Source organism: Allosaccharopolyspora coralli (assembly GCF_009664835.1).
GTDB lineage: Bacteria > Actinomycetota > Actinomycetes > Mycobacteriales > Pseudonocardiaceae > Allosaccharopolyspora > Allosaccharopolyspora coralli.
Genome location: NZ_CP045929.1, coordinates 115,344 through 173,014 on the forward strand (window position 1 = coordinate 115,344; position 57,671 = coordinate 173,014).

51 protein-coding genes and 1 pseudogene (1 of these 52 only partly in view) are annotated in these 57,671 nt (G+C 69.6%); 27 read left to right on the forward strand and 25 right to left on the reverse strand.

The genetic code is table 11. The features are described 5' to 3' along the window. Positions 1 to 11: 11 nt before the first annotated feature. Positions 12 to 950, forward strand: a complete 939-nt coding sequence (locus tag GIY23_RS00510) for a DUF5926 family protein (RefSeq protein WP_154074864.1) — start codon at positions 12 to 14, stop codon at positions 948 to 950. A 165-nt stretch (positions 951 to 1,115) separates the two neighbouring features. After that, positions 1,116 to 1,691, forward strand: a complete 576-nt coding sequence (locus tag GIY23_RS00515) for a SigE family RNA polymerase sigma factor (RefSeq protein WP_407646810.1) — start codon at positions 1,116 to 1,118, stop codon at positions 1,689 to 1,691. A gap of 899 nt (positions 1,692 to 2,590) precedes the next feature. Here GIY23_RS00515 and GIY23_RS00520 read toward each other — a convergent pair. Then, positions 2,591 to 3,151 (reverse strand): ferritin, encoded by a 561-nt coding sequence (locus GIY23_RS00520; RefSeq protein ID WP_154074865.1) that lies wholly within the window; start codon positions 3,149 to 3,151, stop codon positions 2,591 to 2,593. Between the two features lie 232 nt (positions 3,152 to 3,383). Continuing rightward, positions 3,384 to 4,241 carry a DUF5753 domain-containing protein gene (locus tag GIY23_RS00525; RefSeq protein WP_154074866.1) on the reverse strand — a complete coding sequence of 286 codons (858 nt, stop codon included), beginning with the start codon at positions 4,239 to 4,241 and terminating at the stop codon, positions 3,384 to 3,386. Positions 4,242 to 4,449: 208 nt separating this feature from the next. Here GIY23_RS00525 and GIY23_RS00530 point away from each other — a divergent pair, with 208 nt between their 5' ends. After that, positions 4,450 to 4,806, forward strand: a complete 357-nt coding sequence (locus GIY23_RS00530) for a hypothetical protein (RefSeq protein WP_154074867.1) — start codon at positions 4,450 to 4,452, stop codon at positions 4,804 to 4,806. Between the two features lie 178 nt (positions 4,807 to 4,984). Here the strand turns inward: GIY23_RS00530 and GIY23_RS00535 are convergent, their stop codons facing one another. The 5 genes from GIY23_RS00535 to GIY23_RS00555 all read right to left on the reverse strand — a co-directional run bounded on the left by GIY23_RS00535 (position 4,985) and on the right by GIY23_RS00555 (position 9,932). Next, positions 4,985 to 6,166, reverse strand: a complete 1,182-nt coding sequence (locus GIY23_RS00535; protein WP_154078503.1) for an arginine deiminase — start codon at positions 6,164 to 6,166, stop codon at positions 4,985 to 4,987. A 140-nt stretch (positions 6,167 to 6,306) separates the two neighbouring features. Then, positions 6,307 to 7,116, reverse strand: a complete 810-nt coding sequence (locus GIY23_RS00540) for a CPBP family intramembrane glutamic endopeptidase (protein WP_187351974.1) — start codon at positions 7,114 to 7,116, stop codon at positions 6,307 to 6,309. A 45-nt stretch (positions 7,117 to 7,161) separates the two neighbouring features. Continuing rightward, positions 7,162 to 7,554 (reverse strand): hypothetical protein, encoded by a 393-nt coding sequence (locus GIY23_RS00545; protein ID WP_228717469.1) that lies wholly within the window; start codon positions 7,552 to 7,554, stop codon positions 7,162 to 7,164. Between the two features lie 257 nt (positions 7,555 to 7,811). Then, positions 7,812 to 8,588 carry a DUF2470 domain-containing protein gene (locus GIY23_RS00550; RefSeq protein ID WP_154074868.1) on the reverse strand — a complete coding sequence of 259 codons (777 nt, stop codon included), beginning with the start codon at positions 8,586 to 8,588 and terminating at the stop codon, positions 7,812 to 7,814. Between the two features lie 144 nt (positions 8,589 to 8,732). Further along, a complete protein-coding gene (locus GIY23_RS00555) occupies positions 8,733 to 9,932 on the reverse strand; it encodes a homogentisate 1,2-dioxygenase (protein ID WP_154074869.1) in 1,200 nt (399 codons plus the stop codon). A gap of 82 nt (positions 9,933 to 10,014) precedes the next feature. Here GIY23_RS00555 and GIY23_RS00560 point away from each other — a divergent pair, with 82 nt between their 5' ends. The 8 genes from GIY23_RS00560 (at position 10,015) to GIY23_RS00595 (ending at position 21,090) form a co-directional block, all read left to right on the forward strand. Then, positions 10,015 to 10,878 (forward strand): hypothetical protein, encoded by an 864-nt coding sequence (locus tag GIY23_RS00560; RefSeq protein WP_187351975.1) that lies wholly within the window; start codon positions 10,015 to 10,017, stop codon positions 10,876 to 10,878. After that, entirely contained in the window at positions 10,875 to 12,080 is a 1,206-nt protein-coding gene (gene fahA / locus GIY23_RS00565; RefSeq protein ID WP_154074870.1) for a fumarylacetoacetase, read from the forward strand. The genes GIY23_RS00560 and fahA overlap by 4 nt, the downstream gene beginning before the upstream one ends. Positions 12,081 to 12,095: 15 nt before the next feature. Beyond that, positions 12,096 to 12,806 (forward strand): helix-turn-helix domain-containing protein, encoded by a 711-nt coding sequence (locus GIY23_RS00570; protein ID WP_154074871.1) that lies wholly within the window; start codon positions 12,096 to 12,098, stop codon positions 12,804 to 12,806. A 258-nt stretch (positions 12,807 to 13,064) separates the two neighbouring features. After that, positions 13,065 to 13,709 carry a hypothetical protein gene (locus GIY23_RS00575; protein WP_154074872.1) on the forward strand — a complete coding sequence of 215 codons (645 nt, stop codon included), beginning with the start codon at positions 13,065 to 13,067 and terminating at the stop codon, positions 13,707 to 13,709. 349 nt (positions 13,710 to 14,058) lie between these two features. Continuing rightward, the gene (locus tag GIY23_RS00580) at positions 14,059 to 15,582 is read left to right on the forward strand and encodes a cytochrome ubiquinol oxidase subunit I (protein WP_154074873.1); all 1,524 of its coding nucleotides are present in this window, start codon (positions 14,059 to 14,061) and stop codon (positions 15,580 to 15,582) included. A gap of 45 nt (positions 15,583 to 15,627) precedes the next feature. Then, positions 15,628 to 16,638, forward strand: coding sequence for a cytochrome d ubiquinol oxidase subunit II (gene cydB, locus GIY23_RS00585; protein ID WP_154074874.1), 1,011 nt, complete (start codon positions 15,628 to 15,630; stop codon positions 16,636 to 16,638). Then, positions 16,635 to 19,931 (forward strand): thiol reductant ABC exporter subunit CydD, encoded by a 3,297-nt coding sequence (cydD, locus tag GIY23_RS00590; protein WP_154074875.1) that lies wholly within the window; start codon positions 16,635 to 16,637, stop codon positions 19,929 to 19,931. The genes cydB and cydD overlap by 4 nt, the downstream gene beginning before the upstream one ends. 13 nt (positions 19,932 to 19,944) lie before the next feature. Continuing rightward, complete coding sequence (locus GIY23_RS00595; RefSeq protein WP_154078507.1) at positions 19,945 to 21,090, forward strand: GAF domain-containing sensor histidine kinase; 1,146 nt, start codon at positions 19,945 to 19,947, stop codon at positions 21,088 to 21,090. On the opposite strand, the gene GIY23_RS00600 is transcribed toward GIY23_RS00595, so the two are convergent. The 3 genes from GIY23_RS00600 to GIY23_RS00610 all read right to left on the reverse strand — a co-directional run bounded on the left by GIY23_RS00600 (position 21,091) and on the right by GIY23_RS00610 (position 23,159). Continuing rightward, entirely contained in the window at positions 21,091 to 21,726 is a 636-nt protein-coding gene (locus tag GIY23_RS00600) for a response regulator (protein ID WP_187351976.1), read from the reverse strand. A 258-nt stretch (positions 21,727 to 21,984) separates the two neighbouring features. After that, positions 21,985 to 22,500, reverse strand: a complete 516-nt coding sequence (locus tag GIY23_RS00605; RefSeq protein ID WP_154074876.1) for a DoxX family protein — start codon at positions 22,498 to 22,500, stop codon at positions 21,985 to 21,987. A 104-nt stretch (positions 22,501 to 22,604) separates the two neighbouring features. After that, complete coding sequence (locus GIY23_RS00610; protein WP_154078509.1) at positions 22,605 to 23,159, reverse strand: macro domain-containing protein; 555 nt, start codon at positions 23,157 to 23,159, stop codon at positions 22,605 to 22,607. A gap of 150 nt (positions 23,160 to 23,309) precedes the next feature. On the opposite strand from GIY23_RS00610, the gene pheA reads away from it, so the two are divergent. Continuing rightward, positions 23,310 to 24,251: a prephenate dehydratase gene (gene pheA, locus GIY23_RS00615; RefSeq protein WP_154074877.1), complete on the forward strand. Its 942-nt coding sequence runs from the start codon at positions 23,310 to 23,312 to the stop codon at positions 24,249 to 24,251. After that, entirely contained in the window at positions 24,248 to 24,892 is a 645-nt protein-coding gene (locus GIY23_RS00620; RefSeq protein ID WP_154074878.1) for a histidine phosphatase family protein, read from the forward strand. The genes pheA and GIY23_RS00620 overlap by 4 nt, the downstream gene beginning before the upstream one ends. A 194-nt stretch (positions 24,893 to 25,086) precedes the next feature. Here GIY23_RS00620 and GIY23_RS00625 read toward each other — a convergent pair whose 3' ends face one another. Both GIY23_RS00625 and GIY23_RS00630 read right to left on the reverse strand, forming a co-directional pair. Beyond that, entirely contained in the window at positions 25,087 to 25,437 is a 351-nt protein-coding gene (locus GIY23_RS00625; RefSeq protein WP_154074879.1) for a metallopeptidase family protein, read from the reverse strand. 16 nt (positions 25,438 to 25,453) lie between these two features. Then, on the reverse strand, positions 25,454 to 26,461 hold the full coding sequence (locus tag GIY23_RS00630) for a septum formation family protein (protein WP_154074880.1): 1,008 nt from the start codon (positions 26,459 to 26,461) through the stop codon (positions 25,454 to 25,456). 231 nt (positions 26,462 to 26,692) lie between these two features. Between GIY23_RS00630 and GIY23_RS00635 the strand changes: the two genes are divergently transcribed. Genes GIY23_RS00635 through serS form a run of 3 tightly spaced genes read left to right on the forward strand, consistent with a single transcriptional unit; the run spans position 26,693 to position 29,869 of the window. Then, a complete protein-coding gene (locus GIY23_RS00635; RefSeq protein ID WP_228717470.1) occupies positions 26,693 to 27,355 on the forward strand; it encodes a hypothetical protein in 663 nt (220 codons plus the stop codon). A 33-nt stretch (positions 27,356 to 27,388) separates the two neighbouring features. Further along, complete coding sequence (locus GIY23_RS00640) at positions 27,389 to 28,555, forward strand: glutathionylspermidine synthase family protein (protein WP_154074881.1); 1,167 nt, start codon at positions 27,389 to 27,391, stop codon at positions 28,553 to 28,555. Positions 28,556 to 28,609: 54 nt separating this feature from the next. Then, positions 28,610 to 29,869, forward strand: a complete 1,260-nt coding sequence (serS, locus tag GIY23_RS00645) for a serine--tRNA ligase (protein WP_154074882.1) — start codon at positions 28,610 to 28,612, stop codon at positions 29,867 to 29,869. Between the two features lie 88 nt (positions 29,870 to 29,957). Here the strand turns inward: serS and GIY23_RS00650 are convergent, their stop codons facing one another. Next, positions 29,958 to 30,581 (reverse strand): endonuclease, encoded by a 624-nt coding sequence (locus GIY23_RS00650; RefSeq protein WP_154074883.1) that lies wholly within the window; start codon positions 30,579 to 30,581, stop codon positions 29,958 to 29,960. A gap of 170 nt (positions 30,582 to 30,751) precedes the next feature. Further along, positions 30,752 to 31,627: an LLM class flavin-dependent oxidoreductase gene (locus tag GIY23_RS00655; RefSeq protein ID WP_154074884.1), complete on the reverse strand. Its 876-nt coding sequence runs from the start codon at positions 31,625 to 31,627 to the stop codon at positions 30,752 to 30,754. 100 nt (positions 31,628 to 31,727) lie between these two features. Here GIY23_RS00655 and GIY23_RS00660 point away from each other — a divergent pair, with 100 nt between their 5' ends. Further along, positions 31,728 to 32,573 carry an HAD family hydrolase gene (locus GIY23_RS00660; RefSeq protein WP_154074885.1) on the forward strand — a complete coding sequence of 282 codons (846 nt, stop codon included), beginning with the start codon at positions 31,728 to 31,730 and terminating at the stop codon, positions 32,571 to 32,573. On the opposite strand, the gene GIY23_RS00665 is transcribed toward GIY23_RS00660, so the two are convergent. Together GIY23_RS00665 and GIY23_RS00670 are read right to left on the reverse strand one after the other, a co-directional pair. Further along, a complete protein-coding gene (locus tag GIY23_RS00665) occupies positions 32,551 to 33,594 on the reverse strand; it encodes an N-acetylmuramoyl-L-alanine amidase (protein WP_154074886.1) in 1,044 nt (347 codons plus the stop codon). The genes GIY23_RS00660 and GIY23_RS00665 overlap by 23 nt on opposite strands. A gap of 85 nt (positions 33,595 to 33,679) precedes the next feature. Continuing rightward, complete coding sequence (locus GIY23_RS00670) at positions 33,680 to 34,921, reverse strand: glycosyltransferase 87 family protein (RefSeq protein ID WP_154074887.1); 1,242 nt, start codon at positions 34,919 to 34,921, stop codon at positions 33,680 to 33,682. A gap of 382 nt (positions 34,922 to 35,303) precedes the next feature. Here GIY23_RS00670 and glf point away from each other — a divergent pair, with 382 nt between their 5' ends. From glf to GIY23_RS00690, 4 genes are all read left to right on the forward strand, one after another. Beyond that, entirely contained in the window at positions 35,304 to 36,491 is a 1,188-nt protein-coding gene (gene glf, locus GIY23_RS00675) for a UDP-galactopyranose mutase (protein WP_154074888.1), read from the forward strand. A 124-nt stretch (positions 36,492 to 36,615) separates the two neighbouring features. Beyond that, positions 36,616 to 38,508 (forward strand): glycosyltransferase, encoded by a 1,893-nt coding sequence (locus tag GIY23_RS00680; RefSeq protein ID WP_187352111.1) that lies wholly within the window; start codon positions 36,616 to 36,618, stop codon positions 38,506 to 38,508. Positions 38,509 to 38,559: 51 nt separating this feature from the next. After that, positions 38,560 to 39,153 (forward strand): phosphatase PAP2 family protein, encoded by a 594-nt coding sequence (locus GIY23_RS00685; protein ID WP_407646812.1) that lies wholly within the window; start codon positions 38,560 to 38,562, stop codon positions 39,151 to 39,153. A gap of 142 nt (positions 39,154 to 39,295) precedes the next feature. After that, positions 39,296 to 40,207 (forward strand): decaprenyl-phosphate phosphoribosyltransferase, encoded by a 912-nt coding sequence (locus GIY23_RS00690; protein WP_154078513.1) that lies wholly within the window; start codon positions 39,296 to 39,298, stop codon positions 40,205 to 40,207. A 52-nt stretch (positions 40,208 to 40,259) separates the two neighbouring features. Here GIY23_RS00690 and GIY23_RS00695 read toward each other — a convergent pair whose 3' ends face one another. Continuing rightward, positions 40,260 to 43,328, reverse strand: a complete 3,069-nt coding sequence (locus GIY23_RS00695) for an arabinosyltransferase domain-containing protein (RefSeq protein WP_154074889.1) — start codon at positions 43,326 to 43,328, stop codon at positions 40,260 to 40,262. A gap of 93 nt (positions 43,329 to 43,421) precedes the next feature. Beyond that, complete coding sequence (locus GIY23_RS00700) at positions 43,422 to 46,541, reverse strand: arabinosyltransferase domain-containing protein (RefSeq protein WP_154074890.1); 3,120 nt, start codon at positions 46,539 to 46,541, stop codon at positions 43,422 to 43,424. 226 nt (positions 46,542 to 46,767) lie between these two features. Here GIY23_RS00700 and GIY23_RS00705 point away from each other — a divergent pair, with 226 nt between their 5' ends. From GIY23_RS00705 to GIY23_RS00725, 5 genes and pseudogenes are all read left to right on the forward strand, one after another. Beyond that, positions 46,768 to 47,031 carry a hypothetical protein gene (locus GIY23_RS00705; protein ID WP_154074891.1) on the forward strand — a complete coding sequence of 88 codons (264 nt, stop codon included), beginning with the start codon at positions 46,768 to 46,770 and terminating at the stop codon, positions 47,029 to 47,031. 3 nt (positions 47,032 to 47,034) lie between these two features. Continuing rightward, a complete protein-coding gene (locus GIY23_RS00710) occupies positions 47,035 to 47,367 on the forward strand; it encodes a type II toxin-antitoxin system PemK/MazF family toxin (protein WP_154074892.1) in 333 nt (110 codons plus the stop codon). A gap of 29 nt (positions 47,368 to 47,396) precedes the next feature. Continuing rightward, a pseudogene (locus tag GIY23_RS00715) lies at positions 47,397 to 47,591 on the forward strand (MerR family DNA-binding transcriptional regulator); the annotation flags it as partial. A 192-nt stretch (positions 47,592 to 47,783) separates the two neighbouring features. Beyond that, positions 47,784 to 48,290 (forward strand): DUF6194 family protein, encoded by a 507-nt coding sequence (locus GIY23_RS00720; protein ID WP_154074893.1) that lies wholly within the window; start codon positions 47,784 to 47,786, stop codon positions 48,288 to 48,290. A gap of 254 nt (positions 48,291 to 48,544) precedes the next feature. Next, a complete protein-coding gene (locus GIY23_RS00725; protein WP_228717471.1) occupies positions 48,545 to 48,802 on the forward strand; it encodes a type II toxin-antitoxin system Phd/YefM family antitoxin in 258 nt (85 codons plus the stop codon). 111 nt (positions 48,803 to 48,913) lie between these two features. Here the strand turns inward: GIY23_RS00725 and GIY23_RS00730 are convergent, their stop codons facing one another. From GIY23_RS00730 to GIY23_RS00740, 3 genes are all read right to left on the reverse strand, one after another. Further along, the gene (locus GIY23_RS00730; RefSeq protein ID WP_154074894.1) at positions 48,914 to 49,675 is read right to left on the reverse strand and encodes a decaprenylphospho-beta-D-erythro-pentofuranosid-2-ulose 2-reductase; all 762 of its coding nucleotides are present in this window, start codon (positions 49,673 to 49,675) and stop codon (positions 48,914 to 48,916) included. A gap of 64 nt (positions 49,676 to 49,739) precedes the next feature. Next, positions 49,740 to 51,110, reverse strand: coding sequence for an FAD-binding oxidoreductase (locus GIY23_RS00735; protein ID WP_154074895.1), 1,371 nt, complete (start codon positions 51,108 to 51,110; stop codon positions 49,740 to 49,742). After that, positions 51,107 to 52,468: an FAD-binding protein gene (locus tag GIY23_RS00740; protein ID WP_154074896.1), complete on the reverse strand. Its 1,362-nt coding sequence runs from the start codon at positions 52,466 to 52,468 to the stop codon at positions 51,107 to 51,109. The genes GIY23_RS00735 and GIY23_RS00740 overlap by 4 nt, the downstream gene beginning before the upstream one ends. A 198-nt stretch (positions 52,469 to 52,666) precedes the next feature. On the opposite strand from GIY23_RS00740, the gene GIY23_RS00745 reads away from it, so the two are divergent. After that, complete coding sequence (locus GIY23_RS00745) at positions 52,667 to 53,107, forward strand: GtrA family protein (protein WP_154074897.1); 441 nt, start codon at positions 52,667 to 52,669, stop codon at positions 53,105 to 53,107. 99 nt (positions 53,108 to 53,206) lie between these two features. Here the strand turns inward: GIY23_RS00745 and GIY23_RS00750 are convergent, their stop codons facing one another. The 4 genes from GIY23_RS00750 to GIY23_RS00765 form a co-directional block, all read right to left on the reverse strand. Then, on the reverse strand, positions 53,207 to 53,473 hold the full coding sequence (locus GIY23_RS00750) for a hypothetical protein (protein WP_154074898.1): 267 nt from the start codon (positions 53,471 to 53,473) through the stop codon (positions 53,207 to 53,209). 106 nt (positions 53,474 to 53,579) lie between these two features. Further along, positions 53,580 to 56,912 carry an arabinosyltransferase domain-containing protein gene (locus GIY23_RS00755; RefSeq protein ID WP_154074899.1) on the reverse strand — a complete coding sequence of 1,111 codons (3,333 nt, stop codon included), beginning with the start codon at positions 56,910 to 56,912 and terminating at the stop codon, positions 53,580 to 53,582. A 355-nt stretch (positions 56,913 to 57,267) separates the two neighbouring features. Further along, positions 57,268 to 57,669 carry a MerR gene (locus tag GIY23_RS00760; RefSeq protein ID WP_154074900.1) on the reverse strand — a complete coding sequence of 134 codons (402 nt, stop codon included), beginning with the start codon at positions 57,667 to 57,669 and terminating at the stop codon, positions 57,268 to 57,270. Next, positions 57,666 to 57,671: the 3' end of a hypothetical protein gene (locus GIY23_RS00765; RefSeq protein ID WP_228717472.1), read on the reverse strand. It continues 228 nt past the right edge of the window; 6 of the gene's 234 nt are visible here — the last part of the coding sequence; its start codon lies off the right edge, out of view — the gene reads right to left on this strand; it ends in the stop codon at positions 57,666 to 57,668. Before GIY23_RS00765 ends, GIY23_RS00760 begins: the two co-directional genes overlap by 4 nt.

Here is a 57,671-nt window from a genome sequence, read left to right on the forward strand (position 1 = left end):
GGAGACTCCGAGTGGCGAAGCGAACTGCGTCCGAGCCGACCGACGGCGCCGTCGGTCGCCGTCAACCCTGCCCGTGCGGTTCCGGAAAGCGGTACAAGGCGTGCCACGGCAAGTCGGGCGGCGCGGCGGACGTCATGGTCACTCGACCGTTCGAGGGCCTCGCGGCCGAGTGCGAACTCGTCGCCCTGCGCGAGTTCGTGCCGTCGGCGACCGCGACACTGCCGGTGCGCTCCGGCCACCCGGTCACCCTCGCGACGGTGCTGCCGATGGCCGCAGCCGCGCTCCGGCGCAGTGATGACGAGGCGTTCGTCGGACTCCAGGTGCAGACCAAGTCCGGTGACGTGAGCCGCGACCTCGCCCGCGCCGTCGAGTGGGTGCAGAACGCCGAGCCTGGCGAAGGGCTGCCTGCCGTCGGTCCGGAAACGGCCGAGGCGGGGGTCCCGACGCGGCTGCAGGATCTCGTCGAGGCGGACACCCCGCTCGACGTCCAGCTGCACGAGGACTTCTCGTGGTGGATGCCCGGCGACACCGAAGCCACGGGCGACGTCGCGATGTCCCTCGAACGCGCGAATGCCGCGATCCACCCCACGGACCGCCTCCGCGGCGTGGGTTCGGCCTACTGGGTCGACGCGGGCGAGAAGGCCCACGTGCGCTGGGTGCGGCCGGAGCCCGAGGAGAAGCTGCTGGCCGCTCTCGCCCGGCTGTCGGTCCGCGGTGAGCTCGCCCTCGACGAGGACAGCCGCTACGCGGGTTCGTTCCGCGCGCACGGCCTGCTCGTGCCGGTCTGGGACGTCGACCGCGACAAGCACGCCCGGGAGTACGACGGCCCGGTCGCGGCGATGGGTGAACGGCTCGCCGGGGCGCTGACCTCCCTCGACGACGAGCAGCTCGACGCGGCCGAACGCCGCGCGCGCGAAGGCCTGCGAGGACGTCAAATCACCGTTCGCTGATGCCGGGTAGCCCTTCGGGTGGCAGGCTGGGAGTGCGTTTCGTTCTGGGGGAACCTCACCGGCTACTAGTCCGAAGGGGTGACGATCACGGGGGCTGGGCAACCGTCTGGGCCGGGTAGGCGTGTCTTTCCACGTCGGCGTACCGACGTGGAAGGGAGACCTGGCGTGACCGCGCACCTGCCCGTGATCCCGGCCGCGCGTTCGGCGACGGTCGGGTGGTCGGGGGCGGCGCACCAGGACACCATGTCGACCGAAGACGATTTCGCCGAGTTCGTCCGGGTCGCGTTGCCGGGGTTGCTGCGCTACGGGCACGCGCTGACCGGGAACCCGCACGACGCCGCCGACTTGGTGCAAACGGTGCTGGAGAAGGTCGGGTCCCGCTGGTCGAAGATCAACTCGAAATGCGACGACCCGCGTGCCTACATCCGCAAGGCGATGGCGAACACGCACATCAGCCGCTGGCGGCGGACACGGCGGGAGACGCTCATCGCCGACTTCCCCGACGTTCCCGCCCAGCAGCGACACGACCGGCTCGAGGACGAACCGGTGTGGCAGGCGTTGCGCGATCTGCCGCCGAGGCAACGCGCGGTAGTCGTGCTGCGTTACTACGAGGGACTGTCCGAAGCCGAGATCGCCGACACGCTCGGCGTGAGCTGCGGAACCGTCAAGAGTCAGAGCAGCAAGGCGCTGGCGTCCTTGCGTCAACGGCTCGGCCCGTTGGCGGAGGGAGGTGACGTGTGATGGGACTCGACGACGAACTGCGGCGCGTGCTCGGCAACGACGAGTTGGACGTCCCGGTGCGGACCGGCGCAGAGTGGTCACTGGTCACCGGAGCGCGTCGCCGCCGTCACCGGCGCACGACGATGGCGGTCGGTGGGGCACTCGGGATGACCTTGCTCGCCGGTGGTGGTCTCGCGTACGTCAACGAGCGCACCGACGAGCCGGCGGGACCGCCTCCCGTGCCGCCGCCGGTGTCACGGTCGGTCGACCCGCCGGTCGGTCCGCCGCCGCCCCAGCCCCCGGCGGTGAACCCGGGCGAACCGGGGCAGCCGCCGTCAGAAAGCGGGCAACAGCAGCCCGAGCCGCCCCAGCAGCAGGGCTCGACGACCTCGCGTCCGCCGACGGAGACGAGCGAGCGAGACCCGGGACCCGGGGCAGATCCTGCGCGACACCGAGGACCCGCAGGAATCGGAGTCGCCGGGCGATCCGGGAGAGTCGAGCCCGCAGGAGCCGTCCCCGAGCGACGACTACCCCTCCGAGGGCTTCGGGCCGCCGGGCGACTCGACCGGGCAGGACTCCGGTGGACGCGAGACGGTCGACCGGCATTCCCGCCCGGGCACGGACGATCCGACCGGACAGGACACCGACCGCCGCGAGTCGGCCCGTCAGAACCCCAGCACCGGAAGCGAGACCGGCGGTCAGGAGTCGGGCAGTCAGGAGTCGGGCAGCCAGGAGTCGGGCAGCCCGGACACCACCGGCTGACCGCGGAGGCCGGCGCGGGCCGTGGCGAGGTTGCGCGGATCGACGGCTGCGGGGACAGCGTCGACGTGATGTCAGGCGCGACTTGATGTCGGCGATCCCCACAGCGAGCCGCGAGGGGAGTTCCGCCACGGAACCACCCACGCGCACCTTCTACGTCGTCACAGGCCGCCGCCGGCCGCCGGGGGTGCCGTCGGGTCGGTGCCCGGGTCGCCGACCTGTTCGCGGGCGAGGTAACCCTCCACGTCGAACAGGTTGCCGCTGGCGCGGTCGACGACGGTCAGCAGCGTCGACATCTGGGAGACCTCTTCGACCTGTTCCTTGAGGAACCACTGCATGAACTGCTCGCCCACGTAGTCGTCCTCGGCGCGGGCGGCCTTGGCGAGCGCGACGATCTCGTCGGTGACTTCCCGCTCCTGCTCCAGGGCGAGGGCGATGAGCTCACGGGTCTCGGCGAAGTCGTTCCGGACATCGTCCACGCCCGGAATGGTGACCTTGACGTCGTTGTCCATCAGGTACTGCACGATCATCATCGCGTGGTTGCGCTCTTCGACCGCTTGCTTGTAGAAGTGGCGCGCGAGCTGCGGCAGGTCTTCGTCGTCGAACCAAACGGCGACCGCGATGTACTGCTGGGAGGCGTTGAACTCGTTGCGCACCTGCTCCTGGAGGAGCTGGTGGAACGTCGATTCCTTCGGCTGAATTTTCTTCTTGCTGAGAGCCATACCCACAAGATACGCGAAAATTGTCGCCCGCGTATTATGAGGGTTCCCTAAAATATGTTCGCCTCACCTGGGCGAGGCAATGCTCACCCTTCTTTTGGTAAGGCAAACCTCAGCTCTCGGACCTTCTTTTCAGGTGGCATGTGCGCAGGTGAGCGCCGTCACGTCGCGCCGCAGCACAGTTTCGGTTCCGGGCGACGCGCACAATTTTCACGACTCGGCCGAAAGCCTGTGATCACAGTCGGTCGTAGTGCCGCCGAACGAGATGAAACGACTCCTCCCGGCTCAGTGCGGCCGCAGTGGCGGCTTCGTGTGCGCGCGCGTGTTCGCGAACCTTCTCCGGATCCGAGATCAGCTGGGACGCGGTGACCGACTCGTGCCACAACAACGTCGGCAGCCGTTGTGACCCGAACCGCATGAGGTGGAACGTCGCCCCGCCCATCGCCGGATGCCCCGGCACGTCGAACGGCACGATGCGGACGTCGAGCGTGTCCGCGTGCCGGTGCGTCACATCGAGCAGGTGGCGGAGTTGTCCAGCCAGCACCTCGTGGCCGCCGACGCACTGGCGCACGGCCGCCTCGCTCATCACGACGCGCAGCCGCAGCGGCACGTCGTCGGTGAGCCGGTGCTGTCGCCGCATCCGGCAGCGCACCCGCCGGTCCAGTTCGGGCTCCCGGCGGGTGGCGTCGGCCGCGCCGAGGACCGCGCGGGCATAGTCCTCGGTCTGCAGCAGGGAGTTCACGACTCCGCCGTCGTAGGCCCACACGCTCGTGGCGCCGTGTTCGTAGCCGAAGAACTTGAGCAGGTCGTCGTCGAAGACCGTCGAGTAGTCCGCCCACCAGCCCCGCGAGCTCGCTTCCAGTCGCAGTTCGCGCAGTTCCGGGAGTTCGGTGTCGCCGAACCCGTAGTGCTCGAGCAGCGTTTCGAGCCGCTGTTCGCTGATCCGCTTCTTGCCGGTCTCGACGTCGGAGAGGTAGGCGGCGGTCACGCCCGTGAGCCGGGCTGCGGCAGGCCCGGTCAGGCCGCGTTCGCGGCGCCGTTCCCGAAGTCGTCTGCCCAGTGCCCAGCTCGCGACGGTGGGCGACGGCGGCATCGCGAACTCCTCACTGGCCCGGGTGATCAACTTCGCTGCATGGGGTGAAGCGACTCGTTGCCCTCGCGAGGCCTCGCTACGGTGATCTCAGAGTGACCGTAGCAATACGTACCGTGGTGCCCGTCTGGGGTGGCTCGATGTCCGGGTCGTCCCGGTTCCCTCGGAGCGGAACCGGCCGTGGCCTCACACCCACTGGGAGGACGAGATCGTGATCATCGACATGCTGGCCGCCGTGCTCACGAGTCCGCTGCTGTTCGGGGTCGCCCTGACCTCGGCGGGAGCCGGTGTGCTGGCCCTGTTGCCGTTGCGCGACGGCACGGGCCTGCACACCGGTTCGGCCGTCGGCGCCATCCCGGCGCTGCGGCTGATCCGGCTGGTGAAGCGCCGGGAACGACACCGCGAGAGCGCACGTCGCCAGGTCGAGTTCGCCCGGTGGAACCGGAAGCGGCACCCCGGCGTGTTCCACCGGGACGTCGTGCTGCCGCACCGCTTCGGCGAGATCGAACTGGGCACGTGGTTCGCGCACGCCCGATGCGGCGCCCCGGCGACCTGGTCGCGTGGATAGATCCGGCACCAGCCGAGAGGTGCGGTTCCGCCTCTGCCCAGGCCGGCCAGAGAACTCCGTTCAGCTTGAGCTGTCGTCGTGTCTTGTCAGCGGCGAAGCCGCTGAGCGGTCACCCCGTACGCAGCCGGACCTCCGCTACGGAACCACCTACACAAACCTTCAGCAAAAACCCAAAAAACTACAGCGCCGCACGGCTGATGGGGCAGGACATACAGCGGGGCCCGCCGCGACCGGTGCCGAGCTCGGATCCGCTGATCCGCAGCACCTCGATGCCTGCTTCCTCCAGCCGCGCGTTCGTCTCGGCGTTGCGTTCGTAGGCGACGACGACACCGGGGGCGACGGCGAAGGTGTTGTTGCCGTCCTCCCACTGTTCGCGTTCGGCCGTGACCGGGTCCAGTCCGGTGTCGATGACGCGCATCCGCTCGATCCCCATCGCCCGGGCGGTGGCCTCGAGGAACGGCTCCGGTCCGGACACCTCCAGGTCCTTGTCGACCGGGCGCATCGAGTATGCGGTGAGCGAGTCCTGGATCGCCGGGTACATCACGACGGCGTCGCGGTCGACCATCGTGCACACGGTGTCGAGGTGCATCGAGGCGCGAGTCTGAGTGATCGGGACGGCCAGCACGGTGTGCGCGAGTCCGTCGGCGAACACCGAGCGCGCGAAGGATTCCGCCCCTGCGGGTGTCGTGCGCTCTCCCACGCCGACGGCGAGGACGCCCGGCGCGAGGACGAGCACGTCGCCGCCCTCCACGGGTGCCGAGTGCGCCCCGTACGCGCGCGGGGAGTGGGCGAAACGGGGGTGGTAGGCGTAGACGAGGTCGGTCAGCGCGGACTCCCGCCGCCGGGCGGGCAGCAGCAGTGAGGCGATCGCGACCCGGTCGCCGACCCAGACCGACGAGTCGCGGGTGAACAGTAGGTTCGGCAGCGGATCGATGGCGAAGTCGTGCGCGTGGTGCATCCGCCGGACCAGGGAGTGGCCTTCCGAGGCGGGCAGTTCCTCGAACGTCATGCCCGCGACGAGTACTTCGGCGAGTGTCTCGGGCGGCACCGACGTGAGGTGCGACCGGAGCGTGTCGGCGACTTCGGTGCCGAGCCGGCGCTCGTCGACGCCGGAGTGCAGTGCCGACGCCTGGGCCCGGGTGTCGCTCAGCGTCTCGGTGAGCAGGTCGCGCAGCAGCAGCACCCCGACGCCGCGTGCACGCAGGGTCTCGGCGAACGCGTCGTGCTCGTCCTGTGCGCGGTCGACCCAGGGGATCGCGTCGAACAGGAGCTGGTCGTTGTTGCGGGGGGTGAGGCGCTTGAGTTCGTTGCCCGGGCGGTGCAGCAGCACCGTTTCGAGCGGATCGACCTCGCTCTGCACGTTCGGAGTACTCACGCGGCGAAGCGTAATCGCCACGACCGGAAAGTAGGGTGTCCGCGACTAAAAACGACGGATCATTTCGCGAATCGCCCCCTTGGTCGGCTATTCGTTGTGCGCCGTGGTCGGGTCGGTTCGCCGGCTCACGGTAGCCACGACAGGTGGTCGCGCAGCAGGGCGTAGCCGACGAAGGCGACGACGTCGATGAGCGCGTGCCCGACGATCAGCGGCCAGAGCCGGTTGGTGCGTTGCCAGATCCGGCCGTACACCAGTCCCATGACGATGTTGCCGACGAACCCGCCGACGCCCTGGTAGAGGTGGTAGCTACCGCGGATCACCGCCGCGACCCACAGGGACGCGTTCTCCGACCACCCGAGTTGCCGCAGCCGCGTCAGCAGGTAGCCGATCATGAGGACTTCTTCGGCGAAGGAGTTTCCGAACGCGGAGAGGATCAGCACCGGGCCGCGCCACCATGCCTCGTCCAATGTGGATGGCTGCACGGTGAGGGCGAACCCGAGTGCGTGCGCGGTGAGGTACAGGCCGAGCCCCGGAATCCCGATGAGCGCGGCCAGCCCGGCGCCGGCGAGCACGTCCCGGCCCGGCCGGGTCCGGTCCAGGCCGACGCGCCACAGTGCGATTCCGCCGCGCCAGAGCAGGAAGACGCCGAGGGCGCCCCAGGCGACGAGGCGCAGTGCCTGGGTGACTTGCAGCGCGAAGTCGATCAGCCCCAGCTGGGCCTGCGAATCGTTGAGCCCGACGTTCTGGTCGGCGAGGGCCTGCGGCTTGAGCAGCGAGTCGACGAGCGAGAGCAGGCTGCCCACGGCGGAGAGGCCGAGCGTCACGGCGAAGACGACGACCAGTTCGATGGTGAGTGCGCGGCGTTCGGCGGGGTCGCGGACGACGCTCGGCTCGTCGGGTCGGGGCGGTGCCCACCAGTCGCGCAAGATGCTCACACCGGAACGGTAGAGGCTCGACGCCCTCGTCCGGTGCGGGGTCGGTCAGACCTGCTGGGGTTGCGGCACCGGACGGATGTGGCCGTTGCGGTAGCGCAGCGCCCTCGTCCCGGAGCCGAGAAGCAGGGCGTCGCTCACGTCGCGGCACTGGGCCGCCTTCCACAGCAGTGCGTGCGCGGCCACCCACGCGCCTGCGGGCCTCGCGGCGGAAACGTCGACCAACCGCACGAACATCCGGTACCGCGAGAGCACGGGCCCGAACCAGGCGCCGTGGCCGCACCGGTCGACGAGCTCGACGAACACCGTCTCGCGCAACCCGACCGCGGTGTGCGGGCCGACCGGCCCGTCCAGGACGTCGAACGGCCGTGTGGACGCCAGCTCGGCGAGCACGGTGTGCGCGCTCACCGGACCACGCAGGAACACCCGGAACTCGCTCACTGGTCCTCCCTCGCGGCTTCCGACGACCTGTCCGTGCGTTCCGACGCATCCGGTCGCCGCGCCGTTCCGAGCGAACCGACGCTTCCGGGGATGTCTTTCAGAAGGTGTTGCTCGGTGGGTCGAGTGGCCCTCCTCGCTGCGGGATCGGTATCTCGAGTGGCCTACCGACGCAGCGAAACTGCCCTCCTCGCGAGGCGGGCGCTGAGACCCCGGCGGTCGCCGGCACGACGCGACGACAGCTCACTCTGCAAGGGCCCCTAACGGCGGTGGGCGGTGAGGAAGGGACAGCCGACGAGGCGGCGGAGTTCGACGCCCAGGGACTCCGGTGTGGTGGCGGGGCGGGCGAACGCCAGCCGCACGTCGTGATCGCCGGAGGAGCCCTCGACGCGGAGCCGGATCCCGCAGCGATCCAGCCCGAGTGGCCGGATGTGTCCGCCGCGCAGCTCGTCGGGCAGGTGGCGGACGAGCAGGCCGACGACGTCCCGGTGCGAGAGTTCGAGGTGTCGCAGCCACGCGTCCTCGTGCCGGTGGAACGGGTCCGGGCTGGCGGCGGCGAAGTCGTCGGGCGTCACCGAGCAGCTTCCTTCACCGTCGGCGACGACCAGCGAGGCGGTCCGCGTCCGCAGCACGCTCGCGCCGTGGCCGACGTCGAGCAGGCGTGGGTCGGGGCGTTCGTCGGAGAGCGCGAGCGCCGCCTCTCGTGCTTCGTCGCGATCGAGCACGCGAATCCAGCCGGTGAGCCAGAGCAGCCCGCGGACGGGTTCGCGCAGTCGTACCGGCGTCGGGTCCGCGACCTCGAGCACGCCGCCGAGCTCGCCGTGCGGGGCCTGCCAGGCGGCGGCGACGAGCGGGTGTTCGTCGGCGAGCAGCAGCGTGGCGTGGCCGTCGGCGTGGACGTGGTGCAGCAGCGGGGTCACGCGCGCTGAGGTGTCGCTCGTCGGCATCAGTGCCGCACGGCCGCCGCGGACGGCGATGGTGCGGGCGCGTTCGGCGGGGCTCGGCGTGGCCGGTCGCCGGATCGTCGCGTCGCCCACTGCTCCGCCTCCCTGTCGCGCGAGTACTTAGGGGAGCCTAACCCGCACTGCTCGATCAGGAAAGTGATCGCGCGCGAGACCGCCCGATTAGTCGTCGACGACCGGGTGGCCGGGGGCGGCCACAAGCCCGCCCCCGGCCGGGAGTCACGCCTCGGGGCCGCGGCCGGACCAGCTCCACGCGTACGCGGGGTCCTCGCAGGCCTCGGCGGCCTCGCCGAGATGCAGCGGCCGGAACGTGTCGATCATGACCGCGGTCTCGTCGAACCGTTCCGCGCCGAGCGACGCCTCGACCGCCCCGGGTTGCGGGCCGTGCGTACAGCCGGAGGGATGCAGGGACAGCGAGCCGAGGCCGATGCCGGAGCCCTTGCGGGCCTCGTAGTCGCCGCCGACGTAGAACATCAGCTCGTCGGAGTCGACGTTGGCGTGGTTGTAGGGCACCGGGACCGACAGCGGGTGGTAGTCGACCTTGCGGGGGCAGAACGAGCACACCACGAAGTTCGGGCCCTCGAAGGTCTGGTGCACCGGTGGCGGCTGGTGCACGCGGCCGGTGATCGGTTCGAAGTCGCGGATGTTGAACACCCAGGGGTAGAGGCAGCCGTCCCAGCCGACGACGTCGAACGGATGGTGCGCGTAGGTCATGCGGGTCATGCCTTCGCGGTGGCGCACGTACACGTCGACGTCGGTGCCGTCGAGCAGCAGCGGCTGCTCGGGGACGCGGAGGTCGCGTTCGCAGTACGGCGAGTGCTCGAGGAACTGTCCCTTGGCGCTGAGGTAGCGCTTGGGCGGCCCGATGTGCCCGGTGGCCTCGACGACGAGCATCCGCAGCTGTTCGTCGCCGGTGGGCACCACGCGGTAGGTGCATGAGGTCGGCAGGACGACGTAGTCGCCCTCGGCGACGTCGAGCGCTCCGTAGATGGTCTCGACGGTGGCGGTGCCGGTCTGGATGTAGAGCAGCTCGTCCCCGGCGGCGTTGCGGTAGAGCGGGCTGGTGGCGTTGGGGGCGCTGAACCGGATCGAGACGTCGTTGTTGGTGAACAGCAGGCGCCGGTGCCGGACGGCGTCGATCTCGTCGCCGCTGAACTTGAGGTCCTGGGACCGGAAACTGCGGGGCTTGAGCGGCAGGTTGGCCGTCGAGCGCTCGGTGACGGCTCCGGTGCCGAAGGAGTCGGTGACGGTGACGGCGTTGGTGATCGCCGTGGGCAGGTGCCGGTGGTACAGCAGTGCGGAGTCGGAAGAGAAGCCTTCGACGCCCATGAGTTCTTCGGCGTAGAGGCTTCCGTCGGGCGCGCGGAACTGGGTGTGACGTTTGGGCGGGATCTCTCCGACCCGCTTGTAGAACGGCATGTGGGCTCCCCTGTCACCCGGTGAGGTGTCCGATAGTCGGTCACCTTTGTTCACTGGACGTTACGGCATTAGCGTGTCAGCCGTGTCAAGCGCTGTTGAGCTCCGCGCCCCTGGTCCGCGCGGCATTCCGCCTCTTTTTGCCCGGTTGATCGATGACGCCGCGCTGTTCCCGCCGGGGGACGCGAGCGTGCCGGAGGCCGTGGCCTCTCACCTCGAAGCGCGCGACGGTACGTTCGGCGGGCTGGTGGGCCCGATGCTGTGCAAGGCCTCCCGCCTCGCCGAGTTGATCACCGAGCTGGCGAAGAGCAAACCGGCGCGACCGGTCGAGTTGTCGCTGGTGTGCGACACCGGTCTCGGTGGTGTCCCGAAGGCGCTGTCGATCATCGAGGGGCGCACCGAACTGCTCGCGCTGCGCATGGTGGAGATGCCGGCGCCCTCCGACGTCGACGACGTGTGGCTGGAACGGGTCTCGGAGTTCGTGCCCGAGGACGTCGTCCGCGTCGTCGAGCCGCGCCGCGGCGAAGGATGGCTGGACGGCGTCAAGCGCGTCGCCGACTACGGCTGCTGGCCGAAACTGCGGTGCGGCGGACAGACGGCGGAGTCCTTCCCGACCGTCGACGTGGTCGCCGATTTCCTGGCGGTCGCCTCGACCCTCGAGGTCCCCTTCAAGACGACGACCGGCCTGCACCGTGCCGTGCGAGGCGCCGATCCGGAGACCGGTTTCGAGCAGCACGGATTCCTCAACCTGTTGGTGGCCACGGCGAAGTCGCTCACCGGAGGGGACGTGCGCGGCGCGCTGGCGAATACCGACGAGGCGGCACTGACCGAGCAGGCGGAAGGCCTGTCCCAGGACGCGGCGAACGCCGTGCGGGACGTGTTCTCCTCGTACGGTTCCTGTTCCCTGTCCACCCCTGTCGACGACCTCGAGGAGTTGGGATTGCTGTGACCTGGATCGACGATCCTGCATTCGGTCCGGACCGCCCGTTCGGGCCGCAGACGCTGCCGTACGGAGTGCTGGAGACCGACTCCGGCCCGGCGGTGTGCGTCCGTGTCGGTGACCACGCCCTGCCGCTCCGGGGCCTCGCGCCGGAACTCGGCGCCGAGCTCGCCGGAGTGGTCTCCGGCGGCTCGCTCGACCCGTTGCTCGCCGCCGGCAATACACAGTGGACGGCACTGCGAGCGCGGATCGCCGAGGTCGTGACCTCCGATCGGCGCCCGGACGGCGCGGAACTGCTGCCGGTCGACGAGCACCGGATGCTGCTGGGATTCACCGTCGCCGACTACGTCGACTTCTACTCGTCGCGGCACCACGCGGAGAACGTCGGCCGCATGTTCCGGCCCGACAGCGAGCCGCTGCTGCCGAACTGGACGCACTTGCCGGTGGGCTACCACGGCCGCGCGGGCACGGTGGTGGTCTCCGGAACCGACGTCGTGCGCCCGGACGGTCAGTCCCGTCCTCCGGGTGACGAGATGCCGTCGTTCGGACCGTCGAAGCGACTCGACATCGAGGCCGAGGTCGGTTTCGTGTGCGGCGGTGCGCCGACCTCCCGCGTGGGCACCGCCGAGATCGCCGACCACGTCTTCGGCGTCGCCCTGGTCAACGACTGGTCCGCGCGGGACATCCAGCCGTGGGAGTACCAGCCGCTGGGGCCGCACCTGGCCAAGTCGTTCGCGACCTCGATCGCCGGATGGATCACGCCGCTCGCGGCGTTCGTGGACGCTCGCGTCGAGCCGCCGAAGCCGGACCACGCGCTGCAGGACTACCTGGTGGAGAAGGAGCCGTGGGGCCTGGACCTGCACCTGGAGGTGCGGTGCAACGGAACCCCGGTCTCCCGGCCCGAGTTCCGGTACATGTCGTGGTCACCCGCGCAGCAGTTGGCGCACATGACCGTCAACGGCGCCACCGTCCGGCCCGGTGACCTGTTCGCCTCCGGCACCGTGTCCGGCCCGGACCAGGACCAGTACGGCAGCCTGCTCGAGCTGACCTGGGCGGGCAAGGAACCGCTCGTCCTCGACGGCGGCGAGCAGCGGACCTTCCTGGAGGACGGCGACACCGTGACCGTCGTCGGCCACGCCCCCGGCCCGGACGGCTCTGTCGTCGGTCTCGGTGCGGTGACCGGCACGATCGTGGCCGCTGAGCCCCGGTGACTCGGAGGTGAGCCGATGAGCAGGCGTCCCGTCGAACCGGCGCGTGCGCCGCGCAGGGCGAACAGCGCGCCCCAGGCCGGCGCGGGTTCGACGGCGCCGGCCAAAGAGAGCTCGCTGACGCTGGAGCGGGGTCTGAACCTGCTGCAGGCGGTCGCCGACGCCGAGTCCGAGGCGCCGACGATCAGCGAACTCGCCACGGCGATCGACGTGAGCCGTGCGGCGGTGTACCGGCTGATCGGCCCGTTGCAGGCGCGCGGGCTGATCCGCAGAGAGGGCTCCCGGGTCCGGTTGGGACTCGGGGTGCTCTGGCTCGCGGGCCGGGTGCTGCCGCAGTTGCGGTTCGCCGCGATGCCCACGTTGCGGGCGTTGGCGGAGCGCGCGGGCAACACCGTGCATCTGACCGTCGCCGACGGGCACGAGGCGCAGGCGGTCGCCGTGGTCGAACCGTCGTGGACGAGCTACCACGTCGCCTACCGCGTGGGTACCCGGCATTCCGTGGAGACCGGAGCCGCCGGACGGGCGATCGACCTGCCCGCCGAGGGGCCGCAGTGGACGGCCAGCGCCGGTGAGTTGCAGTCGGGCGCGTGCGGGATCGCCGCCCCCGTGCGCCGAGTACCCGGGTTGCGGGCGAGCGTGGGGATCGTGTCGTTGCAGCCGCTCTCGCAGGAGGAACTCGGCCCGCTCGTGGCCGAGGCGGCCGAAGCGGTCGCCGCCGCCCTACGCTGAGCGTTTCCCCGAACGACGGGGAAAACGGTCCGGAAACTCCACTGTGGATGACCGAATCGCACAGTGGATCCCACGCGCTGTGACTCTGGGCGAGCACTCCGCTGCGGTCCGTGACTTGGCTGGTCGCCGTGTTCGCGCTACCTTCTCGTGCACCTCGTCACAGTCCGGCGAGGACGGAACGCGGGTCGGGCGCCACCGGCGACCTGGCCCGCCGTCCAGGTGCCAGGGAGGGCTGTCATCGGCAGGTCCGACGACGTCGTGCCGCGGACCGGGGCCTGGATTCCCCGGCGCCGCGCGATCTACCTCGCTGCCGGCCTGATCCTGCTGCTCGTGGGCGGTGGGACGGCGGCGGTGGGCACGCTGTTGTTCTCCGGCCAGGCCCGCGCGGACCGGCCGATCGCCGACCTCGTGCCCGAAACTCCGCCGGACGTCCCAGGGCAATGGGGCACCCACTACGTCGACACCACCGCCCAGCGCAGCGAGTGGGGCTTGGAGGGCCAAGCCACGCGAACCTGGACACACCCCGAAGGCACCACCGTGCGGGTCACGGTCGGACGCTTCGGATCTCCGGTCTCGGCATCCCTGGCGTTCGCGCGCACCAACCCACGGCAGCGCACGGAGGAAGCTTCCGGGGAGAAGATCGGCGAGTACGACGCGATCTTCGACGAACGTCCGCAGCACCTCCCGACGAACCACGACGGGGTACAGCACTTCTGCGGACAACTGCTCGACAAGCCGGGAATCTGCGACACTCGCTGGCTGTTACTGCGTCACGGGCAGTACCTGGTCGAGATCGTCGTGGTGAACGGTGCGAGTCCGGACGGCAGCCTGCCGGTGTGGGTGCAGTCGCTCGCCGAGACGGTGCACCGCACGATCTGTGCTCGTGCGCCCCAGGTCGGCTGAACCGGGCACACCAGATGCCTGAACGAGCGCGCGGGTTGGTCGCGTGGGTGGTTGCGTGGCGGAACCTCACCTCGCGGCCGGCGCGTCTGCGTAGACGTCCGGGCACTCTCGGCGCACAGTGCCGACCAGCCCGTCAGAGTGCACTTGGGAGCCCTCACCGTGCCGAGGCTGATCACGTGTGATCGTGCCCTACGGGCACAAAAGCCAGTTCCGAAACCTCAGAGAGCTTCTGAGTCTCACCAGAGCGCGTCCGACGGGACCAAGGTCCCTTGTGGCCGGGACCCCTGACCGGGCGATCCGGGACGGCCGACTCTGCGTCGTGCCCGCGCGCGGGAGCAGGGTGGGGGGCGTGGATCCCCTCGACATCGCCCGGTGGCAGTTCGGTATCACCACCGTCTACCACTTCGTCATGGTCCCGCTGACGATCGGACTCGCCGTCCTCGTCGCCGGGATGCAGACGGCCTGGTACCGGACGGGCAACCGCCGCTACCTGAAGATGACCAAGTTCTGGGGCAAGTTGATGCTGGTCAACTTCGCGATGGGGGTGGTCACCGGCATCGTCCAGGAGTTCCAGTTCGGGATGTCCTGGAGTGCGTATTCGCGGTTCGTCGGGGACGTGTTCGGTGCGCCGCTGGCGATGGAGGGCATCGTCGCGTTCTTCGTCGAGTCCACGTTCCTCGGCCTGTGGATCTTCGGCTGGGACCGGCTGTCGAAGGGTGTCCATCTGGCGTGCGTGTGGGCGTTCTCGCTGGCGACCGTCGCGTCCGCCTACTTCATTCTCGCCGCGAACTCGTGGATGCAGCACCCGGTCGGCGTCGAGATGGTCGACGGCGTTCCCCGCCTGAACTCGATCTGGGCGGTGCTGGGCAACAACACCGCGCTGGCGGCGATCCCGCACACCGTCCTCGGGTGTTTCGCCGTCGCGGGCGCGTTCCTCGTCGGCGTCGCCGCGTGGAAGATCCACTCGCGACACCGCGCGGCCCCGGCTCTGACGGATCCGGCTGCCGACGAGGACACCCGCGAGGACCGCAAACTCTGGCACACCTCGATGCGGCTCGGCGCCTGGGTCGGCGTCGTCGCCTTCGCGGGACTGGCGATCACCGGCGACTTCCAGGCGAAGCTGATGTTCCAGCAGCAGCCGATGAAGATGGCCTCCGCGGAGGCGCTGTGCCACACCGAACAACCCGCGAGTTTCTCGGTGTTCGCGATCGGTGACGTCGCCCGGCCGGACTGCGAGAACGTCAAGAGCTTCACGGTTCCCTACGTGTTGTCCTACCTCGCCAACGGGGAACTCGACAGCGAAGTCAAGGGTGTCCAGGAGCTCATCCCGGAGTATCAGGAGCGGTTCGGAACGCACTACCCGGACGACCCGGCGCTGGGGAAGATGGCCGGGCAGCCCATCGAGTACGTGCCGAACCTGCCTGCCACCTACTGGGGTTTCCGGTTCATGATCGGCTTCGGCTCGGTGGCCGCCGCGGGCGCGGTCGCGGTGCTGTGGTTGACCAGGGGCGGGCGATTCCCCCGGTGGCGCGGGTGGCCGCTGCTGGCGGTCGCGAGCATCGCGACCCCGTTCCTGGGCAACATCGCGGGCTGGATCTTCACCGAACTCGGCAGGCAGCCGTTCGTCGTGGCACCGAATCCCGATCCGTCCGGTGTGGACGGTGTCTGGATGTTCACCGCCGCCGCCGTCTCGTCCGGTGTCTCCGGCGGCGAGATGCTGACCTCGCTGATCGGCCTGACGACCGTGTACGCCGTGCTGGCCGTGGTGGAGGTGTTCCTCATGGTGCGGTTCATCCGGGGCGGTGTGGAGTCCGTCATGCCGCCGGAGAAGGGGGAGGACGACGATGACGACGTCCTGTCGTTCGCGTACTGACCGAGGTGTCGCGGTCGTGGACGACGGACTGCGGGAGGAGAACTGATGGATCTGCCGACGGTGTGGTTCTGCGTGATCGCACTGCTGTGGCTCGGGTACCTGTTCCTGGAGGGCTTCGACTTCGGGGTCGGGATGCTGCTGCCGATCCTCGGGCGACGCGAGGAGGAGCGGCGTGTCCTGATCAACACGATCGGGCCGGTGTGGGACGGCAACGAGGTGTGGCTGATCGTCGCCGTCGGTGCCACGTTCGCCGCTTTCCCGCCCTGGTACGCGGGTCTGCTCAGCGCCGCATACCTGCCGTTGTTGTTGCTGCTGCTCGTGCTGATCGGTCGCGGGGTGGCCTTCGAGTATCGCGGGAAGGTCGACACGGCCCGGTGGCGCCGTGCGTGGGACATCGTGATCGTCCTCGCCTCGTGGCTCGCGCCGATGATGGTCGGGCTGGTGCTGACGGCGACCGTGTTCGGCCTGCCGATCGACGTCGACGGCAACCGCGTCGGCGGCCCGCTGGTGATCCTCACGCTGGTGAACGTGGTGGGAGCTCTGGCGTTCTGGGGATTCTCCCTGCTGCACGGTGCCCTGTTCCTGTCGCTGAAGACGGCCGGTGAGGTTCGGGAACGTGCGCGGCGGATCGGGTTGCAGTGGGGTCTGCCGCTGCTGCTGCCGACGGTGGCGCTGGTCCTGGCCGCACAGGTCGGGCAGGGGCACGCCTGGACGTGGATTCCCATCGCGGTGGCCGGGATCGTCTCCGTGCTCGCCTGGTGGTGTCTTCACCGGTGGCGTGAGGGGCAGGCGTTCGCGCTGCAGGGAATCGGACTCGCCGCCGTCGTCGTGGCGCTGTTCGGCACGCTGTGGCCGAACGTGCTGCCGTCCACATTGGACCCGACTTGGTCGCTGTCGATCGAGGGCGCCGCGTCGAGTCCGTACACGCTCGCCGTCATCACCTGGGTCGCCGCGTTCGGTACACCGGCCGTCATGGTCTACCAGGGCTGGACGTACTGGGTGTTCCGGAAGCGGATCGGCACCCACCACATCCCGGCGGTGCACGCGCCGTCGTGAACCCGCTCGGATCACTACCCCGGTTGTCGTCGTCGGCGCGACGCGCGCTGGCGGTGACCGGCGCGCTCGCGTGCGCGAACGCGGTCGCGCTCATCGTGCAGGCGTGGGCGCTCGCGAGTGCGCTCGCGGCTGTCGTCACGACGGGAACCGCTGCGGTGCAGCAAGAACTCGTGGTGCTCGCGGTCGCGATCCTGGCGCGCGCGGTGCTGGGGTGGGCCACCGAGTCGGTCTCCGCGCGCGCCGCCGCCGGTGCGAAGGAGGAACTGCGGGCCGCGCTGCTCGACGCCGCGTTGCAGCTCGGTCCGGAGTGGATCCAACGCCGTGGCGCCGCCGTGCTCACGTCGTTGGCCACCAAGGGACTCGACGCCCTCGACGCTTACTTCACGCGCTACCTGCCCGCGCTCGTGACGGCCGCGGTCGTGCCGCCGCTGATCGGGGCGTGGATCCTGTTCTCGGACCCGGTTTCGGCGGTCCTCGTGCTCGTCACGGTGCCGCTGATCCCGTTGTTCGCGTGGCTCGTGGGGCGCTACACCGAGCAGCGCACGGCGCGCGCCACGGACACGTTGCAACGGTTGTCCGGGCACCTGCACGAACTCGTGCGAGCGCTGCCGGTGCTGACCGCGTTCGGTCGCGCACGCGCGCAGGGCGAGACGGTGAGCAGGGTCAGCGACGCGCACCGGAAGGCGACCGTGTCGACGATGCGGATCGCGTTCCTGTCGGCGTTCGTGCTCGAACTGCTCGCCTCGTTGTCGGTCGCGCTGGTGGCCGTCGGCATCGGATTGCGCCTCGTGTCCGGCGAACTCGACCTCGCGACGGGGCTGCTGGTGCTCATCCTCGCGCCGGAGTGCTACATGCCGCTGCGCGCGGCCGGGGCGGCGCACCACGCGAGCGAGGACGGCGTGGAGGCGGTGCGCCGGGTCGACGAGGTGCTCGACCAGGTCGACGCGCGCGAGGCCGCGGACACCGTCCCCGTCCCGGAAAACTTCGTGCTGCGCGCGGAGGACGTCCGGGTCAGGAACGAGGCCGAGGCGACTCGGTTCGCCGCGCGGCCCGGAGAGATCGTGCGCCTGAACGGCGCGAGCGGCAGCGGAAAGTCGTCCACGTTCGCCGCCTTGCTCGGATTCGTCGAGCCGGCGGAAGGGCGATTCGTTCTCCACACATCGACAGGGAGCCATGTCGACATGGCGACAGTCGAGCGTGAGGACTGGCGTCGCACCGTCGCGTGGGTTCCACAACGTCCGGCGTTCACCGGCTCCACGGTCGCCGACGAGCTCGACGTCGCACTCGCCGATCAGCCCCAGGTCGAGGCCACCGCTCGCGAGCAGGTGTTGCGGGACGTCGGCGGGCAGCATCTGCGTGACCGGGCGATCGACTCGCTGTCCACAGGGGAGCGGCAGCGGGTCGCGGTCGCGAGGGCACTGCTTCGGTTGCACGGGCGAGCAGACGTCCTGCTCTGTGACGAACCCACCGCGCACCTCGACGGGTCGCACGCCGCGCTCGTCGACGCGGCGATCCGTCGCGCCGCCGAGCGCGGTGCGATCGTCGTCCTCGCCAGTCACCGCCCCGACATCGAACCCGCCGCCGCACCACCCGTGGCGTTGGGCGAGGCTCGGGACGAGGTGCAACCGCCGCACACCGCCGGACGGTTGCGAGACCTCGTCACCGGTCGCACCGTGCTCGGGATCGGTCTCGGCGCGCTGTCGCTGCTCGCGGGGGTGGCGCTCACGGCGACCGCCGCGTGGCTCATCGCCTACGCTTCCCAGCAACCGCCGGTCCTGGCGCTGTCGGTGGCCGCGGTGGGGGTCCGCACCTTCGCGATCTCACGGGCAGTCGTGCGCTACGTCGAACGCCTGGTGACGCACGACGCCGCGTTCCGGCATTCGGGCACTCTCCGCCGTCGGCTGTGGGACGCGCTCGTCGCGCTCGGGCCCGTGCGCACCTCCCGGCTGCACCGGGGTGACGGCGTCGCGCGGCTCGTCGACGACGTCGACACCGTGCGCGACCTCGTTCCTCGAGTGCTCGTGCCGCCCGCCGTCGCCGGAGTGGTCGCGGTGGCCGCCGTCGCGGTGCAGACCGTCGTGCTCCCGGAGGCCGGGATCGCGCTCGGCGTCTCGCTGGCGGTCGCGGCGGTCGCTGCTCCGGTGGCCGCGCTGGTCGCCGAACGTCGCGCCAGCGCCGCCGTCGCGGAAGGGCGTCGTGACGTCGCGACACGAGTCCTCGGGTTGCTCGACGGCGCCGCCGAGCTGGTCGCGTTCGGGGCCGACCGCGAACGACGCGCCGCCCTGGCGACCGCCGACGAGCGACTCGCCGCCCGCGCTCGCCGGGTCGCCACCGGGTCCGGCGTGGCGAGTGCGGTCGTGACCCTCGCGATCGGCGCGGCGATGATTGCCGGAGCGTGGTTCGCGGCGCAGGCGGTCGCCGCCGGACGACTCGCCCCGGAACTCGCGCCGCTGCTCGGTCTCGTGCCGCTGGCGGCTGCCGAGGCGATGGGGGCGCTCCCGCTCGCCGCGCAGCAGTGGAGCCCGCTGCGCACCGCGCACGCCCGCGTCGCCTCGTTACTGTCGGAACCGGCCCGCCCCACCGACGCGCCGCCCGTCGGGCCGGAACTGGCGCTCGACGGCGTGGACCTGCGTTGGCCGCAAGCTGCCGAGCCGACACTGCGCGAGGTGTCGTGCCGCATCCCGCAGGGGTCGCACGTCGCGATCGTCGGCCCCTCCGGCGGCGGCAAGTCCACGCTGCTGGCACACCTGCTCGGATTCCTCGAAGCCGACCGGGGACGCACCGAGATTCCGGGATTCGTGAGCTGGTGTCCGCAGGAGCCGCAGCTGGTGTCCACCACGATCCGGGAAAACCTGCGGCTGGCGGACCCGGGCGCCGACGACGAACGCTGCGCGGAAGCTCTCCGCACCGCCGGGCTTCCTGGCTTCGCCGACCGCCTCGACGACGTGCTCGGCGCCTCCGGCGCGACGGTCTCGGGCGGGGAGGCGCAGCGGATCGCGCTCGCCCGCGCGCTGTTGCCGGAGGCGCGGGTGCTCCTGCTGGACGAGCCGACCGCCCACCTCGACGTGCCGACCTCCGAAGCGTTGCTCGCGCGCCTGCGCCGCGACCTCGGCGACACCACCGTCCTGCACGTCACCCACCGCCCGAGCGAAGCCGCCGACGCCGACTGCGTCCTGCACGTCGGCGACGGCCGCGTCACCGGCGCACTCGACGGGCACCGAGTCGCGGGCGAGAGGGACGTCACCCGGGTCGACGGGCTCGGGGCCCGGTCGCGGTCGTCCGCGGAGCTATAGCCTCGTGGACGAGATGGATTCCGAGCTGGCCAAGCGCATGCTGTCGGCGTCGACGGAGATCACCAAGGCCGCCCTGTCGGCCGACGACCCCGCCGACGTGTTGCCGCTCGTCGTGCGCCACGCCGCCGCGCTCGCCGAGGCCGACCTCGGGCTGGTGATGGTGCGGACCGACGACGGGCGCGTCACGGTGGAAGCGGCGCACGGCACCGCGCCCGGCAAGGCGGGCGACCCCGTCGGGTCGGTGCTCTCGGAGCGGTCGGCGGCCGCTCGCGTCGCCCGCAGCGGCGTGCCCGTCGTGGTCGACGACCTCATCGACGACCCGCTCACCGCCCCGTACGTCCCCCCGTCGCTGCGCGTCTACGGCCCGTTCGCGGTCGCCCCCTTCGGCACCCGCGAACGCAGGCTCGGTGCCCTCGCCGTCTACCGCCGTCGCGGGGCGCCGCCCTACACCCGGGTCGCCGTCGACGTGCTCACGTCGTTCGCCGCCCAGGCCGGGCTCGCGCTGGTGCTCGCGGAAGGCTCGACCGCGCGGCAACGCATCGCCGTGTACCAGGAACGGGAACGCATCGCCCGCGACCTGCACGACGTGATCGTGCAGCGCCTCTACGCGGCGGGCGTGCAGCTGGAGATCCTGGACCGGCGGTTGCAGGGCAGACTCGCCGACGCCGACGCCGACCGTCTCGCGGGCACCGTCGACGAACTCGACCAGACCATCGCCGAGGTGCGCGCCGCGGTCCGCACCCTGCGGTCGGGCGAGCCGGACGGACCCGACCACGCACCGGACCTCGCCGACTCGATCCGCTCGGAAGTGCAGATCGCCGCGGAACTGCTGGGCACGCCCCCGAAGCTGGAGATCGAAGGCGACCTGGCGACCGTCCCGGTCGGGGTGGCCGACCACGCCCGCGCCGCACTCCGCGAAGCTCTGTCCAACGTGGTCCGGCACTCCGGCGCACGGACCGTGCTGGTGCGGGTGCAGCGCTCGTCGTCCGGACTGAGGCTGCAGGTCACCGACGACGGGTGCGGCGTTCCGCGTGACGTCACCAAGCGCGGCCTGCGCAACCTGGAGGAACGCGCCGCCGCCGCCGGCGGGGGGTGCGTGCTCACGTCCTCACCGGACAGCGGAACGACGGTCAGCTGGGAAGTCCCGCTGACGAGCTGATCAGTTCCGGCGGCGGGCGACCCAGGCGGCGGCCTGCGTGCGGCGTTCCATACCGAGTTTCGCCAGCATCGAGGTCACGTAGTTCTTCACCGTCTTCTCGGCCAGGAACAGTTGCTCGGCGATCTGCCGGTTCGTCATGCCCTCACCGATGAGGTTCAGGACGTTGCGTTCCTGCTCGGTGAGCTCGGCGAGCGGATCGGGTTCCTCCGAGGTGGCCTTGCGCAACTGGTCGAGCACCCTGCCGGTGGTCACCGGATCGAGCAGTGACCGGCCGGCCGCGACCTCGCGGACCGCGTGCACCAGGTCCTGCCCGCGGACCTGCTTGAGCAGATATCCGGACGCGCCGGCGTTGATCGCCCCGACCAGCGCCTGTTCGTCGTCGAACGCGGTGAGCACGAGGCAGTACGGCCCGTCGTCCGAGGCCCGCAACCGGCGGCACAGGTCGAGACCGTCGCCGTCCGGCAGCCGCATGTCGACGACCGCGACCCCGGGGTGCGTGGCGCCCGCGCGCACCACGGCCTCGTCGACCCCGCCCGCCTCGGCGACGACCTCGATGTCGTCCTCGGAGTCGAGCAGGTCCCGCAGTCCCCGCCGCACGACCTCGTGGTCGTCGACGAGCAGCACACGCACGGTCACGACGATCACGCTACCGGGACGAGCTACCCACGGCCCCGCCCACCGGGCGTGAGCCGCCGCTCTTCCTTGTCAGCGGTGCAGCCCCTGAGCACTCACCACGTACGCAGCCGGACCACCCGCGGGTTCTCAGCGCCCTCCTCGCGAGGACAGCGATTTTCGCCGCGTAGGGCGCTACTCTAGAAATCGATCCCGCAGCGAGGAGGGCGCTGAGGTTCCGCCACCCGACGACCCACGCAGATCAACCCGCGCACCCCCGTCTCAGGGCGTGTACTTCGAGGCGACGTCTTTGACTTGATCCACCGTGTCGTGCGTCTGCTCGGCGACCTTTCGCCCCCCACGGCGCGCCTGGTACGCCAGGGACGGCTTGCCTTCGGTGTCCACGGCGGCGAGCAGCAGCCCGCCGATCAGGCCGAGGTTCTTGTAGAAGTGGATCTTCTGCTGGTCGCGCTGAGCCGAGTCCTCGTACTCCCAGAAGGCGTGGCCGACCACCGTGGTCGGTACCAGGCTGGTGATCAGGGCGAGCGCGGACAGGCGCGGCATCTTGCCCAGTGCCAGCAGCACACCCGCGCCGACCTTCACCGCACCGTCCACGCGTACCAGCGTCTCGGCGTCGGTGGGCAGCTCGTCCGGCAGCGCGTCACCGGCCTGGTCGGTGACCTTGTCGATCTTCGGTGCGGCGGCCTTCGCGTGTCCCTGCACGTCACGCAGGCAGTTGATACCCCCGACGATGAAGATCGAAGCGAGCAGCGGGCGGGCCACACGGCGGATGAGCATTCGAACAACCTCCTCGCGGACGGTCCCTCACGGGACCCAACTGATCCGACCGTACTCATGCCGCAGACGCGACGCTCGCCGTCGACCGGATGATCGTGACGCGCTCACCCGTGCGGAGCGTGCGCGTGGATCTCGTCCCACGCCGCGGCGACATGGCGCGCGCACAGCTCGGCGGACGCGCCGCCGACTCCCGTGCCCAATCCCGGCATCGCGACCGTGCGCACGACGCGGTGCACCGGGGTGCCGTCGTCGAGAGTCCCGTCCGACCACAACCGCAGCATCGCCCGCGCGCTCAGATAGGGGTGCACCGTGTCCGGGGGGAGCTGGTCGCCGGGTTCGCGCATCGTCGGAGCGCTGATCAGCCACTGCGGCGAGGGCACCCCGGTCGGCACGATCAGCGCCTCGCCCACCGGCAGCTCGCCACCGTGGAACGCGAGCACGGCGCTGCGCACCCGCTGCTCGACCTCCGGGAACGTGCGCGCGTACATGGCGTCGATGCCGCCGCGCATCCATCCGTACGAGTTCGCGGGGCTCACCACGGCGTCGGCGCGCACGTCGAGGACCGAGCCCTGGTGCGCCTCCACCCCGGGTCGGGTGGCGGCCAGCTCGGACCACGCGTCTGCCAGCGGCTCGTCCAAAGCACACAGGACGAGCCGCATCGGGGGTGTCGCCCGTTCGGCCGAGCTCTGCGACTCCGTGGTCACACCCACAGCATCGCAGGTAACCGCCCCGCTACGCGATCGTCTGGGTCACACTCGAACGTCCCAGCGGCGACCGACGGCGCCTTCCCCGGCCCGTAGGCTGGTGCCGTGCCGCGTATCACCTACCTGGGACCGCCGGGAACGTTCACCGAGCAGGCCACCCGCGCTCTCGCCGCCGACGCACCTTCCGACTGGGGTCCCGGTGCCGAACTCGTCCCGACGGACAGCGTCGCGCACGCACTCGCGCAGGTGCGGTCCGGTGCGGCACTCGCGGCGGGAGTTCCCGTGGAGAACTCCGTCGAAGGCTCGGTGTCGGCGACGCTCGACGCGCTCACCGTCGGAGATCCTCTCGTCGCCGTGTCGGAGCACGTGCTGCCCATCCGGTTCACGGTGCTCGCCCGCAAGGACACCGCGCTGCAGGACGTGCGCACGATCGCCTCGCACCCGCACGCGCTCGCGCAGGTGCGGCAGTGGATCAACGACACGCTCTCCGAGCCGGAGACGTTGATCGCGTCGTCGACGGCAGCCGCTGCCGACGACGTACTGGCGGAGCGGTGTGACGCGGCGGTCGTCGCACCGGTGGCCACGGAGTACTTCCCCGGACTGGTGCCGCTGGTGACCGACGTCGCCGACGTCACCGATGCCGTGACGCGGTTCCTGATGGTGACGCGTCCGGGAACGGTGCCGGGCCCGACCGGTGCCGACCGGACGTCGGTCGCCGCCGTGATCACCGACGACGTGGGGGCGCTGACGGACCTGCTCGCCGAACTGTCGCTGCGCGGGATCAACCTCAGCCGGATCGAGTCGCGGCCGACGAAGGACCGGCTCGGGGAGTACCGGTTCTTCCTCGACTTCGACGGCCACGTCACCGACGCCCGCGTCGGCGACGCCCTCGCGGGGCTCTACCGCCGGTGCACCGAGGTCCGATTCCTCGGCTCGTACCCGAGAGCCGACGGCGCCGCCGCGAGCGTGCGTCCCGTCGACTCCGAGGAGGCGTTCGACCGGTCCGCGCGGTGGCTCTCCGACGTCCGTGCGGGACGGCTCGCATGACGGGCTTGACCGCGTCGGGCGCGGCGATCCGCCTCGTGCTGGCCCGGCACGGGGAGACTCCGTCGAACCTGGCCCGAGTGCTCGACACGGTGCCGCCGGGTCCGGGACTTACCGACACGGGACGGGCGCAGGCAGAGGCACTCGCCGAGCGGTTCGGCGAGGAGAAGCTCGTCGCGCTGCACGCGAGCCGTGCGTTGCGGGCACAGCAGACGGCGGCTCCGCTGGCCGAGCGGGCCGTGATCGACCTCGCTGTGGCCGACGACCTCCACGAGATCTACGTCGGTGACCTCGAAGGGCGCGGCGACGACGAGAGCCGGGCGGTCTTCGACGCGACGTACTCCTCCTGGCATCACGGCAGGCTCGACGAGCGCATGCCCGGTGGCGAGACCGGCCGCGAAGCGCTCGACCGGTTCTGCGGCGCCGCCCAGCGCATCGTGGACGCCGCGACGGACGGCGTGGTCGTGATCGTCAGCCACGGCGGGATGCTGCGGCTGGTCGCGAACCTGCTCGTCGACGAGGTCGACGGAGCGCGGGCAGACGCCTCCTACCTGCCGAACACCGGCGCGATCGTCCTCGACGCCGACCTCGACGCCCCCACCGGCTGGCGCTGCCACACCTGGGACGGCCTCGCCCCGACGTGACCGCGTGGCAAATTCGCGCGAATTTGCCGCACCCGGTGCTGTGCGCAGCGGCGATGCCGGAGAGATTTCAGCGAAGGTGTGAATTCGCTTTCCTTGTGAGGCGTCCGCGGGTATGGCAGCGCGACGGACCCGTACTGGTCCACCCGTGGGGTCAGGTCCGCGGTGCCGGTGAATCGCCCCGCGAGCCGACAGGCTCAGCCCCAGCCGAGTTCGTGCAGTTTCGCGTCGTCGATGCCGAAGTGGTGGGCGACCTCGTGGACCACGGTGACCGCCACCTCGTCGACGACTTCCTGCTCGCCGGAGCACATGTCCAGCAGCGGTTCCCGATAGATCCAGATGTGGTCGGGCAGCGCTCCGCCGTAGTTGCTGTCCCGTTCGGTGAGGGCGATCCCCTCGTAGAGCCCGAGCAGCGTCGGGTCCTCCGGGTTGTGGTCCTCCACGAGCACGACGACGTTGTTCATCGCCGACTGGAACTCGGGTGGCAGCAGGTCGAGGGCGTCGGAGACGAGCTCCTCGAAGCGGGCCTGGGTCATCTCGACGGGCACGGGTCGTCGCCTTTCGTCAGCGCTCACCGGTGGCGGGCACGCCCGGTTCGACGGGTACCCGGTTCTCCGGCGCGGGTGCGTCGCCGACCTGGACCTCGCCCTGGATGCTGCCGGTGACGGGGGCGAGTCCGCTGCCGTCCGGAAGCTGTGCGCTGACCTTGCAGTTGACCGTCCGCGATCCCGCGTTCCAGCTTTCCTGCGACAAGGTGTCCCAATAGCCGATGAGGCCCTTGTCCTGCGTCGCGTCCGGGCTGCCCGCGAACTCGGCGGTGAGGTCGCGGCAGCGGTCGGCGAGGAAACCGTCCTGGTCCCCTTCCGCCGGGTACCCGCCCGGGAACTGGTCACCGAGGTTCACCGTGCCGGTGATCTCCACGGAGTGCGGCTGCCCGCAGTCGACCGGGTCCCAGACGTCCACCCCGTTGATCCCGAGGCAGCGTCCGACGTCATAGGTGTCGGACTGGTCCTGGGTGGCGACCGGGCCCACGATCGGGTACAGCGCTCCCGAAGGTCCGGGTTGCTGCAGTCCGCAGTGCAGCACTCGGTCGCCCTCGAACCACCCCTCTGAGCTCGGTGTGAAGGCACCGACGGCGAACCTGCCGTTCGGGTCGAGCCGGTCCGAGAGGAAGCGTTGCGACACCTGCGTGCACCGTTGCTGTTTGATCCGTTGCCAGGTAGCGGTGTCCGGGTAGGGCGCGTCGTCGCCGAACTGCTGGCTGAGATCGGCACGTCCGGTGACCTCGAACAGGTGCGGCTGTTCGCAGGCGACCGGGCCGAGGTCGGCGGCGTCGGCGGTGGTCCAGTTCAAACAGCTCCCGGGCCGTGCCTCGTAGACGGGGGCCGGTGCCGCGGCGGGGCCCTGCTGTCCGGAGCCACCGGTGGACGAGCCTCCGCCACCGCTGGTCGTCATCGGCCAGTTCAACACGGCGCTGACGACGAGCACGAGCAGCGCACCGAGCACCGCCGAGATCATCAACAGCCGGGTGTTGGGCTGCTTGCGGCGGCGGAGCGGGCTCGATCCGGTCATCGCGCACATCATGCCGAACCGGAGGGCGCGGTGCCCAACGCGGTGACGGATTCAGGGCGCGCGCCGTCCTCGCCGGCTGCGAGGTGAGAACGGTAGGTGCGACGAAAACGCCTCGAGGGGGTGTGCCGAACCGTCGTCCTGAGGGCAGGTGGACGACGGCGCCTGATCCGGAATCACCGGTTTGGGTAGTGTTGTGCCTGGGAGTGGTCGAAGACGGGAAGTGACGGGCCAGTGGCGAACGACAACGGGACCGGGAACCTCGGACCGGAGGATCCCCGCCAGGACGACCAGCAGGATCAGCAGTCCGGGGGCCGGATGCGGTTCCAGGACGCGGAGACGGCGACTCCGCGGGAGCCGACGCTGGCCGAGAAGCGTGCGCGAGTGGCCGCCGAGAAGCGCCGCGACGAGAAGGAACAGGCCGAGGTCGCCGAGGCGACCCGCAAGTCCGACCAGCGACGCAAGGTGCTCATCGGCAGCGGCGTCACCGTCGGTGTCGTGGCGCTCGTGGCCGCGTTCTACTCCGGATCGGCCTACAGCACCCAGAAGAACGCGGTGGAAGCCCAGTGCACGGTGCAGCGCGGAGGCGAGACGATCGCCCAGCCGGACGAGCACTGCGACGAGAACTACGCGCGCGAGAACGGCGGCCAGTTCATCGGCGGCATGTGGATGATGCCGATCTTCCTGCCCGGCGGCGGATTCGGCGGCTACCCCCAGCCAGGCCAGTACCGCTACAGCTACTCGTCGCCGGGCACGCAGGGAACCGCCCCCGGTCAGCGCGTCGCGAACCCGAACTTCAACGCGCCCTCCGGTAACACCAAGGTCACCACCAAGTCCGGCAGCACCGTGCAGCGCGGCGGCTTCGGCATCGGTAACAAGGGCCCCAGCGGCGGCTGACGGCCCTCCGGCACGAGCAGGGAGCACACACAGGTGCGGCGCAGGACGACACAACGGCGACCGGACTGGCAGGCGAAGGTGGAGGAACTGGGGCTCGTCTTCGGCATCCCCGCCCGCTACCCGGACGGGTCGCATCGCCCGTACTGGGACGAGTCGGCGCACTACGAGTTCACCCACGACGAGGTGCTCTCGCTGGAGGCCGACGTCGAGTTGATGCAGTCGATGTGCCTCGACGCCATCGACCACGTCATCACCACCGAGCGCTTTCGCGACTTCGGCATCCCCGAATGGGTGTGGCCGCACATCGCCGAGTCGTGGAAGCGCGGCGATCCGCACCTGTACGGGCGGTTCGACTTCCGCTACGACGGCTCCGGCCCGGCGAAACTGCTCGAGTACAACGCCGACACCCCCACTTCGCTGCTCGAGGCGGCGGTCGTGCAGTGGAACTGGCTGACCGAGTGCCACGAGGACGGCGACCAGTGGAACTCCATCCACGAGAAGCTCGTGGAGCGCTGGACGGAGATCTCCGAACGGCTCGCCACCCGCGAGGTGCACTTCACCTGGTCGTCCTCCGACACCAGCGGCGAGGACAACCTCACGTCGGCGTACCTGCAGGAGACCGCCGCCGAAGCGGGCCTGGACACCATCGGGCTGGCCATCGAGGAAGTCGGCTGGGACGAACTGCTGGAACGCTTCGTCGACCTCGAGGAAGCACCGATGGAGTCGGTGCTCAAGATCTACCCGTGGGAGTGGATGGTCGACGACGACTTCGGCAAGCACGCCGTGAACACGTTGCCGCGGACGCAGTGGATCGAACCGCTGTGGAAGATGCTGCTGTCCAACAAGGCGTTGCTGGCGGTCCTGTGGGAGATGTACCCGGGCCACCCGAACCTGCTGCCGACGTTCCTCGACGATCCGGGACTGCTCACCGAGTACGTCCGCAAACCGCGGCTCGGCAGGGAAGGCAGCAACATCCAGATCGTCGCGCCGGGCTGGGAAACCAGCACCGGCGGCGTCTACGGGCACGAAGGGTTCGTCTACCAGGCGTTCGACCCGCTGCCCCAGTTCGACGGGCTGCGCCCGGCGCTCGGCGCCTGGGTCGTGGGTGACCAGTCGGCGGGACTGGGCATCCGCGAGACCGTCGGGCTCATCACCGACGACGGTGCCGCGTTCGTCCCGCACCGCATCGTCGAGAGTTGAGCCGGCCGACCCCGACGCGTTCCGCTCGCCCCGGTGCGGCTAGGCTGACCTGCTGTGATCGACCTGAAGACGCTCCGCGAGGACCCGGAAGCCGTACGTGCTTCGCAGCGCGCCCGAGGCGAGGACGCATCCCTGGTGGACGCGTTGCTCTCGGCCGACGAGCAGCGCCGGTCCGCGGTCGCGCGCGCCGACACGCTGCGCGGCGAGCAGAAGCAGCTCGGCAAGCAGGTCGGCAAGGCTCAGGGTGAGGAACGCGACCGCCTGCTCGCCGAAGCGAAGGACCTCGCGGCGAAAGTCAAGGAAGCCGAAGCCGAACAGGCCGCGGGCGACGAGGCTCTGCTGCAAGCCCAACGCGCGATCCCGAACGTCATCGAGCCGGAAACCCCGCCCGGCGGCGAGGACGACTTCGTCACGCTCAAACACGTCGGCACCCCGCGCGAGTTCGACTTCGCGCCGAAGGACCACCTGGAGCTCGGCGAAGCGCTCGGCGCGATCGACATGGAACGCGGCGCGAAGGTCGCGGGCTCCCGGTTCTACTTCCTCACCGGCGTCGGAGCGCAGCTCGAACTCGCACTGATCAACATGGGCGTCGCGCAGGCGACCGCGGCAGGGTTCGACCTGGTCGTCCCGCCGGTTCTGGTGCGCCCGGAGATCATGGACGGCACCGGGTTCCTCGGCGCCCACTCCACGGAGATCTACCACCTGGAGGAGGACGACGCCTATCTCGTCGGCACCTCCGAGGTGCCCCTCGCCGGATACCACTCGGGCGAGATCCTCCAGCTCGACGAGCCGAAGCGCTACGCGGGCTGGTCGACCTGCTTCCGGCGCGAGGCGGGCTCCTACGGCAAGGACACCCGCGGCATCATCCGCGTGCACCAGTTCAACAAGCTGGAGATGTTCGTCTACTGCCGCGAGGAGCACGCCCGCGACGAGCACCAGCGGCTGCTCGCGTGGGAAGAGGACATGATGGCCAAGATCGAGGTGCCGTACCGGGTGATCGACACCGGAGCGGGCGATCTCGGCACGAGCGCCGCCCGCAAGTTCGACTGCGAGGCGTGGATCCCCACCCAGCAGGCGTACCGCGAGCTGACGTCCACCTCGAACTGCACGTCGTTCCAGGCGCGGCGGCTCAACACCCGCTACCGGGACGAGAACGGCAAGACCGCCATCGCGAGCACCCTCAACGGCACGTTGGCGACGACGCGGTGGCTGGTGGCGATCCTGGAGAACCATCAGCAGGAGGACGGTTCCGTGCGGGTGCCCCTCGCACTGCGCCCGTTCCTCGGCGGCCGCGAGGTCCTCACCCCGCGCTGACTCGGGACTCCCCCTGTTCACCCCACCAGGTGTGGACAACCCGCCTCCCCTGTGGACAGCCGGGTGGCAAATTCGCGCGAATTTGTCGTCACGCGGGGATGAGGCGGGTCGCGGTGTCCTTTTCGAGGGTGACGCGGACGAGGGCGGCAGCGAGGCGGGGCAGGTCGTCTCCCGGAACCAGGCCGGCCAGGTCCTTCGCCGCAGTGGGCAGACCGACACGTTTCGCGCCGTCCTGCGCCTTCTTGTCCAAATACGGCCGCAGCTCCGGCCACACGCCCTGCGCTTCGCGGCAAAAAATGTGCGCGCCGACGGGGCCGAGCTTCGGAATCTCCTGCAATGCCTTCGGAATCCCGTCCGGGTGCTCCCGACCCCGGCGCAGGTCCCCGCGATACCGGTCGAGCAACAGTTCCGCACCCTGACCGAGCGCGGTCGCGGTGCTCTCGTCGTAGCGCACGTAATGCCCGCGCCCGAGCGCGTCCACCCGCTGCTGCCACGTCGCGTCGAGCATCTTGCGCGGTGTGCCGAACACCGCCAGTTCCCGAGCAGCTGCCACGGCGATGTCCGCCTTGATCCGGGTGGACAGCAACACCGACAGCACCAGCAACCGATACAGCGGGGCGGGCTTGTCGGCGAGGTCGATGTCCGCCTGCTCGGCGTAGGTCGTGCCTGCGACGTCGAGCAGTTCACGGACCGTGGCGTCGTGGCTCTTCACGGCTCACCTCCCTGAGGTGCATGGGGAACTCGCGCGTGTGCCCGTAGGACACGGTCGTACGTGGCCAGCCGGGCATGGTGAGGGCTCCGGGGCGGGCCGTACCGGAGCACGTACCCAAGTTCCCAAAATGCGTTCTGAGGAGGGCTACCCCGGTCCGCGCCCGCTACACCTCACGATCGCAGTGAGGGCAGCACGTCCGAGGCGATCTCCTCCAGCACCGACTCCTTGCCCTCGTACGGCCCGTCGGGTCGCGGCCAGTGCGTGATCACGTCCGTGAAGCCGAGTTCCTTCGCACGCCCCACGACTTCCTTGTAGTACTCGGCGCTGGACAGCGAGTACGTCGGTGCGGCGTCGGCCTGCAGGTAGCGGGCCATGGGGCGCTTGCGGCCCACTTCCTCCAGAGTCTCGTCGAACGTGCGTGCCGTCGCGGCCACGCCACGCCACCACGCCTCGACGTCGTCCCCTCCTCGGCCGGTGGTCACCCACCCGGTGCCGTAGCGGGCGGCGAGTCGCATCGAGCGCGGGCCGTTGGCGGCCATCACGAACGGCACTCGTGGCTGTTGCACACATCCGGGCGAGCGACGTGCCTCGACGGCCTCGAAGTACTCGCCCTGGTAGGTCGTCACGTCCTGGGTGAGGATCTGGTGCAGCAGTTCGACGAATTCGGTGTAGCGGTCGACCCGCTGCCCCGAGCTCAGTCCCGCGGCGCCGAGGACCGTCGCGTCGAACCCCACCCCGCCCGCGCCGAGCCCCACGGAGAACCGCCCGTCGGACACGTCGTCGAGGGCGGTGAGTTCGCGGGCGAAGTGGGCCGGGTGCCTGAAGTTCGGCGAGGCGACGAGCGTGCCGAGCCGGATCTTCGAGGTGACGGTCGCGGCGGCCGTCAGCGTCGGCACCGCGTCGAACCACGGCTTGTCCACCAGCGAACGCCACCCGAGGTGGTCGTAGGTCCACGCGTGGTGGAAGCCGTACTCCTCGGCCATCCGCCACAACGGTTCGGCCGCCCACCAGCGGTGTTCGGGGAGAATCACGATCCCTGCGCGCACCCCGGCGACCGTACCGGCTCGACGGGGTGGGCGACGAGGGGTCCGGGCAAGGTGGTGAACATCGCACCGGCTCGCCGCCGTGTTCGGGCATGATGAACGAATGGGTTCGCCTCGCTTGGTCGCCTCGGACGTGGACGGCACGCTCCTGGGTGCGCTGGAGCAGGTGTCCGAGCGCACCGCGGCAGCCGCTCGCGGGGTGGTCGACGCCGGGATTCCGTTCGTGCTCGTGACCGGGCGTCCGCCTCGGTGGCTCCCACCGGTCACGGAGGCTCTCGGGATTCGGGGCCTGACGGTGTGCTCGAACGGCGCCATCGTCTACGACGCACACGCCGACCGGGTCGTGTCCGCCTCGCTGCTCGACGCGGTCACGTTGCACGACATCGCGCACGTGCTGCGCGAGATCCTGCCGGGCTGCCGGTTCGCTGTGGAGCGCTGCATGTCCTCGGCGCGGGATCGGGTGCCGGAACAGGCGCTCGCCGAGGAGGGGTTCGGCCACGGCTGGCCGGACAGCGAGATCACCATCGCCCCGCTCGGCGAACTCGTCGGCCACGACGCGGTGAAGCTGCTGGTGCTGCACGAGAGCATGAACAGTGCCCAGATGGCCGAGGCCGCGGGACAGGTGCTCGGTGAGCGCGTGCAGATCACCTATTCGATGGGTCTGGGGTTGTTGGAGATCTCCGCGCCGGGGGTGCACAAGGCGTCCGGATTGGCGGAGGTCGCGCGCGAGCTCGGGGTCGGCGCGGAGGATGTCCTGGCGTTCGGGGACATGCCGAACGACCTGCCGATGTTGGAGTGGGCCGGCTACGGGGTCGCGATGGGCAACGCGCACGAGGATCTGTTCGCGGTAGCCGACGAGGTCACCGTCGAGCACAGCGCGGACGGTGTCGCCCGCGTGCTCGAGCGGTGGTGGACACCGGCCGGGCCTACGGCGCCGGTGGCGGGATGAGTTCCGCCGCCCGGTCGCGGATCCGGTCCATCGCCGCGTAGCCGTAGCGGCCGGGGCAGTCCGTGTTTCCGACGTCGCGGTGGGCGAAGACCGTCGGCAGTGCGACTTCCGCCCCTTCGGGGTAGCGGGAGGTGCCGCCGCCGGCGGAGACGAGCGTGGCTGTGGCGCGCGGGTCCACACCGGACTCCGCGAGTTTCCACGCCGTGATCGACGAGACCGATTCCAGCGCCGCAGCCCCGGGTTCGACGAGGTCGTGGCTGCCCATCATGGAGACACCGAACGTGTCCCGGTTGAACCCGCCCGCGTGTCCGCCGACGACGTGCCCGGTGAGTCCCCCGGTGCGGCCTTCGAACATCGTGCCGCAGCGGTCCACGAGCACGTGGTAGCCGATGTCGCCCCAGCCGAGTTCGACGGCGTGGTACTCGAAAATGCCACGCACGAGCGCCGCGGAGTCCTGGCACGAGTAGTCGTTGGCGCCTGCGGTGTGGTGCACGGCGACGGCTTTCGTGGTGGGTGTGGGCTCGGGAGGCCAGGTCATCTTCGACTCGTCGGCTCCCCACTGCGCGCGGGTCACCACGGGCGGGTGGCCGCCCTTCGCGGTGGGGGTGGGTGTGTCGGCCGAACCGGGGTCGAGTGCGACGAGTGTCAGCCGGTCGGTGACGTCTCGACCGTTCTCGGTCGCCCGCACCCGGACTTCGGTAGCGTGCCCGACCCACAGCGGCTCGGTCCCGGTGGCTCCGGGCCCGCCGGTAGCCGGGTCGAGCGAGGTCCACGGACTCCACGCGCCGGAGTCGCGGTGGCGCAGCTGGACGCTGTCCGGGGCGGCTCCGCGCCAGGTGAGTCCGACCATCCGGAACGCGTTCCCGGGTCGCACCTCGCGCACTCCGGAACGGTCGGTGGCCACGGAGGCCAGGGCAACGCGGTCCACAGTGGTCTCCACGCCTTCGTCGGCGTGCGCCGCGGGGGCGACGACGGGGCCGCTGGTCAACACGATCGCGGCGATCACGGGGAACAGGCGCACGAAACACCTCGCTCGGCTCGTGGGAGATCACGACCTGGGCACCAGGGGAGTATGCGCCGGAGTCGACCGCCCCGCCCGATGCGATTCACCGCAGTGGAAGGATGCCCCGGCTGATCTCCGTGCGGTGCGCCTTCTCCGCTCGGGACGGGTGGTGCCGCACCCAGGCGAGGGCCATCGCGACGAGGAATCCGATCCCGATCAGCGTGTAGGAGTTCCCGACGATCTGCTGCGAGAACGTCCAGTCCAGCTCGCGGTCGTTGGTGTACGGCAGGTACCAGTGCGGCCCCATCATCACGATCACCGCGCAGATCAGCACGGTCCAGAGCACGCCCCACCAGCGTTTGTGGACCGCGATCGCGAAGCCGAGCGCGAGCGCCGGGCCCGCCCACACCCAGTGGTGCGACCACGAGATCGGGGAGACGAGCAGCACGAGGATCGCGTTCACCATGACCGCGAGCGCGACGTTGTTGCGGTCGAGCGCGTAGCGCATCCCGAGTACCGCGAGCACGAGCAGCAGCAGGCAGCCCGCCACCCAGGACACGTTCAGCGCCGTGTCGGTGACCTCCTGTTTCGCGATGAGGCTGCGCAGCGTCAGGTTGCCCGCGTACACGGTGCCGAACGAGTCCCCGGTGGAGACGACGGTGTCGAGCCACCAGTCCGCCGAGTCCTCCGGCGCGGCCAGCAACCCGACGACCACGGTGGTGGAGAAGGTCAGTACCGCGATCGCCGCCGCCTGAATGTCCTTGCGCAGGACGAACAGCAGCAGGAACCCGAGCGGGGTCAGCTTGATCGCACCGGCGATGCCGACCAGCAGCCCGCGAGGCCACGGTGTTCGTGGCAGCAGACAGTCCGCGGCGACCAGCGCCATGATCACGAGGTTGATCTGCCCGTAGTTGAGCGTGTCCCTGGCGGGTTCGGTGAGCGTCACGAACGGCATGACCAGCGCCGTGGCCACCGCGATCTGCCCGGACCGGGCGGCCAGGTAGGGCGAGGACCGGGCCAGCGCGTACGCGGTGACCAGGATGCTCAGGTGGGAGAGCACGGAGACCACGACGACGGCGGCCTCGGCGGAGATCCAGGCCAGTGGCACGAACAGCAGCGCGGCGAACGGTGGATAGATGAACGGCAGCGTCCCGCTGTCCGGTGTCTCGGGTGTGAGGTCGTCGCCGTAGATCGCGAATCCGTCGAGCCAGGCGCGCGCGCCGAGCCGGTAGATCTCGGTGTCGAGGTAGCCCCGCGTGTCGATCCAGTGCACGAACCAGATCGCCAGGACCTCGATGACGACTGCGGCGACCAGCAGATACCGGCCGTCACGTGCACGCGACACTGGTCGATCACCCCTGTGCAGGACGGACGTGGAGGCGCGGCGGCCCCCTGCGGGCCCGCTACGAGAAGGATTCACTCGTAATTCTGCCCTGAACGGGGGTGCGCGCGACTCACGTGGGTGGGCGTGCCCGGGCCGCGAGTCGACGCAGCCAGTGTCCGACATGCTGCGGCGCGTCGGACGCGGTTCGCTCTGTCAGGGGGTGGTTTTCGGGGGTCGATTCGGAAAGTGACAGGGATGTCACTCGAAGTGGCGGCCCGTTTTCATCGGATTCTGCCCATCGAGCACGCCGTGGACCAGCGCGAACACTCCAGGTAGCTGCCTGCTGTGTCAAACGTCAACGCGGTTTCAGGGCGTTGCTCCGTTCCCGCTACCCTCGACGGCTGTGAGCTTCGCAGGGTATGACCTGATCGTCGTGGGTTCCGGGTTCTTCGGCCTCACGATCGCAGAGCGCGCCGCCACCCAGCTCGACAAGCGGGTGCTGGTGCTGGACCGACGTGACCACATCGGGGGCAACGCCTATTCGGAGGCCGAGCCCGAGACCGGTATCGAGGTGCACCGCTACGGTGCGCACCTGTTCCACACCTCCAACAAGCGGGTGTGGGACTACGTCAACCAGTTCACGGACTTCACCGACTATCAGCACCGGGTATTCACCCGGCACGATGGCCAGATTTACTCCTTTCCGATGAACTTGGGGCTGCTCTGTCAGTTCTTCGGCCGGGCGTTCTCGCCGGACGAGGCGAAGGCGCTCGTGGCCGAGCAGGCGGCGGAGATCGAGACCTCTGACGCACAGAACCTCGAGGAGAAGGCCATCTCCCTCATCGGGCGCCCCCTCTACGAGGCGTTCGTGAAGGGCTACACGGCCAAGCAGTGGCAGACCGACCCCAAGGAACTGCCCGCCGCGAACATCGCGCGGCTGCCGGTCCGCTACAACTTCAACAACCGGTACTTCAACGACACCTACGAGGGTCTTCCGGTCGACGGCTACACGGCCTGGCTGGAGAAGATGGCCGAGCACGACAACATCGACGTGCGCCTGGACACCGACTACTTCACGGTGCGCGACCAGATCCCGCAGGGGACGCCGGTGGTGTACACGGGGCCGCTGGACCAGTACTTCGACTACGCCGACGGCGAGCTCGGATGGCGCACCCTGGACTTCGAATCCGAAGTCGTGCACACCGAGGACTACCAGGGCACGCCGGTGCTGAACTACGCGGACCGCGAGGTCCCGTACACCCGGATCCACGAGTTCCGGCACTTCCACCCGGAGCGGGACTACCCGAAGGACAAGACGGTCATCGTGCGGGAGTACTCGCGCTTCGCCGAGAGCGGCGACGAGCCGTACTACCCGATCAACACCTCCGACGACCGCGCCAAGCTGGAGGCCTACCGGCAGCGGGCGAAGGCCGAGGCCAAGGACCGCAAGGTGATCTTCGGCGGGCGCCTGGGCACGTACAAGTACCTGGACATGCACATGGCGATCGGGTCCGCGTTGAGCATGTTCGACAACAAGATTGCCCCCTACTTCACCGAGGGCCGTTCACTCGACGGCTCGATGGAGGACTGACGTGACCGACCGGACAGCCGCATCGTCGTCGGCGGAGGCCGAGACCGACGCGCCGGTCACCGTGGCCGGTGACGCCGCGCCGGGTTCCGCCGAGGGCGAGAGCAAGGTCAGCGACTCGGCGTCGGTGCGCACCGGTCAGCGCCCTGTCGCCGCCGAGCAGGTGCTGCAGCGCATCGTGCTGCCCCGCGACGAGGACCCGCTCGACGTGCGGGTGCTCTATCTCGACGAGCCGCAGGCGCTGTCGACGACGGCGACGGTGCTCTCGCGGCGTGCGGTACAGGTTCCCGCGCACAGCAAGGTTTCCTTCGCCTCGTATTTCAACGCCTTCCCGGCGAGCTACTGGAAGCGGTGGACCGAGGTCGACGAGGTCGTGCTCCGGATGACGGTGCGCGGCGCCGGTCGGATCGACGTGTACCGCTCGAAACCCAACGGCGACAGCGTGCATCTGCAGGGCACGCCGGTCGCGAGCGGTGACTCGTGGACCTCGCTGGAGTTCCGCGTGGCGTTGCGCCCGTTCGAGGACGGCGGCTGGATCTGGTTCGACGTCTTCACCAACGACTCCGCCCTGGAGGTCGACGAGGCGGCCTGGACCACCGACGTCCCGTTGCCCCGGCAGCAGGTCGTGGTGGGCACGACGACGATGCGCCCGCACGACTGCGTGATCGCGTTGCAGACGCTGGGCGAGGACCAGCAGGTGCTCGACGTGGTCGAACGCGTGATCGTCGCCGACCAGGGTGCGCAGAAGATCCGCGACACCGAGGGCTTCGACGAGGCCGCCCGCAGGCTCGGCGACAAGCTGCAGGTCATCGAACAGGCCAACCTCGGTGGTTCCGGTGGATTCGGCCGCATCATGTACGAGGGCGTTCACAACTCCGACGCCGCGCAGGTGCTGCTGCTCGACGACGACATCGCGCTCGAGCCGGACAGCGTGTTGCGCGCCAACGCGTTCGCGCGGGCCGCCGCCCAGCCGGTCATCGTCGGCGGTCACATGCTCAACCTCCAGGCGCGCTCGCGCCTGCACACGATGGGCGAGGTCGTCGACCTCGGTGCCGCGGTGTGGCGTGCCGCGCCGGGGGCGGTGACCGATTTCGACTTCGCCAAGACGTCGCTGCGCAAGAGCACCAAGCTGCACCAGCGCATCCACTCCACCTACAACGGCTGGTGGATGTGCCTGTTCCCGCGTGAGGTCATCGAGACCACCGGGCTGCCGCTGCCGCTGTTCATCAAGCACGACGACTCGGAGTACTCGCTGCGCGCCGCCGAGCACGGCTTCCCGACGGTGAGCCTGCCGGGCGCGGCGATCTGGCACATGCCGTGGACGGACAAGAACGACGCCACGGACTGGACCGCGTACTTCCACACCCGCAACCGGCTCATCCTCGCCGCGCTGCACAGTCCCGAGAGCGTGAGCACGAACATCGTCAAGCAGGGCGTGAAGCTGACGCTGCGGCACCTGCTGTCGATGGAGTACTCGACGGTCGCCGTGCAGCTGCGTGCCCTCGAGGACTTCATGTCCGGCCCGGAAGGCCTGTTCGACAGCCTGCGGACGGCGTTGCCCGAGGTCCGGGAACTGCGCGCGCACTACGAGGACGCGCAGACTCTGCCGTCGGCGCGGGAGTTCCCGCCCCCGACAGCGGACCCGATCATGGCCGAGGGTCTGCTCCAGCCGCCGGTGAACCCTGCTGTGATCGCGGCGCGTGCGTCGAAGGCGCTGCTGCACAACCTCAAGGACCCGGCTGCGGACGCGTCCCGGCGCCCGCAGCTGAACGTGCCCGCCGCGAGCGCGCGCTGGTTCCTGCTCGGCTCGTTGGACAGCGCGACCGTCTCGCATCCCGACGGCAGCGGTGTCGCGTTCCGGCGCCGCGACCCGGAGGAGTTCCGCAGGCTGGGCCTTCAGGCGCTGGCGACCTACCGCAAGCTGGCGAAGGAGTGGCCGAAGCTGCGGGAGGCGTATCGTGCGGCGCTGCCCGAACTGACCAGCCCCGAGTCCTGGAAACAGGTCTTCGACCAGAAGTGACCTCGAGGCCCGGTGCGGTACCTCCCGCCGGGTCGGATCCGGAGAACGAACATGGCCAGACCTCAGGAGATGACCACGGTGGCACCCGCCGAGGAGCGGGTGGACACCGGCGAGGTCCATGAGGCGGAGTACGCGGTCACCCCCGAGACCGTGGCCCTGCGTTCCGTGCAGGGCGCCTTGGCGAAGCCGCCGGTCGTGAAGGCCGCGCGGGCGATGTCGCAGTTCGGCGAGCACGCCGCAGGGTGGCTCGCGATCGGTGCGATCGGCGCCGCCGTGGACCGGCGGCGCCGCGGTGAGTGGGTGGCCGCGACCGCCGGTGTCGCGTTCGCCCACGGCGCGTCCATCGGGATCAAGCGGGTCGTACGACGGCCCCGTCCGAAGGACCCGAACGTCCAGTTGCTGGTGGGTACCCCGAGCCAGTTGAGTTTCCCGTCCTCGCACGCGACGTCGACGACGGCCGCCGCGGTGCTCTACGGCGGGTTGACCGGTAAGAAGCTGACGCCGGTGCTGGTGCCCCCGATGATGCTGAGCCGCGTCGTGCTGGGTGTGCACTATCCGAGCGACGTTCTCGCGGGCTCGGCGCTGGGTGGCGTCGTAGCGTGGGGCGTCCGGCGATTCATGAGACGGCGGAGGAATCGTGGCTGACGAGACGGAAACGGGCGGTCCGGAAGCGAGGACCGCCGAGGTCGCCGAGACCGCGAAGACGACGTCCCCGGACACGGACTCGTCCGAGAAGGCCGCTGCCGAGGGCACCGACGACGGTGTGGTGGCGACCGAGGAGGAGCCGATCGCACCGACGGCCCCGACAGCCGAAGCGGGCAAGGCGGGGACGGCCTCGGGTCTGCTGACGGGACTCGTGCGCGAGGCTCGCCCGAAGCAGTGGGTGAAGAACGTCCTCGTGCTGGCGGTGCCGTTCCTCGCGGGCGAGATCGGCGACCTGGGCGTGCTGTTGGATGCCGCGATGGCGTTCATCGTCTTCTCGATGGCGGCCTCGGGCATCTACTTCGTCAACGACGCGAAGGACGTGGAGGCCGACCGGGCGCACCCGAAGAAGCGCTACCGGCCGATCGCGGCGGGCCTGGTGCCGTTGCCGGTCGCCTACGTGGTGGCGACCCTGCTGCTCGCGGGTTCGATCGGGGTGTCGCTGCTGGTGACGCCGATGCTCGCGGTGGTCACGGCGGTGTACGTGGCGGTGCAGCTGGGGTACTGCTTCGGTCTCAAGCACCAGCCGGTGATCGACATGTGCATCGTGTCGTCCGGCTTCCTGCTGCGCATCATCGCCGGTGGTGCCGCTGCCGCGTTGCCGATCTCGCAGTGGTTCATGCTGGTCACCGCGTTCGGTTCGCTGTTCATGGTGGCGGGTAAGCGGTACGCGGAGATCATCCTGGCCGAGCGCACGGGCGCGAAGATCCGCAAGTCCCTGGAGGGGTACTCGGCGTCGTACCTGCGGTTCGTGTGGGCGATCTCGGCGGCGATCGTGATCACCTGCTACGCGCTGTGGGCCTACCAGCAGCACAACATCTCGTCGATCTGGAGCACGGTCTCGATCGTGCCGTTCGTGATCGCGATCCTGCGGTACGCGGTGGACGTGGACAAGGGCACCGCGGGCGAGCCCGAGGAAGTGGTCCTCAAGGACAAGGTGCTCATCGTTCTGGGGGCCGCGGTCGCCGGCTGCATGCTGATGGCGTTCTACTTCTGATCCGCACGACAGGAGCGTGAGCCTTTGTGGTGCCTATGACCACCAAAAAGGCTCACGCGTGCGGTTCGGACAGCAGCACGGATGTCGGGCCTTGCCAGCCCCATTGCCAGCGTTGGCTGGTGGCGCGGTCGTAGGCGCTGGTCGCGATCGGATAGTCGGTCACTTGCAGCACACCCCAGGTGGTGTGCTGCGGGCGACTGAGCGAGCCCTGGAGCCGGGTGGTGACGTCGCGTCGTGCCCCGAGTTCGTCCAGTCCCGCGAAGGATCCGCCGATGCTGGTGGCGAAGCTGGCGTCGCCGCTGAACCCGAGCGCCCCTGGGGGAGCGAGCAGCAGCCTCGGAGGTTCGACGAGGCCGTCGCCGACGCGGGCGAGCCGGTGCTGCAGACACGGCGTCGACCACAGGATCGACCAGTCCACGAACACCGGCCCGGGCCGGTCGTCCAGGAACTGTGTCATCGGTGTGAGGTCGCGGACCCGGGGGCCGGTGAAGGCAAGCCAGCCGCCCGCGTCGGTCGTGGCGTCCTCGGCGCGCAGGCGCAGCCGATCCGCACCGTCCGGAACGGCCGAACGGTCGATGTGCAGCGTCCGCCACGACGGGGTGTCCTGTGGCTCGTCCTGCTCGACGCGGTTCGTCGGGTACTGCGGCCGTTCGTCGTCGTCGGTGTAGGCGTCGTCGAGCACACGCTGCCCGAGTGGCCCGTCAGGTCCCGCGAACTCCACCACGAGACTGTTGCCGTCGCCGGTGCGTCCGGCGACCGAGACGGCCAGCTCCTGCTGTTCGCCGAGATCGGGGAGCGCGAAGTCGTCTGTGGTGAAGCTGCCGGTGCTGATCTGACCGTCCGCGAGGCTGCCCCAGAGGTAGCGGGCACTGCCCGACCCCGGTTCCGCGGGCGCCGCGTAGTTCTCGTCGTAGCCTTCGCCGCGGGTGAACCCCTGGCCTTGTCCGGCGGGCTCGTCCGCTGCGGGTTCCTCGCGCAGCCGCAGCACCCCGTTCTCGGCGTCGGAGACAACGTCGATCTTGTCGACGAGCCCGCAGCTGCCGCCTCGCAGGGTGTCCAGCATCTGGCCGCCGATCGAGTAACTGTCGGACTGACGCAGCGGCGCCACGGTGAACGAGAACAGCATCAACACCACCGACAGCGCGACGGTCGAGGTGGCCACGATCGCGGGCGCCCGCACCAGCGCGCCGCGTCTGTTCCGGGCGAGCAGCACCACGACGGCGACGACCAGCAGCCAGAACAGCGGGCTGTTCAATGGTCGAACCGGCTGCTCGCCCCACGGCATGCCGTACTGCGAGTGCAGGAACCACCGGTTCTCGCCGGCATACGAGAGCCCGGCGGCGAGGATCGTCGCGCCCGTGCCGATCACGCCGACGAGCAGCGTCTGCCGGTTCGGTCTCCGTCGGGCGGCGGTCCAGAGCACCACGATCGCCGTCACGATCGTCGCGGTGCCGACGCCTGCCAGCGCACCGAAGTAGTGGGTCCATTTGGACGGAGCGGCGACGAGCAGGACGAGGCCGAGCGCGAAACAACTCGCGGGTACCGCGGCCGCGCGCAGCCTCGGCAGTGAGCCGCGAGCCGCGAGCGCGAGCACGGTCACCGCCAGTGCCACCGTGGTCAGCACCGCGACCCGCCGGGTCACTCCGCCTTGCAGGTCGAAGCTGAACAGGGCTTCGTAGCGCTGGATCTCCTCGAACCAGGCGACGTTCGGACCGAAGAACCGGTGCAGGGCGGTCGCTCGACGCACCCCGAACCAGGTCTGGTCGGCGAACATCACGACCGGCCCGACCGACGCGAGGCAGCCGCCGAGCGCCACCCGAGCGAGCAGAACCCTGGCTGCCGTACCTCGGATCAGCCGGACGAGGCGGGGGGCGAGCACGACGATCGCGGCGAGCCCGGTGATCGCGCTCGGGCTGACCGCGAGGCTGAGTCCCGCCGTGAGCGCACCGAACCCCAGCGGCAGCAGCCGACGGTGGGTGACGCCGTGGACCAGGAACGTCAGTGTCGCGGTGACGCCCAGCGCTGCCAGCGGCTCAGGGCGAACGCCCAGTCCGAACGGCATCCACCACGCCAGCAGGCTCACGGCGGTGAGCAGCTGCACCCACCGGCTGCGGGCACTGCTCGCCAGCAGGTCCGGTAGCAGCATGCGGCTGAGCAGCACCCAGATCAGCAGCACGGTCAGCACACTGGGGATCCGCATCCACAGTGGATGTTCGCTGATCAGCGCCCACGGTTCGAGTACACGTTGGAACAGGTTGAACGGGGACTCCGACGAGTTCGCCCACCGGTAGTAGTTGCTCACGTCGCCGTTCTCGAGGCCCTGCCGCAGGGTCATGGCGGCGAAGCTGTCGTCTGGTGTGGTGGGGCCCAGGACGAGCCACCACCCGAGGACGAGAACGATGCCGACGTCGAACGGCCACGGTCTGAGGCCGACGCGTCGTTTCCGTCTCGACACGCGACGCCGCCGGTCGGCGAGTCCCAGCAGAACGAGCGACACGACCACCAACGCCGCGTGAAGCGCCAGCAGCACGATCTTGCCCGGCGTGGGCACGCTCTCGAACCACGTGCTCGTCCTCGCTTCGACCTGCATGCCGCCGGTGTCCTCGGGGGCGAGGTCGGTGGTGAACGCGAAGACCTCGTGCACGTGGCGTACGGGGAACCGCACGGTGTCTCCCGCGACGCGCAGCACTGTCCCGTTCGCGTCGGCGTCCACAGTGAGCCCGCAGTCCGGACCACCCGAGAGCGGTTCCGAGTAGATCTCCCGGCCGTCCACCAGCACGCGCAGCTGATCCCCGGCAACGGTGACCACGAGTCCTGTCGTCGCACGACCAGGCAGGTGCGTGCTCATCACGGTCGTGCCCTGGTCGCGTTCCTGGGCGGCGCGCAGCACCGGGCAGGGTGCGTCGAGCGTGAGCGATTCGGGTTCGTAGGGAACGAAGAACGCCGTCGTCGACTCGGCGGGGCGGCCCGCTTCCGGCCAGGTCACCCGCGTGGTGTCGGCGAGAACCGGCGCGAACGGCACGAGCGCCGCGAGCACGATCCCGAGCAGTCCCACGACGAGCGCGACGACGGTGCCTCGGTCGGCGGTCTTTCGCGACGGGTCGCGTGGTTTCGTCGTCACGGCATCGTCCCTCGCACCGGGCGGCCTGGGCGGGCTCGACGGTCAGCCCACTACGGAATTCGGAGCGCAGCAACCTGTGGTGTGGTCGGATGTTCAGCCGGGTGAGTTCGGCGTGGGTTCCGAGCCCCCCGAGTCCGCTTCGGACTCCAGCCCTTCCGCTTCCTCTTCCGGCGGGTTGTTCTCGTAGCCCGGGTTGCGCTCGATCACCGGGTAGTCGTTGTCGGCGAGCGTCGGGAACCCGGTGAGCCCGGAACGCACCTCGTGGTCGACGCGCAGGTCGTACTGGTCGACCGGGTGCAGGTAGCGGACCGCGAACACCTGACCCCACGGCAGTCTCGGCGGCCCTCCCGGGGCGAGTTCGGCCGCCAGTTTCGTCTGCACCCACGCGCGAGACGTCTGCATCCATGCCCCGCCCCAGGTGAGGTTGCTGATGTTGTCCGGCCACTCCGGAGGGAGCCACTCGTCGGTGGTCATCCGTATCGACGGGGTGTCGGTGAGGCCGTGCCGGATCGAGACCTGGTTGACGCACGGCCACAGCCCGGCGGCGATGTGGTTGGCGAAGACGACCTTGCCGTCGGTGAGTTCGCTGATCGGACGCGCTTCGGTGACCTTCGGCTCGGCCACGGCGAACCACGTGTTCACTCCGGTGATCCGGTCGGTCGCCACGACCCGCACCAAGTCCGGCCGTGGTTGCGGGATCGGCACGGCGAGCTGCTGCCATTCGTCGTGCGGGCGCCGGATGTCGCCGCCCATGACCACGGAGTCCTCGGGTTCGGGGCCGCCGGGCGTGGCCCGCGCGAACTCCATCCGGACTTCCTGCCCGTTGATCGCGCCCGCGATCGGCAGCGTGACGTGCGATCCCTCGGCAGGAAGTGGGTACCAGCCGGTGGTGAGCGAGCCGGTGCCGGTGGTGGTGCCGTCAGGCTGTTCGTCGTGCCAGATCGGAGCAGATGTTCCCCACGGTTCGGTGTTCACCGGTACCGGGCGCTCGTTGGCGAAGTCGCCGACGCGCTGCGGCGGCCGGTCGGGCGGGCCGAGCTGCTGCGCGGTGGGAACCTGGACGGAGACGTCGTCGGCGATGCCGCAGCCGTCCCCGAACATCGTCTGCACGCCGCCGCGCGCGACCGTCCACCCGGGATGCTGGCCGATCGGGGCCCAGACGAACAGTGCCACCATCAGCAGCACCGAGCCGATCGAGGCCGCCACGATCACCGCACGATCGGGGTTGATCGCCGCGGGCTTGCCGCTGCTGCGCCGCCATCGCGCCCACAGCCACGCCAGGACCGCGACCCCGATCCACAGCAGCGGATTACGGAGGTACAGGTCGCCGAAGTGGGGCGCGAGGTTGTTCGTCGCCGGGTCCGGGTCGAGGTGGTTGCCGAAGCGTTGTCCGGCGTCGGTGAACGGGATCCACCAGTTCGCGCCGTCGAAGCTCAACGAGGCCGCCCCGACCAGCAGCAGCACCGCGACGGTCGTGATGACGGGCCCGGCGCGTCGCGGCAGGGGCGAGCGCAACAGTGCCGCCGCGAGCAGCACCGTCGGGGCGGCGGCGACGGCGTGGAAGTGGTTCACCCACTTCGTCGGGGTGAGTGCGATCAGCGCGAGCGCGATGGCGGTGGTGATGGCGCTGATGACCACGAGCCGCCGGATCGGGTCACGGCCCATCCGGTCGCGTCCGCTGGCGATGGCGACGATCACGAGAATCGCGAGCGTCAGTAGTACGGGCAGTCGTCGCGCCCAGCCTGCCGTGTTCAGCAGCGTCTGGTAATGCCCGAACTCCTCGTACCAGGGGAACGACAGGTAGTACCAGCGGTGCACCCGGGTGGCTTCGACGACGTCGGCGAGTGTGGCGTCGGCGAACCCGACCGGCACCACGACAGTGGCCGCCGCCGCGGCGAGCGCACTGGCGGCGATCCGAGCGGACCAGCCTTGGCGGCGCATCCACGGCACCAGCCACAGCAGACTCAGCACCAGCGGCGCCGCCGCGACGATCCCGGACGGGGAGACGGTCATGGCGAGCGCGGCGAACACGACGGCGATGGCCAGCGCGCCGACCGACTTGCGCAGGAACGCGGCCTCGGTGAACACCAGCGTCGCTGCCGCGCACATGACGATCACGGGTTCCGGTCGCAGCGTGAGGCCGTAGGGCAGGAACCACACCAGGTGGGCCACCAGCAACGCCCACGGCACCGACCACGGCCCGCCGGAGCGGCCGAGGATGCTCGCGAGCAGCACCCGCAGCAGAGCCCAGGTCACGAGCGCGCAGCCGACCGGGACCAGGCGCATCCACCACAGGGACCAGCCACCGAGTTCGCCCCAGAACTGCAGCAGGTACTGGCTGAGCACGAACGGGTTCTCGGTGACGTTGAACATGTAGACGAAGTTGCCCACGTACCCGGACTCCGAGGCGTTGCGCGCCATCTGCAGGTACCAGCCGTCGTCCATGTTCGCCGGGCCGAGGAACACCCAGGCCAGCGAGATCAGGACGACGAGCGCGTCGGGCACCCCGAACCGGGGTCGGCGCAGCCCGCGGATCGACTGCGAGCCGCGCCAGCGCCGCCAGGCGACGAAGAGCAGTGCGCCGAGCGCGAGCAGGTGGGCCGCGAGCAGCGCGATCTTCAACGGGGTCGGGGAGTGGGCGTACCGGTTGTCGGTGTGGAGTTCGACTGCGAGCCCGGCGGCTTCGGGGAGTCCTTCGGCGTCGGTGGCGAGTTCGGCGACCTGCGGCGGGAGCATCTCGGGCATGCTCACCTGCAGCGATCCGTCGCGGAGGACCCGTACTCCGTCGGCGTCCGCGATGACCTGGTACGAGCAGTTTCCGGCGCGGACCGGCTCGACGAGCACGTCCTGACCGGAAACCCAGAAGCGCGCCGTGCCGCCCTGCGCCGAGATCCCGAGCCCGGGGCCGCCGTTCGGTTGGGTGCTCAGGGCGGTGCCGCCACCGCGGGCGTCGACGGCGCGCAACGTCGAGCAGGGGACGGTCGCGTCGAACTCGAGCGGGCGCCACGGGGACAGCGGCATCACCGTCGACACGGGTTCTTGGCCGGCCTTCGGCCAGGTGACGATCGGATCTTCGGCGCGGACCGGCGCGACCGTGACCAGCCCTGCCAGCACGAGCGTCAACACCGCGAGCCCGGCGATCCACCAGTTCTCGCGGTGTGCGCGTCGGCGGCTCTCCGAGTGGTCGCCCGGTGTCGAGGAATCCTCTCCCATATAAGTGTGATCTGCTGTGATCTCGTGACAGTTGACCACCTCGGGGTATCGATGCGATTACGATTCCCGTCCGTTCACGCTCTGTGTTTGAAGTGAAAATCAGGGTGGAATTCTCCGGCTTTTTCGAGTGACAACAGTCGGTGCAGGTAAACGCTCAGTGTTGCCTCGCCCTGGAAGCTGCAGCTCGGATAGACCACTGAATCTACGGAGCTGTAGACTGCATAGTATGAGCACGACCGTACGTGTGAGTGATGAAACGCACGCGCGCCTGGCCGCTCTTGCGGACGAGACAGGCCAGCGCATCCACACGCTGGTGGAGAATGCAGTAGCGACCTATGAGGCCACAGTGTTCTGGGAGGCGTTCCACGCTGAGTACGACCGCCTCGCTGAGGACCCCGATCAGTGGTCCGAGATTCAGGCTGAGCGAACCGGCGAAGCTTCAACTCTGCCTGACCAGTTCACTCTGCCCGGCCAAGCGAGTGGGGCGTAGCCGATGGCCCAGCGTGGCGAGATATGGCTGGTTGACTTCGGTGAACCCATCGGCCACGAACAAGGCTATCGACCCGCACTCATCATCTCGGCCGATCAGCTCAATCGCAGCCGTGCCGAGTTGATCATCGTTCTCCCCGTCACCTCGACACGCCGCCGCCTGCCGTCGCACATCGAGATCGAGCCGGACGAGTCCGGCCTGAACCACACCACCTACGCGAAAGCCGAAGACATCAAGTCGGTGTCCACCCGGCGACTCGTCCGGCGACTCGGCTCGGCGCCGATCGATCGGGTCCATCGAGCCGAACACGCACTTCGACTGCTCCTCGGGCTCTGATCGGAGCACGCAGACGACGGAGGAGGCGGATGCGGCCTGTTGATCTGGCGCGTGAGCACGGCCTGTCCTCCCAGGCGGTCCGCAACTACGAGTACGCCGGAATCCTCCCGCCTGCCGATCGGACCGACACCGGCTACCGGATCTACACCGACGCGCACGCGCGAGCGTTGCGCGCGTTCCTCGCGCTCGTACCCGGTCACGGCCATGCGACGGCGACCGTCGTGCACGCTCGATGCGCAGGCTCGCGGCATGCTGACCGGAGCTGCGCTGCTGGAGCGCTACCTGCACGCCTGACATGCGTTTGAGGGTCCCGACGATCGGGCTGGGGCGAACCAGCGTTCGATCGCTCGAAAGCCTCACCGGTTCGTTCAATGAGATCATCGAAGGTGGTCAGAGTGGTGCGACGAGGAGAACTCATGAACGCCGAAGGAATCAGCGAGCACATCCACCGCCTCGGTGCGGTCCGCACGCTCCAGAGCCCGGGGACGGTCTTCTTCATCTACGACGCCGTGGGCGACCTGCCCGACGAGCGGCTGTTCCCGTTCGCCACGCTCGTCACCGACAACAGCAACGACACCGTCTCGGACCTGGACGAACCCGGAACCTTCCGAATCAACGTCGGACTCACCAAGTCCGAGTACCGGGAACGTTTCGGCACGCCCCCGACCCGGCGCGACGAGCACGGCGTCCTGGACGCCGGTGTCGACTACGCGGCGCGGGACGAGGTCCTGCCGCACCCGCACTACGCCTCGCACAACTGGGTCTGTGTGGTGAACCCTGCCAAAAGGACGTCCGACGACGTTCACGCGATGCTCGAACGGGCACACGCTTTCGCCGCCCGAAAGTACGACAACCACCGCGCCCGCGAGCACACCCGCGTGCAAGCGGCCGGAGACGTGCCAGAGTCGTCCACTTCGGACTGAGTGGGAAGCTGTCTGTGGTCTGCGGTGGTGCTCACCTACCGGTCACCCTGCCCGGGCCGAGCACGCAAGACCATGCCCTGACGGACATCAGAACAAGATCCCGGACTAAGAGGATACGCGAGTTGATCCGGGCTGCTGGCTCCGTGGAGAGGAAGAACGCGCGGTGGCCGGTAGGCGTAGGCCGAGGGAAAATCGTTGACGCAGTGCCTGATCGCTGCCCTCCGAAGTGCCCCGGGGAAGGACAGCGCTCACTGATGGGAGGTGCGTCCTTGAAGATCATGTCGTACTCGGAGTCGCGTGCGCGGTATGCCGAGACACTGGCCTGCGTCACGGACGACCGTGAGGAAGTGATCATCACTCGGGTTGGTCACGAACCCGTCGTGATGGTCCCGCTCGACGACTACGAATCGTTGAAAGAGACGGCGTATCTGCTTCGGAGTCCGGAGAACGCGCGCCGACTGTGGGGTGCCATCGAGAGGCTCGAGCGTGGTGCGGGCGGGGCTGACGGGTGAAAGCTCACGCGGGATCGGCGCGCGTGGAACGACTACGTCTGATGGCGGACCGACGGCTGAACGCCGAAAGGGCCGCCGGAACGGATCCGGCGGCCCTTCGAGTGTCGCGTGTCAGAACGACAGGCGGCGGAAGATGACGCGCGGGAGGTGGCGCAGCACCGTCATCACCCAGCGCATCTGGCCGGGGACCCACACCTGCTCCTTGCCCTTGTTGACCGCGCCGACGATGGCCTCGGCCACCTGCTCCGGCGTCTGTGCCATCGGCGCAGGCTTCAGACCCTCGGTGAGCTTGGTCTTCACGAAGTTCGGGCGCACGACGGTGACCTTCACGCCGGAGTCCGCGAGCGCGTAGGTCAGGCCGCTGTAGAACACGTCCAGACCGGCCTTCGACGAGCCGTAGACGAAGTTCGTGCGCCGCGCGCGCTCACCGGCCGGGGACGACATGGCGACGATGTGGCCGTGGCCCTGCTTGCGCAGTTTCTCGGCGATCAGCACGCCCAGCGTCACGGGCGCGGTGTAGTTGACGTCGGCGACGAGCTGGGCGGCGTCCGGGTCGGTCCAGCTCTTCTCGTTGTCGAGCTGCACGCCGAAAGCCACCATCGTGACGTCGATGTCGCCGTCGGCGAACGCCTTGTCGATGACCTCGCGGTGCGTCTCCGGCTTACGGGCCTCGAACGGGATGACGGTCACCGTGCTGCCGGTCTGCTGCAGCCGCTCCGAGGCGGCCTCCGCGAGGTCCGCTTCCTCGGGACGTACCGCGAGCACGATCCGCAGCGGACGCTGCTCCGCGTAGCGGTGCGCCGTCGCCAGCGCGATGTCGGACGTGCCGCCGAGAATGAACAGGGACTGCGGATTTCCCACCGCGTCGATCATAGAGCCAACCTTCGAGTCGTGTCGGATTTCGCGAGTCGTTGTCGGAAGCGAACGTCGGACGTGGTCACAGACCGAGCCTGCGGGCGAGGTCGGAACGGAAGACGCCTTCGGGGTCGACCGACTCACGGATCTTGCGCCACTCGTTCAGCCGGGGATACATCTCCGCGACCGCTTCCGGATCCATCCGGGAGTCCTTCGCGAAGTACATCCGGCCGCCCGCCGCGAGCACCATCTCGTCCAGCTCGGCGCAGAACCGGTGCAGTCCCTTGGTGATCGGGAAGTCCACTGTGACCGTCCACCCGGGCATCGCGAACGACAACGGAGCCGGGTTGCTCTCGCCCATCCGCTTGAGCACGTTGAGAAACGTGACGTGGGGGGAATGAGCGATCTTGCGGACCAGCTCGCGCAGCTCCGGTTCCTTGTCGAACGGCAACAGCAACTGGTACTGCAGGAAGCCCTTCGACCCGTAAGCCCGGTTCCACTCACCGAACATGTCGAGCGGGTGGTAGAAGGCCGTGAGGTTCTGGATCTGTCCTCGGCCCTGCTTCGGCGCCTTGCGGAACCAGACCTCGCCGAGCGCGCCGAACGTGAACTTGTTCGCCAGCCCGTTCGGGAAGACGTCCGGGAACGTCATCAGCTGCGGTGCGTCGAATTTCAACGGGTCGCGGCGCAGCTTCTTCGGCAGCTCGTCCACCTTCGCCAGCGAGCCGCGTGAGAACACCGCACGGCCCAGCTTCGGCCCGGTGGAGATCGCGTCGAACCACGCCATCGAGTAGTCGTAGTGCATGTCCGAGCCGTTGCCGAACAGCTCGAGCGTCTCGTCCAGATCGGCCGTGCGGTCGTTGTCGACCACGAAGTAGGCCGACTCGGTGCGCTTCATCCGGACCTTCGCACGCACGACGATGCCGGTCAGCCCCATGCCGCCGACCGTCGCCCAGAACAGCTCCGCACCTTCGCCTTCCGGGGTGAGGGTGCGGACCTCGCCGTCGGCGGTGAGCAGGTCCAGCGAGACCACGTGGTTGCCGAAGCTGCCGTGCGAGTGGTGGTTCTTGCCGTGGATGTCGGAGCCGATCGCCCCGCCCACGGTCACCTGCCGCGTCCCCGGCAGCACCGGCACCCACAGGCCCAGCGGCAGGGCGGCGCGCATCAGCGCGTCGAGGCTCACGCCTGCGTCGACGTCGACGAGCGCGTTGTCCGCGTCGATCGAATAGATCTGGCGCAGCGCGGTCATGTCGATGACGGTGCCGCCCGCGTTCTGCGACGGGTCACCGTAGCTGCGACCGAGACCGCGAGCGATGACGCCGCGTTCGCCGGCGGTACGGACCTCGTGGGCCAGCGTGGGCAGGTCGCAGGTGCTCACGACGCGGGCCCGGCTCGGGGCGGTGCGCCCCCACCCGGTCAGCGTCCGCGTTTCTTCGCGCGGTTGAGCCGTCACAGTTCGAGCCTCCGGGACAGGTCGGAATGGAACACGCCGTTCGGGTCGTACTTCGCGCGCAACGCCCGCCACTCGCTCATGCGCGGATAGCCCGCGTGCAGGGTGGCGGCCGACGTGCGCGACTCCTTCGCCAGGTACAGGCGGCCACCGGCCTCCAGCACCATGTCGTCGAGTTCGTTGCACAGCTTGTTCAGGCCGGGACGCACCGGCAGATCCACGGCAAGCGTCCAGCCCGGCGTCGGGAAGGACAGCACCCCGTCGTTGCCCGCGCCGAAACGTTTCAACACGTTCAACGCCGAGACGTGGCCGGAGGCGGAGATCGTGCGCATCATCCGGCGGAAGACGTCCTCCTGCCCGAACGGCACCATGAACTGGTACTGCAGGAACCCCGCAGGCCCGTACAACCGGTTCCACTCGGCCGCGATGTCCAGCGGGTTGAAGAACTGCGTGATGTTCTGCACCGAACCGAACCGGGTCGGTGACTTGCGCCACCACACCTCGTTGAACATCCGGGCCGTGAGGTTGTTGAGCATCCCGTTAGGGAAGACCGGCGGCACCGTCGCCAGCTGCGGTGCGGCGAAGTGGAACGGGTCCTTGCGCAACTTCGGCGGCAGGTCGTCGTAGGTGGCCGACCAGCCGCGCGTGAGGGTGCCGCGCCCGAGCTTGTCGCCGCCGATCACCGAGTCGAACCACGCGACCGAGTACGTGTACTGCTCGTCGTTGCTGTGCAGCCTGGCCATCAGCTCGTCGAGGTTGTGCACCTGTTCGGTGTCGACGAGGAAGTAGGCGGACTCGACGCGCTTGAGCCGGATCGTGGCACGCAGCACGATGCCGACCAGGCCCATACCGCCGACGACGGCCCAGAACAGCTCCGCGTGCTCGCCGTCCGGGCTCGCCGTGCGGATCTCGCCGTCGGCGCCGAGCACGTCCATCGACAGCACGTGGTTGCCGAAGCTGCCCTCGCTGTGGTGGTTCTTGCCGTGCACGTCGGCGGCGATCGCGCCGCCGACCGTCACCTGCCGGGTACCGGGCATCACCGGGATCCACAACCCGTGCGGGATGACCGCGCGCACCAGGTCGTCGATGGAGACACCCGCGTCGACGTCGACGGTCGCGTCCGAGACGTCCACGTCGTGGATGCGGTGCAGGGCGGTCATGTCCAGCACGAGGCCGCCGGCATTCTGCGACGGGTCCCCGTAGCTGCGGCCGAGACCACGGGCGATGACGCCGCGCTCACCGGACTCCCGCACGGCCTTGGCCAGCGCGTCCACGTCCGGGCTGTGCACCACGCGGGCCGTGGTCGGCGCAGTGCGACCCCACCCGGTCAGGGTGCGGCGTTCGTCCTGTAACGATTCCACCCAGCCGAGTCTATCGACGCGCCGGGCCACCGAAGCGCCGGGTTCGCGTGGCCGACACGGCCGTGGCGGACGTCCTCGATACACTCGGGTCAGCCCGTCTGTGCGGGCCGTGACGGCCGAGGTGCACTCGCCCGCACGACGGTGCAGGCGAGCGCCTCCCCGTACCCGACCCGCAGCAAACGCACTCCGAGGTGAACAGTGGCAGTGGCCTCACCCGACGCCGAGTCAGCGACCGCACCGAAGCGCAGCCTCGTCACCCAACTCGTGCGCTTCATCGCCATCGGCGGGATCTGCGCGGTGATCGACTTCGGCACCTATTCGCTGTTGCTCGGGCTCGCCGGCTGGCCGGTGTGGCTGTCCAAGTCGATCAGCTTCATCCTCGGCACCACGACCTCGTACTTCATCAACCGGCGGTTCACCTTCAACGGCGCCAACACGGGCAACACGAAGGCGAAGGCCGCCGGGTTCGCGATCATCTACACGACCACGTTCTTCGTGAACGTCGGTACCAACCAGCTGCTCGTGGTGCTGCTGAACGCCAACGAGGCGTGGCACTACACCGCGATCTGGGTCGTCGCCCAGGGCCTCGGCACGATGATCAATTTCGTGATGCTCAAGTGGGTCGTCTTCCGCGACTGAAGGTTCGCGACTGCGCCCGAGTTCCCCGTCCGGGTCGCCGTCGGGCACCCGGCAGCCGTTCCTCGCGGAATCCTGCAGCTCGATCCGGGCGCCCACTCGTCAGTTGCTGAATCCGGTGCCGCGGGTCGGGGCGCCGTAGGCGTTGGCGTCGGAGCGGGTCGACTCGATGTGCGCGGTCGCGACCTGCGCGAAGTTCACCGCGAAGACCGTGCCGTCGGCCGTGGCCAGTGCCACCGGTTCACCGGAACTCATCAGGGACGGCAACCGGTCGGTCAGCCGCGCCGCCTCCTCGGCGCTGAGAGCGACGTGCAGCGGCTGCGGAGCCCCGGCGAGATGCAGGACGAGTGCGGGTTTCTTGTCTGCCATACGGATCAGCGCACCACGCCCCGGCGTCCGCGACCACCCCGGTTCGCCCTGAGCTGAGCCGCCCACCGGCACGTTCGCTCACGGCGGACGTGCCGGCGGGCCGGGCTCACTCGTCGTCGGCCGCGTCGGGACCCTCGCCGAAGCCCTGCACGTCGTTGCGGTCGTCCGACGAGGGCACGTCGCCCGGCAAGGACACCGTCGGGCTGATCGGCCCCGGCGACCACCGGCCCCAGTGGGTCTCCCGGTGTTGTACGAGCGCGGTCTCGGCGGGCAGCGCATCCGGCGCGTACGGGTCCACCGTGTACAGCGAACCCCAGTCCCGATGGATGTTGTTCTTCAGATACGTCGGCATCTCCCGCATCGTCGCGGTCACGTTCATCCAGCCGAACGCGCCACCGGCGTCGGGTGAGGACCAGCCCTGCCCCATACCCCGGAACTCGGCGCCCGCGGCCACCCGGAACCGGGGCATCTCGGCGATGCCGTTGCGGATCTGGGACGGCTGCAGACACGGGTGCGTGAACGCGGCCGTCCATTCCACGTACGTGGGGGAATCGCCCACGAAGTCGGTCATGTTCGTCAGCTGCGGTGCGCGGGGAGCACCCACCCCGAGCCAGCCGCTGACGCCGAGCGCCTGGTCCACGGCCACCAGACGCATCTTCGTGGCGTCCTTCGGCGGGCCGTCGAGCGTGAGGCGCGCCTCCCGCCACTGGGGCGCTCCCGCCTGCGAGACGGGGCGCCGCTGCAGCATCTCGAAGCCGTTCTCGGTCTCGCGGCCGAACTCGGCGATCAGGGCGTTGGCCCCCACCTCGCTGCCCGCGATGGTGAGCACCACCGGCACCTGGCCCGACGTGGCCCGCTCCGGCAGGTCGTACCACTGGGTCCGTAGCTCGCCGGTGCCGAGTCCCTGCGGGTCGTAGCTGCCCCACACGGGTGCGTCGTCCCCGCCGAACTCGTGCGGCGGCTTCCAGTCGGGTTCGAACGGATCGGACCCGTCGCCCGGAGGGAGCCCGGGGCGGTTGAAGCCTTGGAGCTTGGCTCCGAGGTACTCGTCCGGCGTCTCCTCCTCCCGCAGCCGCTTCGGGACGTCCAGTTCGGGATTGGCGACCGACGGTTGCTCCGGGGAGACGGTGAGCAAGCCGGCCTTCGGGTTCGGCTCCGCGAACACGTAGTCGGACAGACCGCAGCTGGCTCCGGTGAGCTGTTTGATGTTGTCCGCGCCGAGGCTGTAACTGCCCCACTGCTTCTGGATGACCTTCGCGAACACACCGACCTCGCCGACGACGAGCAGCGCGCACAGGATCGCCAGCGGCGCGGTACCGAGCCGCAGCGCCCTGCTGCGCAGCTCCATCCCGGAGGCGGAACCGGGCTTCTTGCTCGGGAGGTGCTCGTCGACCACCTTCGGGTTGTGCGGATCGAGCTTGAGGTGCTCGATGAACGCGATGACACCGGCGATCGCCGCGACGGCCAGCAGCGCCGTGCTCGCCATGTAGCCGTTGTAGGACGGCGGCTTGTCGAACCAGGGCACGCCCCAGCCGGAGACGTACCACCACGCGTTGGTGCCGGTCGCCGCGAAGGCGAAGATCATCATCAGTCCGGCGAAGAACACCATGCGGTTGCGTTTCGACCGCAGCACGGTGCTGCTCGTGGCGAGCGCCGTCAACGCGGCGAGTGCGCCCCCGACGGCGGCGAACACGCCGAAGTGGTGAGACCACTTCGTGGGGGTGGCCATCAGGACGACGAACGACAGCGCCGTCACTGCGAGCAGCCTGCGGCTCGGCCCGAGTGCGGCCCCCCGGATGCGGCCGCGCCGCAGCAACACCACCGCGCAGGTGGCCAGGCACAGGATCACCAGCAGCACCGGGAAGCGCCGGGTCAGCGAGCCGTCGGGACTCTGGCCGAACAGCGCATTGTACCGGCTCAGCTCCTGATACCACTCCTCGCTGGGGCCGATGTCGGTGCGCAGCTCGGTCGCGTCCATGGTCGACTGCCACGTCTGGTCGGCGAAGACCACGGTGAGAATGACCAGACCGCACGCCGCGATCGGCGCCAGCACGGGCAGCCAGCCGAACTGTTTCGCGCGTTCGTGCAGGAGCTTGAGCAGCGGCTTCAGTGCGGCCACGAACGGCAGCACGGCCACCAGCCCGTGGGGATTCGCGCCGACGGCCAGTGCCGCACCGACCAGACCGAGCGCGGCGGGCATGAGCCTTCGCGTGGCCACGGCGCGCTCCACCGCGCACAGCGCCAGCAGCGAGAACAGCACGACGACCGGCTCAGGCCGCATCCCGTTGTTGTACGGCAGCCAGAAAGCCAGGAACACGGCCGCGGCGGCCCAACCCGCGGCGTGGCTGCGTCTGACCTGCTGACCCAGGCGGGGGAGAACCTCACGACTGATGAGCAGCCAGCTGAGGATGCCCATGAGCAGCGCGGGTAGTCGGACCCACGGCACCGCCGTGGAGACCTGCACCCACAGCGAGTACAGCTCGTAGAACCAGCCGAACGGGGCTTCGGGGACGGCGAACCAGCGGTAGTAGTTACTGATGTAGCCGGTCGCCTCACGAGCCCGCGCGATGGTGAGGATGTAGCCGTCGTCCGAGGTCATCGCTCCGATGAGCCACCAGGCACCGAGCACACCGACGACGGCGGTGTCGCGCAGTGTCGGCTTCCACCAGCCCGGCGGTGCCAGTCGCGGTGGCCGGCGCCCGGCGCGGACGTCCAGCTTGCGCAGGCAGATGACGGAGCCGACGAAGCAGACGAGGGCGAGCGCGATCGCCGTCCACTTCAGCGGCGTCGCGTAGCTCTCGTACCGGTTGTCGATGCGGGCCTCGAACGAGAGCCCTTCGACGTTGTCCTGCTGCTCGTCGAGCTCGGAGTAGATGCCGGTGAGCTGGGCCCGCTGGTCCCCCGGCGAGTTGGCGATGGTCTGGTCGCCGATCTTCGCGGTGGTTCCGGCGGCACTCGACTGGATCGTGATGGAGCAGTCACCGGGCGGGACGAGCGCGGTACCGAGCTGCTGACCCTTGCTCAGCAGGGTCACCTGATTGTTGATCACCTGGAGCGTGAGCGCGGTGACCTTGCCGTATTCGGAGTTCGTGGGGTTGGTGCTCACCAGCGTGCCCGGGCCGTCCGAGCGGGCGTCGAGGTCCCGCGCGGAGGAGCACGGAACCTCGGCGTCGATCCACACGGGCGAGTACGTCGCCAGCGGCGCCGAGACCGACTGGGTGCCCTGAGCGGTCGGCCACTTGAGGGTGCCGATGTCGTGGAAGACGGGCAGGAACGGGACCGCGACGGACAGCAGCGCGCCGAGCACGCCGAGCACCGTGGCGACGATCTTCAGACGCTTCGCTCGCGGCTGCCCGTTCGTGGGGTGCGCGGTGGTGTCGCCGGACGAGTGGTTCTCCTCGTCAGGTTCGGTGGTGTCTCCCTTGCCCGCACTAAGCACAGGGGGAGGATAGTCGCCCTGACCCGGGCCTTTACGGAGCGGGGACCCCTGCGTAGCGGCGGGTGTGCGCGGACGTTGGCTGTCCTGCGGACTCAGGTTGCTCTCAGGCGCACGTCACTTCGCGGCCACCCATTGAGAGGGTGTGCGGGGTTGGCCTGCGTGGGTGGTTGCGTGGCGGAACCTCAACGCCGTCCTCGCTGCGGGATCGATTTCTTGAGTAGCGACCTACGTGGCGAAATCGCTGTCCTCGCGAGGACGGCGCTGAGAACCCGCGGGTGGCTGGTTTGCGTAGGCGGCGGGACAAAAGTCCGGGACGGTGTGCCTGAACGCCGCCTTCAACACCCGTACCCTCCAGCTAAGCCGTTCCGGCGAGGAGCTGGGCCACTCGCTGGTGGGAGGTGCCGACGACCTCCGCGATGGCCCGCTGACTCATCCCCGACTCGCGCAAGGTGGTGATGACCTCCAGCCGGGCGCGGTCGCGATTCGCGAGGGCTTTCGCGGCCTCGGCCTCCCAGTGCTGCAAGGCGTCCACCGACTCCGTGTAGTCACGCCCGCCCTGGCTGAACCGCCACTCCAGCTCGAAGTACGATTCCGGCTCGCCGGTGAGCAGGTGGAGCATGTCGCGCACCTCGAGGTCCACGTCTTCGAGGCGTTCGACGTCGGTCACGGCTCCGGCGAGGTCACGGACGGCCGCGACCCACAGGTGGTCCTCGCGGTGGACGTCGACGACGTGATGATCGGGCCTGGGTGACATCATTT

Excerpts from the sequence above, each read along its gene's own strand:
- GIY23_RS00520 (WP_154074865.1), bottom strand. The coding sequence starts at position 3,151 with ATGGCTCTCAGCAAGAAGAAAATTCAGCCGAAGGAATCGACGTTCCAC.
- GIY23_RS00525 (WP_154074866.1), bottom strand. The coding sequence starts at position 4,241 with ATGCCGCCGTCGCCCACCGTCGCGAGCTGGGCACTGGGCAGACGACTT.
- GIY23_RS00555 (WP_154074869.1), bottom strand. The coding sequence starts at position 9,932 with ATGCCGTTCTACAAGCGGGTCGGAGAGATCCCGCCCAAACGTCACACC.
- GIY23_RS00570 (WP_154074871.1), top strand. The coding sequence starts at position 12,096 with ATGAGCAGGCGTCCCGTCGAACCGGCGCGTGCGCCGCGCAGGGCGAAC.
- cydB (WP_154074874.1), top strand. The coding sequence starts at position 15,628 with ATGGATCTGCCGACGGTGTGGTTCTGCGTGATCGCACTGCTGTGGCTC.
- GIY23_RS00595 (WP_154078507.1), top strand. The coding sequence starts at position 19,945 with ATGGATTCCGAGCTGGCCAAGCGCATGCTGTCGGCGTCGACGGAGATC.
- GIY23_RS00605 (WP_154074876.1), bottom strand. The coding sequence starts at position 22,500 with ATGCTCATCCGCCGTGTGGCCCGCCCGCTGCTCGCTTCGATCTTCATC.
- GIY23_RS00610 (WP_154078509.1), bottom strand. The coding sequence starts at position 23,159 with ATGCGGCTCGTCCTGTGTGCTTTGGACGAGCCGCTGGCAGACGCGTGG.
- GIY23_RS00620 (WP_154074878.1), top strand. The coding sequence starts at position 24,248 with ATGACGGGCTTGACCGCGTCGGGCGCGGCGATCCGCCTCGTGCTGGCC.
- GIY23_RS00630 (WP_154074880.1), bottom strand. The coding sequence starts at position 26,461 with ATGACCGGATCGAGCCCGCTCCGCCGCCGCAAGCAGCCCAACACCCGG.
- GIY23_RS00660 (WP_154074885.1), top strand. The coding sequence starts at position 31,728 with ATGGGTTCGCCTCGCTTGGTCGCCTCGGACGTGGACGGCACGCTCCTG.
- GIY23_RS00685 (WP_407646812.1), top strand. The coding sequence starts at position 38,560 with ATGGCCAGACCTCAGGAGATGACCACGGTGGCACCCGCCGAGGAGCGG.
- GIY23_RS00700 (WP_154074890.1), bottom strand. The coding sequence starts at position 46,541 with ATGGGAGAGGATTCCTCGACACCGGGCGACCACTCGGAGAGCCGCCGA.
- GIY23_RS00705 (WP_154074891.1), top strand. The coding sequence starts at position 46,768 with ATGAGCACGACCGTACGTGTGAGTGATGAAACGCACGCGCGCCTGGCC.
- GIY23_RS00710 (WP_154074892.1), top strand. The coding sequence starts at position 47,035 with ATGGCCCAGCGTGGCGAGATATGGCTGGTTGACTTCGGTGAACCCATC.
- GIY23_RS00720 (WP_154074893.1), top strand. The coding sequence starts at position 47,784 with ATGAACGCCGAAGGAATCAGCGAGCACATCCACCGCCTCGGTGCGGTC.
- GIY23_RS00725 (WP_228717471.1), top strand. The coding sequence starts at position 48,545 with ATGGGAGGTGCGTCCTTGAAGATCATGTCGTACTCGGAGTCGCGTGCG.
- GIY23_RS00730 (WP_154074894.1), bottom strand. The coding sequence starts at position 49,675 with ATGATCGACGCGGTGGGAAATCCGCAGTCCCTGTTCATTCTCGGCGGC.
- GIY23_RS00750 (WP_154074898.1), bottom strand. The coding sequence starts at position 53,473 with ATGGCAGACAAGAAACCCGCACTCGTCCTGCATCTCGCCGGGGCTCCG.
- GIY23_RS00760 (WP_154074900.1), bottom strand. The coding sequence starts at position 57,669 with ATGATGTCACCCAGGCCCGATCATCACGTCGTCGACGTCCACCGCGAG.